The organism is Salinibacter altiplanensis (genome assembly GCF_002894645.1).
Taxonomy (GTDB): Bacteria; Bacteroidota; Rhodothermia; order Rhodothermales; family Salinibacteraceae; genus Salinibacter; species Salinibacter altiplanensis.
This window is the reverse complement of the sequence record NZ_NCQY01000017.1, coordinates 1-47,849: the sequence shown is the minus strand read 5'-3', so window position 1 is coordinate 47,849 and position 47,849 is coordinate 1. Positions and strand designations below refer to the sequence as shown.

Below are 47,849 nucleotides of genomic sequence, written 5' to 3'. Positions count from 1 at the left end.
CCAACGTCAGTTAGTCGACCCACCAGTCCAACTTTTCGGGCGCACCTCAAAGATCCTGACGCATCCCATCCTGAAAAGTACGCGTCATAATCGAGTGGAGGCTGGTCACTCAACTCAAGTAACAGAAAGTCAGACTCGTCCCGAGCGGCCTGGAACTGGGCTCCTGAGATACCATCATGAGACAGTTCGTTGTTTGGGTTTGAGCACGAGGGACTTTCGTAATTAAACCAGAATGTCCAATCCTGGATATCCGACTTTTCGCTGGATCCAATAACTCCGTTCTGATTTATATAGTCGGCACAATGGTGTGCGCTTAAAAAATATGGATTGAGTATTCCTCCTTTATTATTGACTAGTGCTCCTGAACACCACCGGGTTCCATCACCCAGAAGCACCATCGCTACGGAACGCTTCTCCTCTTGCCAGTCATTTCCTTCCGAGCAGTTGATGTTAATGTTGCAACTTTCAGAATCCCCAAATCCATTTGTATTCATGTCGGATTGATTTTCAGTGTCTGAGGGAAACATGTCCCGGTAGCCGTGAATCACCTTGGCAAGTCGTAATTGTGTCTGACCCCGGGCGTTCTTTGGTTCGTAGTACTCCAGCGTAATTATGTCGCCCTCAACGGGGAGCGTTGAAAAGCGTCCGTACGACTTGTTGTTGGCGGCAGTGAACGCACCAAGCACAGTCGAGTGATCCTGGTTGTACAGGAATAACTTGCCACCCTCGGGAAGGCGAAATCGATCGAAAATGAAGTTGAGCGAGTGTGCAGCCTTCGACGCGATCCGAAGGCGCCACAGACGCCCACCATCGGAGAGGTCGGTCCACTGCCCGGCATTTTGGAGACCCAGACTCACGTTCAATGCTGCTCCGAAGCGGGGTGGAGCCGGATTGGCACTCTGTCGATTCGCACGGTCCTCTTCCTTTAGGGCCTGCACGTCTACGGGGCGCATTGTTTCAGTAAGGGCGTTGCGCTGAACCGCGTGCTTAAAGCTGTATGGTGTGCCACCGTGTTGGATTTGGGCGACGGAGAGATTCGGGGTGACCGTCACAAGAAGGACGGTCATCAGGATCAGGATAAGAATATGAGGGAATAAACGGAAGGGGGTAGACATGTGGCGGGAGGTTAGCGTCTTGGGTGGGAAAATGAAGGAGGGGAGAGATGTGGAGTAGACTTTTCGTTATTTTATTATCATAAAATCAAAAAATTAAGAGATAAAATGTCAAGGAGAGTTAAAGTCAGTTCGCCGGTTTCCTTCCGCAGTGTGGGTGGCTCCCTCTCCTTCCGTGATCGCATCCACGTCGACCGGCGGCAGGTCGTGGTACCAGTCGTGGTGGGGCGACCAGGCGTGGCACTCGTGGCACTGCGTCTCGCGCCACACCTTTCCGCACTCCGGGCACTGGCCCTGCGTATCGAAGGTGTGCCAGGCGTGCCCGCACTCGCAGGTCCAGGTGGCGCTGGGCGGAGGCGCCCATTCGCACTTTGGGCAGTAGATTTCCATGGTCTCAGGAAGAGCCGCTGAGGAGGAGAGTGCCGGTTGACAAGGCCGCGGCCGGTGAATAGTCTACTGTCGATTCGTGATGCGTGAAGCGTGAGACGTGATGGCCGGCACCAGAGCCAGGACCGCAGAACTCACGTATCACTTCTCACGCTTCAAATTCAAGCGCCTTTTCTATCGGTTTCTGTCCTCTTCGATTCAGCCCATCTCCGCCATGCCGACGTTTGATCCCGAAAACTTCACCGTTCGCCTCCTCGCCGAGTCGCTGTTCTACGACATCGAGTACGGCCTCGTGGGCAGCGTGAGTCTTATCGATTCGGAGACGGAGCGGGAGCTCTACCTCGCGTCCTTCATGCCGGACGACGGGACGTACCTGGTGGAGGCTGCCACAGCGTGGGAAGACGAGCCGACGTTAGAAGAGGATACGGACGTCGCCTACGCCCTGGCTGTCGATAGCGACGTGCATGGGCGCTACGAGGTGCCGGAGGCGGCAGCGCAAGAACTTCTGGAGCTGGCCCGCGAGCACGACCTGCTGCCAAGTGTCACCATCCGATGCCGGCAAGCAGGGGCGACGCGGCGTTTTCCCGCGGGCCCGATCATTGCCGATGCACTAGGCACTGTCTGACAAAAAGCTGGTATGAAGGTCGAGTCGTAAGTGGACTTGTTCTGAGATTTGCCGATGGCCCGACGTCGCCGCTACGAACTGACCGATGAGCAATTTGATCGCATTGAAGATGCTCTTCCGGAAGTCGACGGAAGAGGCCGGCCCTACGAGGACCACCGGAAAGTGGTAAATGGGATCTTCTGGGTTCTTCGTTCGGGAGCCCCTTGGCGGGATCTTCCCGAGCGTTATGGGTCGTGGAAAACTGTCTACGACCGATTTCGTCGATGGGCTGAAGATGGCACTTTGCAGTCGATTGTCGAGAAGCTTCAGGGAGAACTCGACGCTGAGGGCCATATCGACTGGGACCAGTTCAATGTGGACAGCACAACGATCCGGGCCAGCCGCTCGGCAGCCGGTGGGCCGACCGACGATAAAAAGGGGACAGGTCCAGCCGAGAAGACGAGGGAGTAAGTTCTGCCCTCGGATACGGCCGGGGAGGATTCTCCACCTCTGGTACACTCTTGTGAGCGATGGCAACGGACTTCCGATGGCCGCTCTTCTTACGGCTGGGCAGCGCCACGAATTGGCCTTTTTCACTGATGCAATGGACGCCGTGGGGGTGCCGAGGCCTGTCGGGCGGCCCAAGCAGCGGCCTGAGGCGGCCCAAGGGAGACCGGGCTTACGACTCCAAAGAAAACCGACGGTGGTGTTGGGAACGGAACATCGAGTCGGTAATTCCGGCCCGAAACGGGATGCATACCGGAGCCGGACGTCCTCCGACTTGCGATGAGCAAAAATACAAGCGACGGAATGTTGTCGAACGCCTGGTGGGCCGCCTGAAGGAGCGTAGGCGAGTTGCGACCTGCTATGAGAAGAAAGCCAGCCACACGGGAGCGACAGCTCCACAGCGATGCTCCAGTGGGCCTTCATCGGCGAGTATCTGAAACAATAATTCTCAGACAGAGCCTAACCACCGAATGGAGAACATCAAGGCAACCGGGTTGGAGATGCCCGCTAAAGGCCCGCGGATCTACCGGGCACGGAGGGCAACACCTCCATCCTGAGCCTCGAGGTACAGTTCTGATCCGCCCCCATTCACGTCGCCTCGGTAGTTGAGCTCGTCCTCCTCATTGCCAATCCGGATCGTGGAGAGGTCGAAATCAGAGGTCACGTCCACGTCGTCATCAAAATCGGTGTTGAGGTCAAACCCGGCAGTGGCGGGGAGGGCGAGAGTTGCATCGCCGTCGTGGGCATCGATGTACACGTCGTCGGTCACCGCCGCGAACGACGCGGAGATCGTCCCGTCGTGCGTATCAACCCGGAGACCGCCCTCCAGTCCCTCGACCGTGAGGTCTCCGTCGTGGGTGTCCACCGAGAGGCGGCCCTCAACGTCTTGAAGGTTCATGCGACCCTCGTGGGTATCGAGCGTCACGTCGCCGCTCTGGTCCGCAATGGAAATGGGGCTTTCGTGGCTGTCGATGGTGACCGCACCGCGCTGCTCGGCGACGGTGATCGGGCCCTCGTGGGTATCGATGCGGAGCTCTTCGGCGAGGCCTGTCACCTCGATGGTCGACTCGTGGTCGTCGATGTGGAGAGCCGTGGACCGCGGCATCCTGATCGTGTAGTGGACCGCCGGAATGTCGATGCCGCCCCACCGGAATCCGTCCTCGTCGAAGCCAAACACCACCGACTCGTCGTCTCCGTCCTCGTGGTCGGTCACGAGCCGAAAGCGGTCGTCGTCCGTTCGGGTTCGGATTGTTACCTTTTCGGCGCTGGGGGCCTCGTCGGTCGGCATAATCTCGGCCTCGTACCGCACGCGATCGCGTTCCCAGGTGGTGACGGTGACGCTGCCTTCGTGGTTGTCGACGGTCACGGTGCCGTCTGGGGCAAGGGGCACCGCATCCCTCACGGTTCGGGCTGGGGTCTGGGCGACGGCCAAGGGAGCGACGCCCAGGCCGAGAACCACGGCGATCAACAGGGTGTGGAGAAGAAAGGCAGATCGGAGCATGGAGAAAGGGGGGGGACGTAACAGGAGTCGGGAAGGTCCGCGAAAGAACCGCGGGATGTCCCAATCAGACAAGGGCATTCGACAATCCGTTGCACCTGTTCTCAAGGGGCCGGCAGGGAGCCTCGGAGCGGTCCTGTCGTCGCTCGCCCGTGGAGCCATACAGGCCTGGGGCGGATACATTACAGCCCCACGGCCCAGGAGGGCGATCTAGACGTCACACGCGCGTCATGGTCGTTGCCCTCAAGACCTGCTGCGGAGGCCGCCGTTCCCGAAGCGATCGTGTGTGGGCCAAGATCTACACGTGCTCCTCGGCGTGGTAGGACGAACGCGTCAGCGGACTGCTCTCGACGTGCTCGATCCCCTTCTCCTCTCCGACCTCCTTGTACCAGTCGAAGACCTCGGGCTCCACCCACTCCTCGACCGGGAGATGGTGATCGGTCGGCTGCATGTACTGGCCGATCGTCATCACGTCGAGGCCGATCTCGACGAAGTCATCCATGATCTCCAGAACCTCTTCCTTCGCTTCGCCAAGGCCCACCATGATGCCGCTCTTCGTGCGCAGGTCCTCCTCTTTTGCCCATCGGAGGACCTTCAAGGAGCGCTCGTAATTGGCCTGAGGACGAACGCGGCGGTAGAGGCTGGGCACCGTCTCCACGTTGTGATTGAAGATGTCCGGCTCCGCCTCGAAGACCGTCTCGCACGGCTCTCGCATGCCCCGAAAGTCGGGCGTGAGCACCTCGCAGGTGGCCCCCTGGTTGTGGATGCGCTCGATGACCTCCGCGAAGATGGGGGCGCCCCCGTCCTCGCGGTCGTCGCGGTTGATGCTGGTAATGACGGCGTGCTCCAGATCCATCTTGCCGACAGCATCGGCCACGCGGCGCGGCTCGTCCCAGTCAAGGCCGTCCTGGGGCTGTCCCGTCTTGACGGCGCAGAAGCCGCAGGAGCGGGTGCACACATCGCCCAGAATCATGAACGTGGCCGTGCCACGGCTCCAGCACTCTCCCATGTTCGGACAGTTGGCGCTCTCACAGACTGTGTGCAGGTCGTGGTCGTCCACGGTCTCCCGCACGTCCTTGTACGTCTCGCCCTGCGGGAGCGAGACGCGGAGCCACTCCGGGCGCTCGCCCCGTTTGTTTTGGTTCGTGTTCTCGACGACTGGCAGCTCGACGAATCCGGGATCGCCGTCGCCCGAGGGCCCAATGGGATCGGGCTCAACGGCGCCCAGGTCCGTTTCGCCGGGCATGGTAGGCGTGTCGTCCGAGGACTCCGGGTCGCGGGTCTCAGTGGTGGACATAAGAGACAGCAGAAGATCAGTTAGCCGGTCACAGAACCGGTATGAAAATACGGGCAGACGAGTACGAAGGGGCGCACCGCCCGTTCCTCCGAGAGGCCTCGGGGTCGTGCTTGTGACAGTCTGTTCTTGACCGGGGGGAGCGGCGTGGGTCCTGGACACCGCACGGCCGCTCAGGCGTCGTCGAGGTCCGCATTCAGCAACCCAAAGTAGAGCACATCCAAACGTTTGCCGCCATTGTTGCGGGGGCGGCGGAGTCGTCCCTCCTGCACAAACTCCTCCTTGTGCAGCACGCGGGCCGATGCGCCGCTTCGTGCAAACACCTCTGTCGTCAGGCGCGTGTCCTGGAGCTTCGCAAGGGCAGGGTCCACAAACCGGCGCACGGCGTCTGTCATCAAGCCCTGGTTCCCGTACGGCTTCGCGAGCCAGTGGCCGATGCGGGCGCGGGGGGAGGCCCTTGCGTCGAGGCGGTCGGCGCCCACCATGCCGATGAGTGTGCCGTCCGCCCGGCGGATGGCACAGGTCGTTTCCGGAGACTGTTCAGACCAACGCCGAACTCGCTCTTCGATCCAGGTCCTGGCGTCTTCCTCCGTATAGGGCTACGGAATGTGAAGGGAGGTGCGCCAGAGGTCTCGCTCTTGCAGGTGCTGCACGAGCGCGTCCTGATCGCGGGGCCGGACGGGGGGGCGGTTGGCGGAAAAGGAGGAAGGGCATGGACATCGTAGCGGGGTCGTGTTCGATTCAGGGCAGGGACAAACCGACGCACGATGAGCGTGCTCTGGGAGGAGAGCCCCCTGCAGGGGAGCACCCCGGCCCGATTTTGAACGGAGGTCTTGACAACGAGGCGCCGAGTCATGAGACTGTGAGTCCGGCTGACGCCCCAACCGGCACGCGCCTTTCTTTGCTTCCTTGCTCAGCCCCATGTGGCCTCGATCCCTACTTTTTGCCCTCGCCGTTCTGCTTGTTGGCTGCTCGTCCGGTCCCACGGCCGACCTCGTTCTGACGAATGGGACCGTCGCCACGCTCGACGGGGCGCACGGGGATGTGGAGGCCCTCGCCGCTGCGGGCGACACTGTCCTGGCCGTGGGGAGCGCTGAGGACATAGAGGCCCATGTGGGGACAGACACGCGCGTCATTGACCTTGACGGCCGCCTCGCTGTCCCGGGCTTTATCGAGGGGCACGGCCACTACATGGGCATGGGCGAAGCGCAAATGCAGCTCGGCCTGCTAGGCACTCCGTCTTGGGAACGGATCGTCGCCATGGTCGACTCGGCCGCTACTGCCTCGACTGACGGAGCGTGGGTGCAGGGGCGCGGGTGGCATCAGGAGAAGTGGGACGCAACGCCGGATCGCATGGTGCGCGGCTTTCAGACGAATGAGCGGCTCAACCAGGTGGCGCCGGAGACCCCGGTCTACCTGACCCATGCCAGCGGCCACGCCGCCATCGCCAATGACGCCGCCCTGGAGGCGGCCGGCATCGGTCCGGACACGCCCGATCCGGACGGCGGCACCGTCGTGCGGGACGCACAGGGCCGGGCCACCGGGGTTCTTCTGGAAACCGCGGCGGGGCTGGTGCAGGAGGCGGTGGAGGCGTCGCGGAGCAACATGAGCCCTCAGCAGCGCCGCCGCCGGCGGGAGCGGCAGGTGCGGCTCGCCGCCGAGGAGGCGCTCGCGAACGGCGTGACGAGCTTTCAGGACCAGGGGGCCTCCTTTGAGACGATCGAGCTGTATCGCACGATGGCCGAGAACGAGGCCCTTGGCATCCGGATGTACGCGATGGTGTCGCAGGGGGAGGTGGCGACCGACACCCAAGAGCGCCTGGCCGAGATCCGCGCCGTGGGCGCCGCCGATCATCATCTAACGGTGCGCTCGATTGGCGAAGTGACGGCGGACGGGGCCCTCGGCTCCCGCAGCGCCTGGATGCTGGAGCCGTACGACGACGCGCCCGACGACACGGGCATCAACGTCACGTCGATGGACCGCATCCGAGAGATTGCGGAGATCGCGCTGGAGGAGGACTACCAGCTCGCCGTGCACGCCATTGGGGACCGCGCAAATCGGGAGACGCTCGACCTGTACGCGTCGCTGTTTGAGGAGGCTGAGGGGAGCGGGGCGGAGCGGCGCTGGCGCATCGAGCATGCGCAGCACCTGCACCCGGACGACATCCCGCGCTTCGGCGACCTCGGGGTGATTGCCTCGATGCAGGCCATCCACGCCTGCTCCGACGCTCCGTACAACTACGAGCGCCTCGGGGCCCAGCGGGTGAACCAGGGGGCGTACCTGTGGAAGACGCTGCGGGAGGACGGGGTCGTGGTCGGAAATGGGACCGACGTGCCGGTCGAAAAGATCAACCCCCTCGCGAGCCTCCACTGCACGGTGGCCCGTCAGGTCCCGGGCAGCGACACGACGTTTACCGCGGAGGAGGCCCTCACGCCTCGAGAGGCGCTCAAGTCGTACACGATCAACAATGCCCGCATGGCGTTCGAGGAGGACATAAAAGGCACCCTCACGCCCGGCAAGCTGTCCGACGTCGCGGTGCTGTCGCACAACATCCTCACAGGGCCTCCGGAGCGCCTTCGAGAGGCAACGGTCGACTACACCGTCGTGGGGGGCGAGGTGGTTTATACGAAGGAGTGATCGTTTCCGGTGCGGGGGAAACGTCCGCGGGGCTGGCGAATTTCTGTATCCCACTCAGTCACTCTCAATAGTCCGCCTCACCCATGGAAGCGGTTTCCCCAAACTCGGTTCGTCCTGCGGAGGTCAAAGAGCTTCTGTCTGAGCACCTGCTGACGAAGGGCATGATGCCCATGGTGCTTGACATGGAGGCGAGCCAGGGGGTTCGTCTGCACGACAAGAAAAGTGGCCGCTCGCTCATCGATCTGTTCGGCTTTTACGCCTCGAACCCCCTCGGGATGAACCACCCGAAGATGAGTGGAGACGAGGCGTTCATGGAGCGGCTGGTGGACGCGGGCCTCAACAAGGTGACCAACTCCGACGTCATGACCGGGCACATGGCGCGGTTCGTGGAGACCTTCGATCGGGTGGGCATCCCGGACTACCTGCCGTACACGTTCTTTATCTCCGGCGGGGCGCTGGCCGTAGAGAACGCGCTGAAGACCGCCTTCGACTGGAAGGTGCGCAAGAACCACCAGAAGGGATACCGCCGCGAGGTGGGCCATCAGGTGCTGCACCTGGACCAGGCCTTTCACGGGCGCACCGGCTACACCATGTCGCTCACGAACACGGCCGACCCGCGGAAGACGATGTACTTCCCGAAGTTTGACTGGCCGCGCATCACGAACCCGAAGGTTCACTTTCCGCTCGACGCCGACGAGCGGGAGCGCGTACGGACCCACGAGGAAGAGGCCCTTCGACAGGCCAAGCGTCACTTCCACGAGCGTGAGGACCAGATTGCCGCCGTCATTCTGGAGCCGATCCAGGGGGAAGGGGGGGACAACCACTTCCGGCCCGCGTTTCTGCGGGAACTGAAGGCCCTGGCCCACGAGAACGACACCCTGCTCGTGTTCGACGAGGTGCAGAGCGGCGTCGGCATTACGGGCGAGTTCTGGGCGCACCAGGCCTTGGGGGTGAAGCCCGACATCATGGCGTTCGGCAAGAAGTCGCAGGTGTGTGGCATCCTGGCCGGGCGCAAGCTCGACGAGGTGGACGACCACGTCTTCGAGACGCCCAGCCGCATCAACTCCACCTGGGGGGGCAACATCGTGGACATGGTGCGCTTTGACCGCATCCTTGAAATCATGGAGGCGGAGCAGCTCGTGGACCACGCCGGACGGGTGGGAACGCACCTCCAGCACCGGCTGCACGAGTTGGCAGAGCAGTTCCCCGCCGTGTCCAACGTGCGAGGCGAGGGCCTCATGACGGCCTTCACGCTGCCGAGCACCGAGTACCGCGACCACGTGGCCCAGCAGACCTACGAGGAGGGGGCCATCATCCTCGGGTGTGGCGACCGGTCCATCCGCTTCCGCACCCCGCTCACGATCACGGAGGACGAGGTCGATGCGGGCATGGCCTGCATTCGCCGGGCGCTGGAGGCCACGGCGGCGGAGCACGGCACGCACGCCGACGAGACACAGGCCCACGCCCAGTAGGAGCCCACGCCCAGTAGGAGCCCACGCCCAGTAGGAGGGGCACACTGAATACGCCGTAGAGGAGGGGCTCTGCTCCGAGCTTCTCCTGCCCCTCGTGCGAGCTACTCCTCCCGTTCCCCGGCCGCCATCAGTTCGCGGGCGTTCCTGAGGGCCGCGTCCGTCACTTCCTCGCCGCTGATGAGGGAGGCGACTTGGGTGGCCTGCTCCTCCTCGTCGAGGCGGTGGATTGTGGTTTTCGTGGTGCCGTCCTCTACGATCTTCTCAACCCTGAAGTGGCAGTCCCCGAGGGCGGCGATCTGGGGAAGGTGGGTGATCGTGACGATCTGGTGGTAGCGGGCCAGGGCGTGCATGCTCTCGCCGACGCGGCGGGCCATGTTGCCGGAGATGCCCACGTCGATCTCGTCGAACACGAGAATGGGCAGGCGTTCGCTCTTGGCGAGAATCGTCTTGAGCGCGAGCATGATGCGGCTGATCTCACCGCCGGAGGCGATCTCGGCGAGGGGCATGGGGGACATGCCGACATTGGTAGACATGAAAAACTCGACCTGGTCCATCCCCTTCTGGAAGGCCCGGTAGCAGGCATCCGCGTCGTCGGGCTGGATCCACCCGTCGGGCTCCTCCGTCCGGGTGAAGCGCACTTCGAATTGGCTGTTGGGCATGCCGAGCGTGTCCAGCTCGTCCAGGATGGCGTCCTCGATGCGGGCGGCCACCTCGCGCCGCTTCTGGGAGAGGCGCTGGGCCACGTCCGTGAGGTTTGCTTTCGCCTCCTCAATCTGGGCGTCGAGCCGCTCCAGGTTGCCCTCAAAGTCCTGGGCCAGCTCGTACTTTTCGCCGATCTCTTCGCGGTGCTCCAGGACCGCCTCCAGGCTTCCCCCGTACTTTCGTTTCAGCTTTTTGAGCTCGGTGGTGCGCTCGCGGATGTCCTGGAGTCGCTCCGGGTCGAACTCGACGTGGGCGTTGTAGTCCTGGAGGAAGTTGGCCAGCTCGCTGACAATGATGCGGGCCGATTCGATCTCGTCGACGTGGGCCTCGAACGCGTCGTCGATGCGGGCGAGGTCCTGCAGGTCGTTGCGCGAGACCACGAGCTGATCGTGCAGGGCGTCCTCGCTCTCGAAGAGGCGCGCGTAGAGTTCTTTGGTCGAGGCGTAGAGGTGCTCGGCGTTTTCGAGCACGCGCTGCTCGGCCCGCAGCTCTTCCTCCTCCCCCGGCTGCGGATCGACGGCGTCAATCTCCTCGATCTGAAACTCGTAGAGCTCCTTCTGCTGTCGCAGTTCCCGCTCGCGGGCGGCCAGCGCCTCGCGCTCCTCCACGAGCGCAGCCACCTGGGCACGCTTCTCCTGATAATGCTCTACGAGCCCACTCAGCCCGCCGAAGCTGTCGAGCAGGCGAAGGTGGGTCTCGGTGTGAAGGAGGCTCTGGTGCTCGTGCTGCCCGTGCAGGTCGATCAGCTCGCCGGCCACGGCCCGCATCACGTCGAGCGTGGCGGGGGTGTCGTTCACGAAGCCGCGGCTGCCCCGCTCGGTGATGCGGCGGCGCAGGATGACGCGGGGGAGGGGAGTGGTGGGGATTTCGTTCTTCTCAAGCACCGTCCGGATGCGTTCGGTGTCCGCGTCGTCAAAGATGCCCTCGACGACGGCCTTTGGGGTGCCCTCCCGTACCACGTCAGTGTTTGCCCGCTCGCCCAAAATCATGCGCAGCGCCCCGATCAGGATCGACTTGCCCGCCCCCGTGGCCCCCGTGATGATGTTCAGCCCGCTCCCGAACTCCATCTCCAGCTCCTTGATCAGGGCATAGTCCTGAACGGACAACGACTGCAGCATGGCAAAATGGGGCTTTCAGAGTACGGATTGAAGATCGGGGGGCGGGTCCCAGACGCCAATCTTCAATCTGTAACCGTCAGTGGAAGAGGGGGCGCCCGGCCGAACCAACGGGGCACTCCCCCGTGGCGGAACGACCGGATCAAGAGACCAGGGACCAGCCGCCCTGGTTGATCTTCTTCTTGGCGTACTTCCACTTCATCTCCGTGGTCTCGCCATTGGCATTGTTGCGGACGGTGACGTATTCGTTGCGCCCCGGTTCGTCGGCCACAGTGACCGGCTGTTTTTCCTCGACGGTGGGGTCGCGCTCGGCCGCCTCGCCCTCCTGGCCGCCGCCCTCGCCGTCGGCGTCGATGCTGTAGTCGGGCTGGGCGGAGTCGTGCTGGGTCTGGGCGTTGCGCTGACTGAGGCGGCGGCGCGGCCCCTGGCCCTCCGTCTGCACCTCGTCGTCGACCACCGGCCCGGCGCGGAAGACGAGGGAGACGACCTCCTGGCCAATGTCGGCCATCATGTCGGAGAAGAGGTCGAACGCCTCCATCTTGTACTCGACGACCGGGTCCTTCCGCCCGAAGGAGCGGAGGCCGATGCCCTCCTTCAGCTCGTCGAGCTCGCGGAGGTGGTCGGTCCACTTCTCGTCGATGGTCTGGAGCATGGCGGTGCGCTCCAGCGCCTCGTTGATCTCCTGCCCGTTCGTGTCGAGGGCCTCGTCCACGTCCGCCACGGCGCGGATCGCGTCCTGCCCGTCGGTGAAGTCGACGAACACCTGGTCGATCATGTCGTCGCCGCGTTCCTGGCTCAGGTCGCGCAGCGTCTGGTAGAACGGCTGGGCGATGTTGGCGCGCTTCTGCCGGTAGTAGTCGGTCGCCCGGTCGTAGACGTGCTCCACGACCCCGTCCTCCCCGAGCTGCACGAACTGCTCGCGCTCCATCTCCAGGTCGAAGGCGAGGGTGCGGAGCAGGTCCTCCCGGAGGCCCGCGATGTTGCCCTGCCCGTAGTGGCGTTCCACGAGGGCCTCGACGTATTCGTAGAGCATGTTGAGCACCTGCCCGTGGAACCGCTCGCCCGTGAGGGCCTCGCGGCGGCGCTTGTAGATGACCTCGCGCTGCGAGTTGAGCACGTCGTCGTACTCCAGCTGGCGCTTCCGGATGGCGAAGTTGTTCTGCTCCACCTTCGACTGTGCCCGCTTGATGCTCTTGTTGATCCACGGGTGCGTGATGACCTCGCCCTCCTCGATGCCCATGCTGTCCATCACCTTCGCCACGCGGTCGGAGCCGAAGAGGCGCATCAGCTCGTCCTCCAGGGAGACGTAGAACTGGCTCTCGCCCGGATCGCCCTGGCGCCCGGCGCGGCCGCGCAGCTGGAGGTCGATGCGGCGGCTCTCGTGACGCTCGGAGCCGAGGATGGCCAGCCCCCCGAGCTCGCGGACCTCGTCGGTGATCTGAATGTCGGTCCCGCGCCCCGCCATGTTCGTCGCGATCGTGACCGAGCCCTTTTGCCCGGCCTCGGCGACGATCTGGGCCTCCTCCTTGGCCCGGTCCTGCTTGGCATTGAGGACGTTGTGGGGGATGCCCTCCCGCTTTAGGGTGCGGCTAATCGTCTCGGACACCTCCACCGAGGCCGAGCCCACGAGCACCGGCTGGCCGCGCGTGTTGTACTCCTTTACCTTTTCGACAATGGCGTTGTACTTCTCGCGCTTCGTCTGAAAGACGAGGTCGTCCTTGTCGTCGCGCCGCACCGGCTCGTGGGTGGGGACGACCACCACGTCCAGGTCGTAGATCTCGTTGAACTCCTCTGCCTCTGTTTCCGCCGTGCCGGTCATGCCGGACAGCTTGTCGTACATGCGGAAGTAGTTCTGGAGCGTGACCGAGGCGTAGGTCTGCGTGGCGTTCTGAATTTCAACCTCCTCCTTCGCCTCCAGCGCTTCGTGGAGGCCCTCCGAGTAGCGGCGCCCTTCCATGACGCGTCCGGTGTGCTCGTCGACGATTTGCACCTTGCCCTCCTGCACAATGTACTCGGTGTCGCGCTCGTACAGGGTGAACGCCTTCAGGAGCTGTTCGATGGCGTGGACGCGCTCGGCCCGCTCCGAGTACGTGTTGTAAATTTCGCGCTTCGTCTCCTGAAGCTCCTTCTCCAGCTCCCGCTTGTCGTTCATGTACTTGTTCTCGCGCTTCTCTTGGGAAAGGCCGTCCTTCTCCTGAAGCGTCTCCTCCAGCGCGTCGACCTTGCCCTGGTACTCGTCTTCGACCTCGGCGATCTGGTCGCCGACGACCGGCAGGACGAACAGGTCCGCGGTCTGGTCCATGATTTTGGCGATGTACTCCTGCCCTTTCTCCGTCATCTCGACGGACTGCTTCTTCTCGTCGACCGAGAAGTACAGCTCCTCGTCGACGAACGGCATGCGCTTGGCGTTCTCCTGCAGGTAGAAGTTCTCGGTCTTCTGCCGCAGGCGCTCCATGCCGGGCTCGTTGAGCAGCTTCTGGAGCTGGCTGTTCTTGGGATAGCCGCGGGAGGCCCGGAAGAGGGCAAGGCCCGCCTCGTCCTCCAGCTCCCGGGCCCGTCGTGAGTCGTCGTTGTCTTCGGCCTGCTCTTTCTCCTCCAGCAGCTCGCGCGTCTCCTTCACGAAGGACCGCACGAGGCGGCGCTGGGCCTCCACGAGCTGCTCCACCGGGTCGCGCAGCTCCCGGTACTCGTCGTTTTCCTGGTCGGGCACCGGGCCGCTGATGATGAGCGGCGTGCGGGCCTCGTCGATTAGGACCGAGTCGATCTCGTCGATGATGGCGTAGTGGTGGCCCCGCTGCATCAGCTGCTCGGGGCGAACGACGAACGAGTTGTCGCGCAGGTAGTCGAAGCCGATCTCGTTGTTGGTGCCGTACGTGATGTCGGCCTCGTAGGCCTCCTTGCGGCCCTCCGTGTGCGGGTCGTAGCGGTTGACGCAGTCGACCGTCAGGCCGTGGAACTCGTAGATCGGCCCCATCCACTCGGTGTCCCGCTCGGCGAGGTAGTCGTTGACCGTCACGAGCTGGCAGCCTCGGCCCGTGAGGGCGTTGAGGTAGAGCGGCATTACGGCGGCCAGCGTCTTCCCTTCGCCGGTCTTCATCTCCGCGATGCGGCCCTGGTGCAGCACGATGGCGCCCAGGATCTGTACGTCGTAGGGCACCATGTCCCACTCGATCTTCGACCCGCCGGCCATCCACGTCTCGCCGAGCATGCGGCGGCACGTCTCCTTGACGACGGCGAACGCTTCGGGGAGCAGCTCCCACAGCGTGTCCTCAACAACCTCTTGCCACTCCTCCTCAAGCTCGTCGAACTCGTCGTAGAGGGCATCGCGCTCCTCAAGGGAAAGCGGCTCCCCCTCCATCTCGGCCACCTGGCCGTCCCCGCCGACGGGACCTTCTGAGCCGGGGGCCCGCTTCAGCTTCTCGCGGATCTCGTCCTGGCGTGTCTCAAGATCGGCCACGGCCTCCCGAATTTCGGTGCGGAACGCGTCGGTCTTGGCCCGAAGCTCCTCGTCGGGGAGGTCTCGGAGCGCCTCGTAGTGCTCGTTGATCTCTTCAACGATGGGCCAGAGCTTGTTGAGCTCCCGCTCATTCGGATCGCCGAACAGGTTCTTGATCCACTCAAACATGTGTGAGGAACGCGCGTGCCAGGGAAGAGAGACAACGAGTCGTGTGCTCCAGCGGCGACGTCCGCTGCGCCGGCGCCGCCCAAATGCGGGGCAACGAGCAAGCACATCACGGTTGTCACGGAAGGCGCCGGGTTGCGTTCCCACCCGGGCTGGGGCCGGGGACAGGGACGCGTGCTCACGTTCGGCGGGCGGGCTCGGGGGCCAGAGAGGCCGGGGGCGGAGGCGAGACCGACCGGGTCTCCGAACTCGATGCTCTTCCGGTAGTTTTCGAAGGTGAACATACGCACAGTCCTCTACGCAACGCGGGGCGGCTGCGTCTCGGAGAGAATCATCGCCGCGGTTGCCCCTGTCCCCGCTGGGCCATGCTTGTCATTGATCGAATTCTGGTGCCCCACGACTTCACGCCCGCGTCGGTCCGGGTGTTGCCCCACGGCCTGGCCCTCGCCGCGAGGATGGAGGCTCGGTTTTACGTGCTCCACGTTGCCGATCGGAGCGACGCGCCCTATCCGGCCCGCGCGCTTCCGGCCGTCCGTGAGAGGCTGCAACAGGCCGGTGTGGTGTCGGAGGAGGCGCTGCGAGCGGTTCCCATCGAAGGGGTGTCCCGCAAAGATGGGGGCGTCGCCGAGACCATTCACCGCTTCGCCCGCGAGGAAGAGATCGACCTGATTGCCCTCGGTACGCGGGGGCGGCAGGGGGCCCGCCGGTTCCTAACGGGGAGCGTGGCCGAGACGGTCATCCGCCGCGCCGAACGCCCGGTGCTCGCCCTGCGTGGGGAGGGGGCTGGGGCCCCGCCCGTGCCCGGCACACTCGACCGCATTCTCGTGCCTGTAGATTTTTCGGAGGACGCGCGGGAGGCCGGACGGGTCGCGGCGGAGTGGGCTCGCTTTTTCGACGCACAGGTCGACCTCTTGCACGTCGTGACGGGAGGCTCGGCGTCGCTCCCCGACCAGGCATCCTCCGTGTCGGACGAGGAGCACGGTGGTCCCGAGAAAACGGCCCGCCGGGCACTGGCGGCGATGGGCCGAGGGCTGGGGGCGCTGGGCGTCCCGGTGGCGGTCCACGTCCGAACCGGCGCGGCCGCCTCCCGCATTACTGAATTCGTCGAGGCCGAGGAGACAGACGCCATCGTCATGTCTACCCAGGGCCGGGCGGGGCTTGAGCGATTCCTCCTCGGAAGCGTGACGGAGGCCGTGATCCGGCATGTGCCCTGTCCCGTGCTCACGGTGCGGAGCTACGGACGGTCCATCCGGGCCCTCGCCGACTGAGTGACACGGCGTACGGATCGGGCACGCCGAGGATGAAGTCGGGGTCGGGCAGGTGCGTTCTGGGCCGCTACACGTCCAGTTCTTCCAACTCGTCCGGGTCGCGCGTGAGGAGGCCCTGTTTCTTGTAGTAGATCATGGTCGTGTCCAGCGTGCCGTGGCGCATGCGCTCCTTCACGTCTTCGAGCGGCATGCCGTCGTTGAGCCAGAGAAGGGCTGCTGTATGGGTAAGGCTGTGCGGCGTGACGCCCTTGCGCTTGATGCCGGCCTCCTTGAGGTAGCCGTTGATGCGGCTCCGCACCGACCGGGTTTGGAGCCGCTTCCCCTTCGACCGGTGGCCGTGAGAGACGAACAGTGGATCCTCAGGGTGCACGTCCGTTCGGGTGTCCAGATACGCCTCCACCACCTCTAGGACGGGCGGGTCGAGGGGGGCCTCCTGATCCTTCACCTCACGCCCTTTTCCCTGCACGCGGAGCACCGGCCCCATGAGGGTATGCTCCAGGTCCTCCACGTCGGCCCGTACGATTTCGATCTCGCTGAGGCCGGCGTAGAGCATGAGCGAGATGATTGCCTGGTCGCGCTTGTCGATCTGTGTCGCGTCGTCCACGACCGCCTCCAGCTGCTCGATGTCAGACTCCGTGAGCACCGAGCGGGAGTGCGTATCGGGGCGTCGGTTCCCCTTCACGCCCGTGGCCGGGTTTTCGCTCAGGTTGCCGATGTCGGTGAGGTATTGACAGAAACGCCGGAGGGCCGTCAGGTACGTGGACACGGAGACCTGGCTCAGATCGCGGTCTTCCATCAGGTAGCGCTTGTACTCGCGCACGCCCTCCTCCGTAAACCGGAAGTTGTTCTGCTGCACGAACCACTTCTCAAACGAGTGGAGAGAGCGGCGGTACGTACCCACCGTCTCGTCGCTCTTCTCGTCGAGGTAGTCGTCCTGAAAGGCCTGCAGGTGGTCGCGCAGGGCCCGCAGAGAGAGCTCCAGTTCCGGGCCGGGTGAAGATGTGTCGTCGGGCATGGGATAGGGAGCAGAGGAGAAGAGAAACCGTTGTGGTTTAATCAACGGCCCACGCTGGACGGTGTCAATAACGGAATCCAATGGGCCCCTCGTCCTGAAGGAATGTACGGTTTACGAACCTTCTCCCCGGTGCTAGCTTCAAAGACCGGCTCCGGCCTCCGTGCCCCGAAACTGCCCGTACTGTCCGTCTCCTCCTTCAATGGCTGTCCTTCTTCTCGTCGCGGGAATCATGTTGCTGGTGATCGGGGCCGAAGGGCTTGTGCGGGGGGCGTCGGAGATTGCCACTGGCCTGGGCATCTCGCCCCTGGTCGTGGGGCTCACGGTCGTGGCGCTCGGGACGAGCGCTCCGGAGGGCGCGGTGAGCGTGGGGGCCAGCCTCGGGGGACAGCCCGAAATGGCGCTGGGCAACGTGGTGGGCAGTAATATTTTCAACGTTCTCTTGACCCTCGGCCTTACGGCACTCCTCACGCCCCTCGCCGTGTCGGCCCGCCTCGTTCGTTTGGAGGTCCCCCTGGGCATTGGGGCCGCGGTGGGGGTGCTGCTCCTTGCCATGGACGGGACCATCGGGCAGGGCGACGGCCTCGTCCTGATTGGGGGGCTCGTGGCCTACATGATTTTGCTCCTCTACGAAGGGTGCGCAGACCCCGAGGCGGACACGAACGAACAGCCGGGGACGGAACCCTCAAAGGCGCCCCGCTGGGGGCGGAATGCCGGACTGGTCCTCGGGGGGCTCGTGCTTCTCGTGCTCGGTGCCCGATGGATCGTGACGGGGACGGTCGATCTCGCCCAGCGGATCGGGGTGAGTGAGCTCGTGATCGGCCTCACGATCGTGGCCGGGGGCACGTCCCTTCCCGAATTGGCCGCCTCAGTGCTGGCTGGCATCCGGGGACGGCGAGAACTGGCTGTGGGCAACGTGCTGGGCAGCAACCTGCTCAACCTGCTCGCCGTGCTTGGCCTCTCGGCCCTCGTGGCCCCCAGTGGGGTGCCTGCCCCTGCGTCGGTCCTGTGGTTCGACCTCCCGGTCATGATCGCGACGGCCGTGGCCTGCCTGCCCATTTTCTTCACCGGACAGGTGGTGGCCCGGTGGGAGGGAGCGCTCTTCCTCGGCTACTACGGGGCATACATGGGCTTCCTCTTCCTCGCTGCGACGCAGCACGACGCGCTCCCCGCATTCAGCACGGCCATGTGGATATTTGCCGTTCCCCTGACGGTGCTCACCCTGCTCGGGACGTCCATCCGGGAGGGATGGAGCGAATGCCATTAGGAAGAACGGGCCGCTACGCACGAGAATCCTTCGGGCAGCCCTCCCCGTTGGCCTTCCCAAACATTTTGTTCTCGTCAGCCAGTGCCTGCATGTCTTTTGCCGACCGCGACCTGGCCTCCTTGACCCCGGAGCAGAAGGTTGGGCTGCCCCCCGGCTCCGTCGTGTTTGTGGGAGAGGACCGCACTGAGCCCGTTCAGTTTCGGGTCCTGGAATATGGGCCCGACCGTCTCGTTGAGACCGACAACGAAGGCCTTGATGAGGTGCTCAAATACCGGGACACGACCCCCGTCACGTGGGTCAACGTCACGGGGGTTCACGACGAGTCCGTAATCCGAACCATCGGGGACCATTTCCACGTCCACCCGCTCATTCAAGAAGACATTGCCCATACGGGCCAGCGGCCCAAGCTGGATCCCCAGGACGACTATCTCTACCTTGTCGTTAAGATGCTCTACTTCGACGAGGAGCGGGGCGGCGCCCTTCGGGCCGAGCAGGTGAGCTTTCTGGTCGGGGAGCGAAACCTGATCTCGTTTCAGGAGGACCCTGGGGACGTATTTGATCCCGTCCGCAAGCGCCTCCGCAACGGCCGGGGCCACATCCATGATCGGGGGCCGGATTACCTTGCCTACGCCCTCCTCGATGTGATCGTCGACCACTACTTCGTGGTGTTAGACGAACTGGGGGCCCGTACCGAAGACCTCGAAGATGAAATTGTGGGGGATGAGGGCCAGGACGTGGAGGATGCGATTCACGACCTCCGGCGCGATCTCATCTTCATGCGTCGGATGACGTGGCCCATGCGGGAGCTCCTCCACCAGCTCGAACGGCTCGACTCGTCCCTCTGGGCGGATGACAACCGGCCCCATGTGCGCGACACGTACGACCATGTGGTGCAGGTGCTCGACCTCGTGGAGGCGCTCCGCGACACGGCGAGCGGGCTGCACGACCTGCACATGACGTCCATCAGCAACCGCATGAACGAAATCATGAAGGTGCTGACGATCATCGGGACGATCTTCATCCCGCTCACGTTCGTGGCGGGGATCTACGGAATGAACTTCGAACACATGCCCGAACTGACATGGAAATGGGCCTACCCTACCGTGTGGGGCTTGATGATTGCGCTGGCCGGGGCACTTCTTTTCTATTTCCGCCGCCGTGAATGGATTTGAGGACACGTTTCACGCCCCTCGCCTCGCCCCGCGAAACCCGGACCCGCCCGTCACGCGGCACGGGGTCTCCAAACACACGTCTTTCCGCACCATCTCTTCTTCCTGATGCCTGCTCCCGACCCTGCCGACCCGGCCGCCTACGAGCGCGGCGACGCCCTCAACGAAATTCTGCCGTCCCCGTCAACCGACGACGGCGTCTCGGGCCTCACGTCACCGAAAGACACAGCCGAGGACCCGCGGATGTACGATCTCTCGGAGGAGGAGTACTGGGACTGGCTCGCGGCGCTGATTCAGGAGGGAAGCGAGTTGGACGAGCACGTCGACGACCTCCTCGAAGCGATCTACGACCTCGAGCCGGCTTTCTACAGCCGGAACGGGCGGCGACAGCTCCAGGCGCACCTACGCCAGCTTCACGAGGTGCGCACCTCCGTGCGGGCCTTCGAGCAGGATGTGGAGCAGCTCTCGTTCGTCTTTGCCAAAACCGACGCGGTCGAAACCAGTGGGGCGGACAACGCTGATCTTGTCCTGGCGAGCATCAAGCGGACGTACGACCGCGCCTACGACCTGTGTCTCTACAAACTGGACCGCATTAGTGACGGCTGGATCGCGGCCACCAATCTCCTGATCAGCTTCACCATCCTCATCGTCACCATCCTGTTCTGGTTGGAGTTCCGGTAGCGGCGCGGTCCCGACGCCCCGTCGCCCGGCGAGACGAGAGTGACAGTGGGGGCGGGCGATGCCCTTCGCGTCGGCGGGCTCGTGCAGGCGGATGCCGTTCTGGGCCGCGATGCCGACACCGACGGATTCCGGGCCCGGCCCGCTCGACCTCGGTGCGAGTGGTCGCCGAAGGAAGAACCAAAAGGGGAGGAGCCCCCAGGGTCATCGGGGCTGAGGCGATTCTGAGTCGGTCGGGGATGCGGGCGAATCGGCCTCCCCGTTCGCCTGCTGTACCGGAAAGGGCGTCGTTTCGCTGCCGGTGTAGAGGGTGCGGTGGGGAAACGGAATTTCGATCCCGTGTTCATCGAAGGCTTCTTTGATCTCGATCGGGATGCTGTTCCGGAGGTCGAGGAAGTGCTCCGTCTTGGCCCATACCGAGAACTGATGATTGATGGAGGAGTCCCCGTAGCCCTGGAAGATGATGAGGGGGGCGGGTTCTTCGAGGCACAGCGGGTTGCGGTCGGCCACCTCCATGAGCACCTCGCGCATGGCCTCCAGGTCTTCCTTGTAGGCCACGCCGATTTGCAGGTCGACCCGTCGGATGGGAAACCGCCGCAGGTTGGTGACCTCCGACTTGATCATCGTCTCGTTTGGAATCCGTACGAACAGGTTGTCGAAAGTCCGGAGCTTGACCGAGAGGAGGTCGACCGAGAGCACCTCGCCGACGGTGCCGTTCACGCGGATGATGTCCCCGACGGCGAAGGGCCGCTCGCTCAAGAGGAAGAGGCCGCTGATGACGTTGGAGGCTGACGTCTGGGAGGCAAACCCGATCGCGACGGTGAGGATGCCGGCCGCCCCCAGCAGCACGCTCAGGTCGAACCCGAGCTCCATGAGGGCCGAAGCCGCAAAGAGCCCGGTGATGCCGTAGAGTGCGCCGCGCCGGAGGATCATGGCCCGTTGCGCATCGTCCTCCGCGAACAGACGGGCCAGTCCGTTCCCGGCCAGGCGGCCGAGCGCGAGGCCGACGAGCACTTTTACGAGGGCCTTGAGGGCGCTGAGGGCCTGGGGGCTGGTCAGGTAGTCGACGGCGAGGGTCCACCACTGCTCCATGAGACGAGATCTGGTTGGGGAGAAGGACAGTGAGGAGGGCTTAGGAGGCAAACAGGGTGCCCACGGCGCTGAACGTACTCGTGAAGAGCCCCCTCTTCGCGCTCTCCCGGCGCTCTTGCAGAAGCTCCGCCTCGTCGGCATCGGCGGGTGGACCGCTCCGAACCTGAATGTCGGCTCCTTCCTGGGCCGCCGACCGGGTCATCGTGACGCCCTGGGTCCAGAGCTGATGGGTCGGGGTCGTGTAGAGGGCGAGGTGCTGCACTGGCAGCTGGACCCGCTCTAGGGCCAGCGGGTCGGGGGCCGTGTTTCGAATGCGGAGCGGGGTGACCGCCCGGTGGAGGCGACGGGGCAGGCGGTCGAGGCGGAGCCACCCGGCGGTACGGGTCGCGTAGCAAAACTCGCCGTCGGTGGTAGTGGCTCCGAACCAGGTGTCCGACATTCGGAACGAGGGAATCTCTTGCAGCTTCCGGTCCGAATCGGGGAGCACAATTCGAATCCAGAGGGCGGTGCTCAGGTACAGCGTCACCGACTCGTCGGGCGGCACGTACAGCGGATGCTCCGGCCGCGATACGACCGGGCGGTCGGCCAGGGCCGGCTGCAGTGAGATGCGCGGGTCCGTCTCGCCGAAGCTGTAGCGATTGGTGTGGAGTGTCTCCTCATCCTCCGTGTCGAGAACATCGGCTAGCTCGTCTTCCGGAAGCGGCACCGTTACCTCGCTCCGGTCGGCCAACGGGTCGGGGGCCTCGGGGGGGGAGGACCACCGGTGAATGATCCGCCACTCGCGGTCGGTCCGGTAGAGCCAGAGCGTAGACGGGCCCACGGCCCACCGTCCTCCGGTCTCTACGTCGAGGGACACCGTGCCCCACCACGGGGGCGGTTCTAGATCGGGCTCGGAAGGTGCCATGGCGTCCGGTCGAAGATCTGTGAAGGATGCGAGGGGGAAAAGCAGAGCGGTCTTCGAAAGCGGAGTGCCCAACGACAGGATGCCAAAATTAAAGACGGAGGTGCCCGTGGGCAACCGCGGGGCAATGGGGGCGAGGGACCCAGATTACCACAAGATTGGAAGGATTTTGGGGAGTGCAGGCCCACCGGTTGTGTCTTTAGTCCGGTCTCATCACCATGCATGTGCACAGTTCTCATCTCCCCATCTCGATCCGGCCCCAGCACTCGTGTCCTCGCTTCTCCTCGCCCAGGCGGCGCTCGCATTTACCCCCGACATGCTCGTCGTGTTGGGACTCATCGCAGTCGTGCTTGTCCTGTTCCTCACGGAGGTGATCCCGATCGACATGACGGCCCTCGGGGTCATCGTGGCGGTCGTGCTGCTGGAGCCGTGGACGGGGGTGGGGCCGGCGGATGGGGTGGCGGGCTTTGCGAGCCCGGCGACCATCACGGTCCTGGCCATGTTTGTTCTGAGCGAGGGGGTTCGGCGCACCGGGGTGCTCCGGCGGGTGGGCAACTGGATCGTCGACTGGGCGAAGGGCAGCTTCTACAAGCAATACGGGGCGCTCGTGGGGCTCTCCGGTGCCTCGGCGGGTGTGATCAACAACACCCCGGTCGTGGCCATGATGATTCCGATGGCCATCAACATTGCACGGAAGACGAAGATGTCGCCGTCGAAGCTGCTGATGCCCATCTCGTTTGCATCGATGCTGGGCGGAATGCTCACGCTCATCGGGACGTCGACCTCCATCCTGGCGAGCGATGTGAGTGCGCGCCTGATCGGGCATCCGTTTTCGATGTTTGAGTTTACGGCGCTGGGGGCCATCGTGCTCGTGACGGGCGTGGTGTATCTGCTCACTGTGGGGCATCGTCTGCTCCCCGAGCGCATCCGGCCGGCGAAGGACCTGACTGAGGAGTTTGAGATGAGTGACTACCTGACGGAGGTCGTCGTTACTGAAGGCTCCCCGCTCGTCGGAACGACCGTGCGGCAGGCGCTGGCTGCGCTGGACTTAGACATCGACATCGTGCAGATGCGCCGCAATGGAGAGGCGTTCGCCGCCCCGCTCGGGCCCAAGCAGTTTCGCTCTGGCGACGTGCTGCTGCTCCGGACGAGCCGCGACGCGCTAGTGGAGCTGATGCAGACGCAGCGGCTGGAGCCGGTCGTGCACACGAAGATTACGCAGGAGGACGTCGAGATTGAGCAGGAGAAAGAGGTGCTCCTCGAGGTGGTGCTGCTGTCGGACAACCCGCTCCTCGGCGAGACGCTCCGCTCCGTGCGGTTTGCGCAGCGGTACGACGCCCTGGTGCTGGCGATTCGCCGATCCGGGACGCTGCTCTACGACGAGATCGACGCGATGCCGCTGCGCGGGGGCGACACGCTCCTCGTGCAGGCCTCCGTCCCGGCCGTGGAGCAGTTCGAGCGGAACCGCACGTTCGTCGTCGTTCAGGATGAAAATGAGAGCTCGTCCCGCAGTGAGAAGCTCCCGTTTGCACTCGGCATCATCGGGCTCGTGGTGGGGCTCGCCGCCCTGGAAGTGATGCCGATTCTCGTGTCGGCGCTGGGCGGCGTGGTGGCCATGGTCGCCACCGGCTGCGTGCGGCCCACCGAGGTGTACGAGGCGGTGGACTGGAGCGTCATCGTGCTCCTGGCGGGCCTGATCCCGCTGGGAATGGCGATGGAGCGGTCCGGCACCGCGGCGTACCTGGCCCACGGCGTAGCCCAGTTGTCGGAGGGCCTGCCCGCCTTCGCCCTGCTGCTCGTCTTCTACGTCTTTACCAGCGTCGTCACCCAGCTGATCAGCAACAATGCCAGCGTCATCCTGATGATTCCGATGGCCGTGGAGGCGGCCCAGCTGACCGGGGCGGACCCGCTCTCGTTCGTTCTGGCGGTCACGTTCGCCGCGAGCGGGGCCCTGCTCACGCCCATCGGCTACCAGACGAACCTGATGGTGTACGGCCCGGGCGGCTACCGCTTTACCGACTTCCTGCGGATGGGCGCGCCGCTCCAGGTCCTGCTTGCCCTCGTGACCTGTGGCGGCATCTGGCTGCTCTGGGGGGTGTGAGTCCAGCGGCTACGCGGCCTCGGTGGGCTCCGGGGCCGGAAGGTCCGAGGTGCAGTGCGGACAGCGCGTGGCCTGGATGGGCACGTCTGAGACGCAGTGCGGGCACTTCTTGATCGACTTCGGAGGGGGCGGGCCTTCGTCGGGCTCCCGCAGCTGGTTGACGTAGCGCACCATCAGAAAGACCGCGAACGACACGATCAGGAAGCTGATCAACGCGTTGATAAAGACGCCTACATTGATCGTGACGGCCCCGGCGTTCTGGGCAGCCTGGAGGGTGGCATAGGGCGCCTCGGGCGTCCCTTCCTGGAGGACGACGAACAAGTTTGCAAAGTCGACCCCGCCGGTCAGCAGGCCGAGCGGCGGGGTGAGGATGTCGTTGACAAGCGACTGTACGACCGTCCCGAACGCCGCGCCGACGATGATGCCCACGGCCATGTCGATGACGTTGCCGCGGAGGGCGAATTTCTTGTACTCCTCGAGCATGGCGGGCCGGCCGGTGGATCAGGGGAGAGGGGGCCCTGGACGAGAGGGGCCCTCTAGAACAGATCCTGGTCCTTGGAGAAGGACTCCAGCTCCGTCACCACGCGTTGCAGGAAGCCGGATCCCATGGCCCCGTCGATGATGCGGTGGTCGTAGCTGAGGGAGAGGTACATCATGTGGCGCACGGAGATGGCGTCGCCGAGGCCATCGTTTTCCACCACGACGGGTCGCTTCTGAATGGCGCCGGTGGCGAGGATGCCCACCTGCGGCTGGTTGATGATGGGGGTGCCCATCAGGGAGCCGAGGGAGCCGATGTTGGTGACGGTAAAGGTGCCGCCCTGCAGCTCGTCGGGCTGGAGCTCCTTGTTGCGGGCACGGTCGGCCATGCTTGCCGCCGTGCGGGCCAGGCCCGTCACGTTGTAGTCTCCTGCGTTGCGGATCACCGGGGCGAGAAGGCCCTTGTTGCCGATGGCGACGGCGATGCCGACGTGGAAGTCGTGCTTGATGACAATCTTGTCGCCCTCCACGCTCGCGTTGAGCAAGGGGTGTTCCCGAAGTGCCTCCACCGCGGCCTTCACGAAGAAGGGCGTGTAGGTCAACTTCACGCCCTCCCGCTCCAGGAAGGCTTCCTTGTTGGCTTCTCGGAGCCGGACGAGCCCTGTCACGTCGGCCTCGGCGAAGGAGGTGACGTGGGCGGACGTGGCCTTCGACCGCACCATGTGCTCGGCGGTCATTTTGCGCATCCGGTCCATCGGCTGCACCTCGATGCGGTCGCCGTACTGCTGGCGCAGCGCCTCGTCGCTCGGGCCGTCCTCGACCGTGTAGTCGCCGCGGGCGGGTGGGCCCTCATCGGACCGACTGGGGCGCGGTGGGCGCTCGGGGGCGGTCGCGGGGGCTGCGGGTGCTTCCTCCCGCTCCTCGAGGTACGCGAGCACATCCTCCTTCGTCACGCGGCCGCCCCGGCCGGAGCCCTCCAGCGCCTCCAGTTCGCTCATGGGAAGGCCTTCCTCCTTCGCAATCGAGCGCACGAGGGGCGAGTAGAAGCGCCCGTCGTCGCCGCGGCGCTTGATCGTCTCTTCGGGGGGGCGCTGCGGCTCGTCGGGATCCCGCACGGCGCCGTCGCCGGAGGGGGACGTGGAGGGCAGCTCTGCCTCGTCGGTCTCTGGGGCTGCCTCCTGGGTCTCGTCGGGCGCCTCGGACGCGGGAGGAGTCACCGATCCGGCCTCTGCCTCCGAGGCCAAAAGGGCGACGACCGTGCCGACCTCGACGGTCTCGTCCTCCTCCACGAGCTTCTCGGCGAGCACTCCCTCCGCGGGGGAGGGCACCTCCGTGTCGACCTTGTCGGTGCCAATCTCCAGAAGGGTCTCGTCGATGGCCACCTCCTCCCCGATGTCCTTGTACCAGGCGACGACGGTGCCTTCGGTGATGCTCTCGCCCATCTTGGGCATCACGACCTCCACCTCGTCGGCGGACGGGGCCGGTGTCGCGGCCTCTTGCTCGTCGTCTTCGGGGGCTGCGTCGGCCGCGTCCGCCTCCGTCTCTGCCTCCACCTCGGCCTCTTCTTGTTCGGCTGGCTCCTCGGTGGGAGACGGAGCGTCGTTGGTGCTTCCTCCGGCGGCCTCGGGCTCGGTTTCGAGGGTCGCGATGATGGTCCCGACCTCCACTGTGTCTCCCTCCTCGACGAGCGTCTCCGCAAGCACGCCGCCTTTGGGGGAGGGCACCTCCGTGTCGACCTTGTCGGTTCCGATTTCGAGAAGAATCTCGTCCTGGTCCACCTCGTCGCCGGGCTGCTTGTGCCAGGCGATGACGGTGCCTTCGGTGATGCTCTCGCCCATCTTGGGCATTTCAACGTCAACGTGTGCCATGATTTCGGTCGTGTGCCGTGCAGTGAGAGTGCGGGGTGGCGGTCGAAAACAACGCCGTGGAAGGACTTCCAATGTAGGCAAGGACGCCCACGAATCAAATTGTGGGGCGGCCCTGACGGGTGGGGAAAATGGGAGGACGCGGAAAGAAACGATGGCAAAAAACGGAAGAATCAGCGCTGACGGTTGCGTTCTTCGTCGCCAGCAAACATTCTAAGGGGCCTATTACAGCGTAACGGCTCCCGACCCCCAGAGGCGCGGGCATCGCTCCTGTGCGCTCGCCGCCGAGTGTCTCATTCTGGACGGGGGGCCTGTCTTTTGTCGCGTTCGAGAACCGATCACAGCCTCTCTTCTGTCGTGAAGCAGCTTGTTGTTGCCAACGCTCCCCTTATCGCGGGCATTGCCTCGCTCCTTTCGCTTGCCTTTGCCTTTTACCTCGTCCGGTACATCCTCCGCCAGGACGCCGGCAACGAGCGCGTGCAGGAATTGTCCCGCGACATCCAGGCCGGGGCAAAAACGTTCATGACCCGTGAGTTCCGGTACCTGTCCATCTTCGCCGTCGTCGTGGCGGTGGTGTTGTACTCCATGCCGGAGACGGGCCTCCCCACCACGATTGGGTTTCTCGTCGGGACGGGGGCCTCGGGGCTGGCCGGATGGATCGGGATGTGGATCGCCACCAAGTCCAACGGACGCACGGCCCACGCTGCGCAGACCAGTTTTGCCAAGGCGTTGAACATTGCCTACTCGGGCGGGTCCACGATGGGCTTCTCGGTCGTGGGGCTCGGGCTGCTGGGCCTGGCCGCCATCTACGCCCTGTTTCCGGAGCACAGCCACGCGTGGCTCGGATACGCCTTCGGGTCCTCCTGCGTCGCACTGTTTCTACGGGTGGGGGGCGGCATCTACACCAAGTCGGCCGACGTGGGGGCCGACGTGGTGGGCAAGGTGGAGGCCGGCATTCCGGAAGATGATCCTCGCAACCCCGGCGTCATCGCCGACAATGTGGGCGACAATGTGGGCGACGTGGCCGGCATGGGCTCGGACCTCTACGAGTCGTACGTGTCGGCGGTGGCGGCGACCATGTTCCTCGGCGCGGAGGTCGACTTCGCCGCGGCGTTCCCGGGCCTTGGGTTTGAGAACCTGGGCCTTATGATCGCCTTTCTGTTCGGGGTGCTTGGCATCGTGTCCTCCATCATCGGGTACTTTTTCGTGAACGCTGGAGACGGAGCCGACGTCTCCTACGAACAGCAGGCCGCCAACGCCCGCTCGGCCCTCAACCAGGGGACCACCGTGGCGAACGTTCTCACGAGCCTGCTCGCCCTCGGCCTTATTTTCTGGCTCATTCCGGGCGGCGAGTCGGCGGCGGTCGTCATCGACGACGCGGCGGCTACGATGGACGTGCGGTGGGCGCTCTTCCTCGTTCTGCTGGCCGGTCTGCTCACGGGGGTCGTCATTGGGAAGGCAACCGAGTACTACACCTCCGAGTACGGCCCCGTAAAGCGGATTGCGGAGTCGGCCAACACGGGTGCCGCCACGACGATCATCGAGGGTCTGGGCACCGGCATGGTGAGTACGGTGGTGCCAGCCCTGGCGGTGGCCCTCGCGACCCTGCTGGCGTATCATCTGGGTGGCCTCTTCGGCATCGCCCTCGCCTCGCTTGGCATGCTGCTTACGCTCGGCGTGGTGCTCTCGACCGACGCGTACGGGCCGATTACCGACAACGCACAGGGCATTTCGGAGATGGCCGACCTCGGCCAGGATGTGCGGGAGCGCTGCGAGGCGCTCGACTCGGCCGGCAACACGACGGCGGCCATCGGCAAGGGCTTCGCGATCGGCTCCGCGGCGCTGGCCGCCCTCGCGTGGCTGGCCACCTACTTCTCGGAGGCGGCCGCGCAGGACCTGCTGTCGCTGGAGGCAGGGGTCAACCTGATGAACCCCGCTGTGCTGGTGGGCCTGCTTCTGGGCGCGATGCTCACGTTCTACCTGGCCTCCGTGGGCATCCACGCCATCAGCCGGGGCGCGGCGGCCGTCGTCACCGAGGTGCGGCGCCAGTTCGACGAGATCGAGGGTGTGCGCAGTGGCGACACGAAGCCGGACTACGCCCGGTGCGTGGACATCACGACGACCGCGGCCCTGCGCGAGATGATGCTGCCGGGCGTCGTCGTTCTCATCGCGCCGGTCCTCGTTGGTGTACTGCCCGGGCTGGGTGTCGAGGCGCTGGCGGGCCTGCTCGCCGGTGTGCTCATGGCCGGCTTCCTGATGGCCATCTTCATGTCCAACGCCGGAGGGGCTTGGGACAACGCCAAGAAGTACATCGAGTCCGGCGTGCACGGTGGGAAGGGCAGCGAGGCACACAAGGCCTCGGTCGTGGGCGACACGGTGGGCGACCCGCTGAAAGACACGGCAGGGCCTTCGCTCAACGTCCTCATCAAGCTGATGGGGAAGGTGGCGGTTATTTTCCTGCCCCTCTTCGCCTACCTGCTGGGCTAGCGCATCCTCCCATTCTGTGTCCCTCTGTCCCCCGGCTGGGCTTCCGGTCGGGGGGTTTTGTTTGGGGCCCACGCCGGCGGCGACGCGTCAGTTGAAGCGATTCATCGCCGCATCTATGTCGTCCCGGGCCATCGTCAGGACGGCGTCCTCGGCGTCCTCGCGGGCCGACCGGGCCGCCGGGTGCTGTTCCTCCGTGAAAGGGGAGAGGACGTAGTCGGACTGGCGGCCGTCGGGAAAGTCGTCGCCGATGCCGATGCGGAGGCGCGAAAACTCGGTGGTGCCGAGCCGCTGGGCGACGTGCGCGAGGCCGTTGTGTCCTCCGCTGCTGCCCGCAGGGCGGAGCCGAATGGTGCCGACGGGGAGGTGTAGGTCGTCGACGATGACGAGCAATCGGTCGAGGGGAAGGTCGTAGTAGTCGTGGAGTCCCGCGACCGCGTCCCCGCTCCGGTTCATGTAGGTGAGCGGCACGGCCAGCCCGATCTTCTGATCGGCGTGGCGGCCCCAGCCGACGAGCGCATCGGACTCGTGCTGGAGCGAGATGTCGAGGCGCCCGGACAGCGCGTCGATGACCTGATGGCCCACATTGTGACGCGTGTCTTCGTACTTGGCGCCCGGATTGCCAAGGCCAATGGCGAGGAGGGAGGGGGACATGCGAGCTGGAAGGGATGGAGAGACAAACAGAAAAGGGCGACCGGTGTCGGCCGCCCTTCTCGAGAATCGGATGGAGGAAAGCCCGGATGCGGGACCAGCGTCTACTGGAACTCTTCCGCGCCGTCCTCGGCGGCCGTGTCTTCGCCCTCGACGGCCTCGCCCTCCTCGGTCTCGGCGGCTTCGCCCTCCTCGGCAATCTCGTCCTCGGCGAGTTCGTCTTCCTCTTCTTCGGCCTCGGTCGTGGGCTCGGTCTCGATCTGCGGAGCCACCACCGTGACGAGCGTCTGGTCGTTCGACGTCTTGATCTTGTAGTCGGTCTCCAGGTCGTAGACGTGGAGCGAGTCGCCAATGATGAGCTCGCTGATGTCCACCTCGATCTGGGACGGAATGTTCTCGGGCAGCACCGAGATCGTGAGTTTCCGGGCGATCTGCTGCGTGTCCCCGCCGTTCTGTTGGCCGACCGGAATCCCGGTGTAGTTCAGCGGGACCGTCAGCGTCACCTCATCGCCCTCTTCGAGCGCCTGAAAGTCGGCGTGCAGGGGCCGGTCCGTGAGCGGGTGCAGGTCGTAGTCCTTCAGGATGCAGTGCCACGTGCTTCCGTCCACGTTCACCTGGGCCACCGGGGCCGAGCGCCGATAGATCAACTTGTTGAGGGCGGCAATCGGGATCTGCAGCGGCGTCGACTCGACGGTGCGCCCGTACAGGACGCATGGGACGCGGTTGTTGTTGCGAACCTCGCGGGCGGCTTTCGAGCCGGTCTCGCGCGGCTGGGCTTCGATGGCAGGGACATCCATGATGGGAGGGCGATCCGGTGAAAAGGGCGACAGCAACCGGGATCGATGCCCGGCCGCCTCTCTATGCAGAATATATGCTAGATTCCCCCCCACGTTTGGTTCCGAGAAGGCGGCGCCGATTCAAGCAAAATAGACGCTGAGGGCCTTGGTCGGCACTGTGGCTCGCGCCAACGGCCCTTCAGATGAGATCGGGGGCCTTCGCCGGTGGGGGGACACTGCTACTCAGTGAAGAGTGTAGAGACCGACTGGTCGGTATAGATGTGACGGATGGCCTTGGCGAACAGGTTCGACACGCTCACGACCTCGATGCAGTCGGATGGACGGTCGAGGGGCACCGTATCGGTAATGATGAGTCGTTCGAGGGGGGAACTCTCGATGCGGTCGTAGGCCGGGCCGGAGAGGAGCCCGTGCGTACAGGCCGCCATGATCTTTAGGGCGCCATGGTCCTTGAGTGCCTTTGCGGCCCGGGTCAGCGTGCCGGCGGTGTCCACAATGTCGTCGATGATGAGCACGTCCTTGCCCTCTACGTCGCCGATGACATTCATCACCCGCGCTTCGTTTTGGCGGGGACGGCGTTTGTCGATGAGGGCCAGGTCCACGCCCAGACGCTGTGCGTAGGCGCGGGCCATCTTGAGTCCCCCTACGTCTGGGGCCAGCACGACGAAGTCGTCGAGGTCGAACTGGCGGACGTGATCGGTCAGGACGGTGGAGCCGTACAGGTGATCCACCGGCACATCGAAGAAGCCCTGGATCTGGGCGGCGTGGAGCTCCATGGTCAGAATCCGGTCCACGCCGGCAGAGGTGAGCATGTTGGCCATGAGCTTGGCCGCAATGGAGACGCGCGGCTGGTCCTTTCGCTCCTGCCGGGCATAGCCGAAATAGGGAATCACAGCCGTTACGCGTTCGGCCGAGGCCCGCTTGGCAGCGTCAATCAGAAGGAGCAGCTCCATCCAGTTGTCCGCCTTCGGATGGGTGCTCTGAATGAGGAACAGATCGGCCCCTCGAATGGACTCCTCAAACCGCACGTAGATCTCCCCGTCCGCGAAGTCGCGAATGCTGAGATCCCCGAGGGTTGTGCCGTATGCTTCGGCAATCTTGTTGGCGAGGGCCGGGTTGGAACGGCCCCCGAAGATGGCGACGCGGTTTTCATTGCTCGACGCACGCATGAGGGGGCGGGGCACCGGGGGGGCAGCGGTTGGGGGAGTAGAGATGAGGTTGCCCGGGGTGGATTCGAACCACCACTAACGGCTCCAAAGGCCGCTGTCCTGCCATTAGACCACCGGGCAAGGTGGGCAGTGAGGCTCTACGGTTGTACGCCGTTCATAGGGTAGAGAAAAACACGGACTGAATCAACGAGCCAACGGGGGATCAGTTCGTGAAGAGGGGCTGAGAAGTGACGGCCCACGGACGGGACGGCCCTCCCAAACCAACCCCTTAGACCAAGATGTCAGATCCAGGTGCGGAGTTTGGCAAGCTCCTCCGTTACGGTGTTGATCTCATCGGTCTCCAGCGTGCCCCGATCGGTGAGCAGGCCGCCGGTGATGAGGGCGGGAGGGGTGGTGTCGAACCGAGGCGACCACACCGCCACGTCCGAAGAGCCGTCGTACACGGTCCGGTCCGGGGCAGACTCGTCAGACGTATCGTCGTCTACCGAAATTTTGTCAACTGCGCACGCGGCGTACACGGGCACCTCGGCCCGACGCGCCGCGAGGGCAGCCCCGTACGTCCCTGCCTTGTTAACCACCGCCCCCGAAGACTGTATCGTGTCCGCCCCCACGAGCACGGCGTCGATGGTGCCCTCCCGCAGGCGATGAGCGACGGCGGCGTCGGGGAGAAGTGTCACGTCGAGGCCTGCCTCGGCGAGGTGCTCGGCGACGCCCACCCCCTCTTCCTCGGGGCCCGAGACGGCCACGCTGACAGTGGGGGACGGGTCGGCGGCCTGCAGGGCCGACAGCACGGTGCCGGAACGGGACAAGGTGAGCACGTGGGCTCCACGCACCTGCGCGGCCGCGGTCTCGGCCGCCGCCGCGTCGGCCGCCAGGGCGTCCTGGATGGCCTCATGGGCGTTGGTTTCGACCGCGTCAGGGGGAAGCTCCGGGAGGCTCGCGTGCATGGCACGGTGCAGCCGGTTTCCCATTGCCGCCATCGACGGCCGGGCCTCCAGCAGACGGTGGGCGGTGCCGACCAGGCGCCCCCGAGCATCCTCAATCGTAGAGGCCTCGGAATGGGCGAGCATGCCGGCCCGGTCGCGGAGTACCTCCAGGGCACGAATTGAGAGATAGGCCGACCCGTGCGTCGTGTCGTTCGTGACGCCGAGGATGGACGGCGCCACGCGGCGGTACGAGGTCCACAGGTCCGGCACCGTATCGCGCCGCAACAGTGCGGTGGGGGAGGCCCACTCGACCTCCTCGGTCTCCCAGTTCGTCTGGATCGATCGGGTGTCGACGTCGAAGAGGAACGGGTGCACCCGCCAGTGCGTCCCGTGGTCGTCATCCTCGACCGTGAACGCCGCCCCCTGCCGTTGGGGACGGACGTCGGTGTCACGCAGGCCCGTCTCCTCCTCGATCGTTTGCAGCGCAGACGCCGGCGGATCGTCGTCCTCGACGTGCCCGGCGACGGCGCCCCACCGGCCGGGATACGCGCCCACATCGTCGCTGCGGCGGAGAAGCAGCACGTTGCCTCGGTGTCGGAGGAAAACGGTGACGACGGGCGTCGGGGCGGCGTCGGGCATGGGGCGGAAGCCAAGACACGTGCAAGGAAACAACACGGCGAGATCACTCCCTCGCACGGGCCCCGTCGCTGAGCGATCCGCCCCTGAGGAAGGACGGTTGGAAATTTTGCGTTCGATTTCTACTATAAGAGTAGTAAAAAAAGAACAAAGAGGCCTGCTGCCATGTCGAACCCCCCCGGTCGTTTTTGGCTCCTGCTGGCCTGCGCCTTGGGCAGTGCCGGATGTGTTGCGTCGTCCCCCGATCACCCCGGAGGAACGTTGCCGGAGCGAGTTGCCCCGGCTCCCGACTCGACCCCCTCGGCGTCGGTTGACCGGGACACGGTGCGCCGTCCATCCGGTCGTGATGGACCGGTGCAGGCCCTGCGCGCCGCCTACATGGAGGGCGCCTACGACGCGGTGGTCCGTCGCATCCGCAGCCGACGACGCCACGACTCGCTCCGCGCCTCCGAAACGGAGGAGCTCTACGTCCTGCTTGGGCGGGCCGAGCAGGCACGAGGACGACACGCGGCCGCCGTGGACGCTTTCCGCGTGGCCCGACGGGTCGCCGGGGACGAGAAGCGGTCGACGGTAGCGATCGACCGGGCCCTTGGGGACAGCTACGCCGCGCTGTACCGGTGGCCGGAGGCGACGTCGGCGTTTGAGCGTGTGCTCGACGTGCGTCCCGATGACCGGACGGTCCGGCAGGCCCTCGGGGAGGTGTACCGACGCTCTCGGAAGTGGTCGGAGGCGCGGGCCCAGTACGCGCAACTGGTGCGTGCCGACTCCTCGAATGGGCGGTGGTGGATGCGTCTCGGGCAGTGCAATCGTGAGCTCAACCACACGGAGCGGGCGCGGCGCCACTTCAGGGAGGCCCACCGGCGAGTGCCGCGGTCCGCAGAGGTAGCGCTGTCTCTCAGTCGGCTGCACCGTGCAGAAGGGCATCCCGAAGCAGCCCGGCGCGTTGTGGACACCACCTTGACCCATCAGCCAGGGGATTCTCGACTGTGGCGCCGTCGAGCCGATCTCGCATTTGAGCGAGATGATCTTGAGAGGGCACGTCGGGCGTACGTGCGAACGCTTGCTACGGGCGACTCGTCGGCGACGGTATACCGGCGCATTGGTCTCGTCGACGTGCGTAGCCAGCAGTACGCCCAAGCCCTGCCGTTCCTTCGACGATCCCTGCGGCGCGACTCCAGTCACGCCCGTACGACTCTCTACCTGGGCGTTACGTACCTGCGGCTCGACAGCTTGCAACAGGCGGGCACATACCTCCAGAACACGATTGACCGGGAGGCGAACGGGCCGATCACGAAAGCCCTGGAGCACCAAGGGGCCGTGTACAGCCGACGTGGGAAGGTGTCCGCCGCGCTTGAGGCCTACAAAACGGCCCTTCGGCTGCGACCGGGGCGAGCAGAGCTTTACTTCCGCCTTGCGACGGTCTACGATGAGCACTACAGGGACAAGGTCCCTGCTGCCCGCTACTACCGCCGATTTCTCCGGGCAAACGAGGGGGCCCTTCCGGAGCTGCGCCGGTACGCAACGTCTCGTCTTGAGGCGCTCCGCACTGCCCTGCACATGCAGCAACGTCCCTCCGCGTCCAGTGAATGAGTGCCGGGATCTAGTCGCGCCGGGCCCTGTTAAAGATTGTGCAAAGCAGATCTTCCTCGGACACGATACAAAATGTCTGACGAGCATCCCGCCGCTGGGGCGACCGAGCTGTGCGCCCCGTCGACGTGTCGAAAAGCCTCCCCATAGTCCATCTCTCGGCTTCATGCGACGGACCGCTGTGCTTCTTGTGCTCTTCGGCCTCGTTTTCAGCACCAGCGTGTCGGCCCAGCCGGCGGTCTCCCTGCGTGGGAACGTGGGGGCGGCGTTCTTTCAGTCCCCTGAGGGCCTAGAGACCGTGTTGAACTCGGGGGTGGATCTGGGGGTTGAGGCCGGGGTAGAGGTGTATAACGGCCTGGAGGTCGTACTGCAGGGCAGCTACGACCGCTTTACGCTGAACAGCGACAACGTCGCGCTCCTAGACGAAAATCTATCGGTCGGGACGTCGGTGGACGGGGGCGCCCTCAATGTTCTGAACGGGACGGTGGGGCTGCGCTATACCCTCAAGAATCAGAGCAATGCCCACCCGTACGTGTCGGGGGGGATCGGTCTGTTCCGGACCAAGCTCGCGGAGGCGCGGGTCCCTCAGAGTGAAAACGTGCTCCCGGAGCGATCCACGAGGAACCGGGGATTCCACGTCGCGGTCGGCTCCAACTTCCGGGTTGACGAGACCTACGGCGTCTTCTTCGAGCCGCGGTACGTCGTCATCAACACCGGCGACTCGGACCTTGAGACGAGGACGTCGACCCGCTACGTGACTGTTCGGCTAGGGATGGACGTGCAGTTCTGAGCCGCGGGACGCAGGAGAGAAGACGTGGACGGAAACGGCGCGCAGTTTGGCTCACGCGGCCGCAGTCGCATTGACGGCTTCAACCCGCTTCACCTTCGGCACGGACCGCTTGAGGGCCTGCTCAATGCCAGCCCGTAGGGTCATGGTGCTCATGGGGCACGACCCACAGGCCCCGAGCAACTCCAACTTTACCACGTAGTCGGAGGTCACGTTCAGCAGCCGCACCGATCCCCCGTCCGCCATGAGGTAAGGGCGGATTGTGTCGAGGGCTTCCTCAATGTTGTCGCGCAGCTCCGGGTCGATGTGAGGGGGGGATTCGTCTTCAGTATCGGGAGACGAAGGCACGTCGTCGGACATAAGGCATCGGGGCGATTGCGTGAAGCGGCGTGAACCCGGACGTCATCATCTGCCAACTTGTAACGGACGGGCAGCCCGCGCGTTCGGACCGATTAGGTCACGATGCTGTCCGTAAGTGCCCTGACGCGGCGGCCGAGCACCCGCTCTCACTCGTAAAGGATTTCGATTTTCTGCGTCGGGTCGTCCTCGGCGTTGCGGAGAGCGACCTGCTCGGTAAGCTGGTCGGCAATCTCGGCGAATGCCTGGGTGGAAGCGCTGTCCGGGGCGGAGCGAACGATGGGCGTGCCCTGGTCGCTGCTCTTGCGGATCTCTTGTTGGATCGGCACCTCTCCAAGGAACGGCACGTCGAGCTCCCGGGCCAGTTCCTGGGCGCCTGCCCGGCCGAAGAGGTAGTACTTGCGGTCCGGCCGGTCGGGAGGAGAAAAGTAGGCCATGTTCTCGACCATCCCCACGACGGGCACGTTCACGTTGTCGAACATGGCCTTCCCTTTTCGCGCGTCGGCGAGGGCGAGGTCCTGCGGCGTGGAGACGATGACGGCCCCGGTCAGGGGAATGGTCTGCACGATGGTGAGCTGGACGTCGCCCGTACCGGGGGGAAGGTCGAGGATCATGTACTCGATGTCGCCCCAGTCCACGTCGCCGAGAAACTGGCGCACGGCCTTCGTGACCATCGGCCCGCGCCAGACGACGGCCTGGTCGGGGTCCACCATAAACCCCATCGACAGGGTCTTGATGCCGTGCTTTTCGAGGGGCACCATCTTGCGCTCGTCGTTAACGCGTGGCTTTTCGCCCTCCATGCCCATCATTTTTGGAATCGAGGGGCCGTAGATGTCGGTGTCCACGAGCGCCACCTCGTACCCTTGTTCGGAGAGGGACATCGCCAGGTTGACGGCGACGGTGCTCTTGCCCACCCCGCCCTTGCCGCTGGCAACGGCAATCGTGTTTTGCACGCCGTCCTCACCGCTCGTCTGTTGCTTCTCGCCGCCCTGATCGCCCACCATCACGTCGTCGCCCAGCGGGATCATTTCGCTGTCCACCTCCACGTCCACCGACAGCTCTCGGTTTACCTCCTCGTGCAGCAGGCGCCGGCAGGCCTCTTCGACCTGATTGGCGAAGGGCCCGTCCGGGTCCTTCACGACGACGGTAAACGAGACCTGCCCGTCCTCGATCGTGAGGTCCTTCACCATGTCGAGCCGAATAATGTCCTTGTCCTCTTTCGGGTGCTTGACCTGCCGGAGGACATCCAGGACGTCTTCGCGGACGACGGACATAGAGTGGGAAGAGCGATGCGGAAGAATACTAAAGCACTGCACTCCACCACAGGGACGGGTGGATGTTCCTCTCAACGACGGAGATTTCCGCTGAATTCCCTTATCTTGCAACGTCGGATTGTGCCCACCAGCGGCGTTGAGAAGGGGAACGCCTTGCGGTCATGAGTCCTGAATGCGGAGACCCGGGCCCGTTGGGGGCCGGGTTCAAAGTGGGGGCGGAGCGGGCTGCTGAAAACGAGGGCCTCGTTGGAGAAGTGAGGGCGCCCAGAACGACGAGAAATCAACCGGCAGAGCGCGGAGTGCGACGGGACAAGCGCGGTGGACGGCAATCGAGGGACGCTGATTAAGACGAGGGGGCCGGAGCCGAGGCTCGGAGGCGGAGGGCCAGGCCATGGCGCAGTTCGTAGGGGCTCACGCGAAGATCCTCCAGTTCGTAGTGGGCCAGGATGTGGCCGAGAAGAATCACGCCCATCGGGAAGACGTCGGCCCGACCCTCCATGGCCTCCGGGTGCAGCTCAAAGATCTCGTCGACGGTCTGCCTGAGGAGGCGCTCGCGCCAGCAGCGTATATCCTCCGAAGAGAGCACGACGCCGTCGCCGTGCAGCGCGTCCCCGGTACTGTCGGGGCCCGCGTGGACGAGTGCCAGGGCGGTGGCGGTGCCGGCCGTGCCGATGAGCGTGGGGGCGTCCCCCACTGCTGGCGCGCGGGCCGCGAGGGCCTCGTCGATGATCTGATCGACCGTCTCGACGGCGTCGTGGGAGGGGGGCTGCGAGGCGAAGCAGCGCTCGGTCAGGCGCACGCACCCCAGGTCGAGGCTGGCGTGATCCTGAATGGCGTCGGTGGGCGACGGGCGGGGCCGTGCCGGGTCCGTTCCGACGATGAGTTCCGTGGACCCGCCGCCCACATCGACGATGAGGCGCGGTTCCGACAGGTTGTCGAACGCTGCGCAGGCCGCCGCATAGCTCCACGTCGCCTCTTCGGTCCCGGAGAGAAGATCGACGGACAGTCCCAGGGCGTCTCGCACCGAGGCGAGAACGGCGTCCCGGTTCGCCGCGTCGCGGAGGGCACTCGTGCCGGCGGCCGAGAGCTGATCCACGCCGTACGCCCGGGCCACCTGGAGGTGGTCGCGCAGCGTATCGAGGAGACGCTCCCGCGCTTCCGGACCGATGCGGCCCCGGGCATCCACGCCTTCCCCGAGCCGTACGAACCGCTCGGCCGTGTGGAGGCGGTGCAGCCCTGTTTGGTCCCGCTCGGCCACGAGGAGCTGGGCCGTGTTCGTGCCGATGTCGATGGTGGCGAGGCGCATGGGCGTCAGGAGGATGGAGAAGGAGAGAACCGGCCGGCCCACCACCCGTCCTCCGCCGCCTCTGCGTTGAGAGAAAGGCCGTGGGACGCGACCGCATCGAGAATGCCGTCGCGGTGCGACTGGAGAATGCCGGAGAGGAGGAGGGCGGCGTCGGGAGCGAGGCGAGAGACAAGGGCCGGCATCAACTCCAGCAGGACGCGCCGCGTAATGTTTGCGGCCACGAGGTCGTACTGGGAGCCCGGTGCGACCTCTACAGATCCTTTCTGTACGGTCACACAGTCAGCCCCCTCGTTCCGGCGGACGTTCTCACGGGCATTGCGCACCGCGTCGGGATGGGTGTCCACCCCCAGCGCCGCCTCGGCACCGATGCGACAGGCCGCGATGGCGAGCACGCCGGTCCCGGTGCCCACGTCGAGCACACGATCGCCGGGGGCGAGGGCGTTGGCCAGCAGTCGCAGGGCCAGTCGTGTGGTGGCGTGGTGTCCCGTGCCGAAACTCATTTCGGGATCGATGCGGAGCACCGTGGCGTCGTCCCCGGCGGACGGTGGGTCTACCGAGGTGGGACAGATGAGGAACGGCCCGGCCCGGACAGGTGAGAGAGTCCCCTCCCAGACGGCGTTCCAGTTCTTCGATTCCAGGGACTGAATCGACAGTGCATCGGGATGACCGGCGTCGGCCAGGTGGGCCTTCAACCGCTTCGGGTCGACGGCGGCCCAGCGATCGGCCGGCACGTAGGCGCGCAGTTCGGTGTCGGTCTGCACGAAGCCGGTGGCGGGCTCTTCCAGCGCCGCCAGAAATGAGGCGTGCTCCGCGGGCGGAATGGTGAAAGCGAGTTCGAGCGTGTCCATTTCATCACGCAGGAGTCGTTGGGCTCCGCGGCACCCGCCCCGTGTAGAGGGAGGCGATGCCAAACGTAAGGGGCGTCCACGTCAGATCGACGAAGCCGGCCCCGTCCATCCGCCGGAGAAAGTCCACGCCGTCCGGAAACGCCGCGACCGAGCTGGGCAGGTACTCGTACGCGCCCTGATCCGGGCTCAACAGGCCGCCGATGCGGGGCAGAATGTGGCGGCTGTACCACGCATAGAGCTGTTTGATGGGCGTCGTGCGGGGCGTGCTGAACTCGAGCACGACGAGGGCGCCGCCAGGCCCCAGCACGCGCCGAATGTCGCCGAGCCCGGCATCGAGGTCCTCGAAGTTACGCACGCCGAACGCCACGAAGGCCGTGTCGAACGAGCCGTTGCCGAACGGCAGGTCGGCGGCGTCCGCCTTCTGGAGCACAATCCGGGAGGCAAGGCCCGCCTGCTCGATCTTCTCTCGCCCGCGGTCCAGCATCCTGGCGGAGAGATCGATGCCGATGGTCTCGCGGGGATGAAGGGTGCGCTGAACTTTGAGGGCCAGGTCGGCCGTGCCGGTCGCCACGTCCAGCACGCGCCGCGGCTGCTCGTCCCTCAGTGCCCGGACGGCTCGGGAGCGCCAGTACCGGTCGATGCCGGCACTGAGGACGCGGTTCAGGAGGTCGTAGCGGGGGGCCACGGCGTCGAACATCGTCTCCACGGCCTCCGCCTTGCCTTCGGCCTCGCCGATGGGGGGATGGGCGTGTTCGGACATCGGAACGGAGAAGGCTCGAAGCAAAGAGAGAGGGGGTGCTCGGCCGAGCAGGAAGCTGCCCCGCCAGCCCAGACAGGCCAATGCCCCGAACAGCACAGGGCCCACAAAGGGTCCGACGTGCAGCGGGGAGGGGCTCCCGAATGGCCTTCGTTTGCCGCGGGGCACTGAGGGGGCGCGCGGCCGGCGGAGGCGACCTGCGAGGAGGGATGGGGGGGATTTGTCATCTGGCATCTTGCGGAGGCGGTGCCGGGGCACGTCGTCCGGCACCGGACACGGGGCAACGAGGGGAATGCCTGGATTAGCGCCCTGACGGAGTACGGGAACGAAGCGACGACCACGCTCGGGTCCTGCTGAGGCTCGTGCGGAGCCACTCTAGAGGCATCACCACCATACGTTTAGCTCAGAATCTGCGTCAGCTTCAACAGGTCGTAGTCGATCGACTTGCGCCGGCCGTAGACGTTGTGCAGGGGGGTAAGCTTGATCTCGTTGTTGGTCACGCCCACCATCACGTCCGAGTGGCCGTCCATCAGAGACTCGACGGCGGCCACGCCGAGGCGGCTTGCCAGGACCCGGTCGCTGGCCGTGGGGGCCCCGCCCCGCTGGGTATGCCCGAGAATGGTGGAGCGGAGCTCGATGTCCGAGAAGGCCTCGTCGTCCCGCAGCGCACGCTCGATGCCCTGGGCCCCGCCTAGCTCGTCCCCTTCGGCCACGACCACGATGGTGGAACGCCGCTGGGCCGTCATGAGGGACAGGATGCGCTCCTTCACCATGCTCATCTCCGTGATGGTTTCGGGGATCAGGATCAGTTCCGCCCCGCCCCCGATGCCGGAGTTGAGGGCGATGAACCCGGCATCCCGTCCCATTACCTCCACGAGAAACAGGCGATTGTGAGCGTCGGCCGTGTCGCGAATGCGGTCGATGTTGTCGATGGCCGTGTTGAGGGCCGTATCGTACCCGATCGTTTGGTCGGTCCCGTACAGGTCATTGTCGATGGTTCCGGGGCAGCCCACTACCCCGAGTCCGTGTTCGTCACAGAGCTTCGACGCCCCCCGAAACGTGCCGTCTCCCCCAATGGCCACAAGCGCATCGATGCTGTTCTCGCGGAGGTTGTCGGCCGCCCGCTGCCGTCCCTCCTCGGTGCGGAAGGCCTCCGAGCGGGCACTCTTCAGAATCGTACCGCCCGACTGGAGAATGTTGGAGACCGAGCGCCGCTCCATCTCCACAAAGTCGCCCGCAATCATGCCCTCGTACCCGCGACGGATGCCCATGACCTCGATGTCGTTGGCGACGGCCGTACGGACGACGGCCCGGAGGCAGGCGTTCATGCCTGGGGCGTCGCCGCCACTGGTGTACACGCCGAGGCACTCGATGTCCTGCATAGTCGGTCGGGAGGGGATTGGTGAGCGGAAGGGAGAGACAGGTTGGCAGTGGGAAATGGCCCTGAGCTGGCCCTCACTGGACGGGCTGCGGGCGCGCCACCACCATACCGATCTGATGATCGATCGTCTGAACGTACCGTTGAAGATCGGGCGAAACCGTCACGCCGCCGGAGAGAGAGGCGTGCAGCAACCCGAACGTGTTGGGCCTGTCGTCGGGATGCGCATAGACGAGCCCGGTGTGGGCCACGTCGAGCCCATCGATCGAGGAGACGAGCGCCACGATGTCCCCGGCCCGGAGCTGATCATATACGGCACGGATCGAGTCCTGCGGCACATACCGCACCGGATTGCGCCGCTGTTTCGACTGCAGACGCGTCTCCATGTCCTGCACGCAGGCGAAGAGGCTGTCGTTGGTCGCGACCCGGTCGTACGCCGACCGGTGGGTGCTCATAAAGTCGAGCGTATCGCGCAGGGGACGCCCCCCCAACGCCGCGCCGAGCCGCTGCACACGTCCCCGCTTCGCATTGTTGGTGATCCACTCCGTAAAGTAGTGCAGCCGCCCACAGTAGCCCACCGACCCGCCGTCGCGGTACCGCTGCTCTGCGAGGCGCCCTGCGAAGCCGGCATATGTCGTGTCGGACGCCTGTGCGCTGCGGGCCAGGGCGAGGGCGGTCTCGACGAACGTCACGCAGTCGAATCCATCGAAACGAACGACGAGGGTCTCGGTCTCGGGGGCGTCGAGCGTGCCGGTGCGGTAGGGCCGCCCGTGGAAGTGACGCCCCACGTTCTGCATCAGCGCCCCGATCGAGCCGGCGTCGTCCCGGTGCGAAAGGGCCGTCTCCAGGGCGGCCTCGAAGCGATTGGCGGTCGTGTCCGGTGGGGAGAGCACGCTGTCCGAGAGGGGGGAAGGCGCGTCCGGCCATTGAGGCGAGGCCGCCTCAGTCGTCGTGTCCGACGTCGGCTGGCAGCCGGCCAGCAGTGCAAGGCCAATGAGCAGTTCCGGCAGTGCGGCGACCGAGAACCGGAGTGGCGAGGGCATGGGGAAAGGGAAAGAGACGGGCATGTCGAGTGCGATTTCACCCGTTTGGGGCGGACTCGTTTCCGGGCAGGGAGGAGGGCGCGGCGGGCAACTCGGACACGGGGGTATCGAGATCCGCCGCCTCGGCGTCGGCGAGGGGCCACCAGTCGGGGGCAACGTCGAGCGCCCGGATGAGCTTTTGCTCGAATGCGGGCCGTGGGACGGTCGTTACGCCGAAGCGCTCGAGGTGCTCGGTCGAGTACTGCGTGTCGAGCAGCGTAAAGCCGCCCGCCCGCAGCTGCCGCACGAGGTGGACGAGCGCCACCTTCGAGGCGTTGCTGACCCGGTAGAACATCGATTCGCCGAAGAAGGCGCTCTTGAGGCCCACCCCGTAAAGCCCTCCGGCCAGGTCGCCCTTCTGCCAGCACTCGACGCTGTGGGCGTACCCACGCTCGTGCAGTTCGGTGTAGACCCGAATGATCCGCGGCGTGATCCAGGTGCGGGCCCGGTCCGCACAGGCCTCAATGACGGACGTGAAGGCGCGGTCGGCGGTCACCTCAAACTCGCGCCGCCGCACGCGTCGACGAAGGGTGTGGGGACTGTGGAACGCATCGAGCGGAAGATGGGCTCGCGGATCGGGGGCGTGCCAGCGCACGATGCCGGTATCGTCGTCTCCCATCGGAAAGACGCCGCTGGCGTAGGCGCGGATCAGAAGGTCGGGCGTAAGGTCGTCGGGCATGGGCGGAGGGACAGCAAATGTAGGGCGTAGATCGCATGGCCGTATGTGCAGGCGGAGACAGGTGCTTCAGGGGCCGCCGTCTCGCCGTAAAACTATGCCCACCGGCGCGAGTTTGTGTCCCGCAATCGTGTTGCTTTGCCGCAAACAGGTGCCTCTCCCATGGACACTTCGGACGGTCAGGTCTACCGGGCGCTCGTCGACGATCGGGCGTTCGACATTGCACTTCAAGACGACCAGCTCGTCGTGGACGGCGAGGCGAAGGACTACACCTTCGAGGTGCTGCGGGAAGGCTACGTGTCGATGATCGTGGAGGGCACGAGTGTGCCCGTGTCGGTAGAGCCAACAGGGGAGGACACGTTGCGCGTGACGATCGATGGACGGCGCACGGAGGTGCAGGTGAAAGACGAACGCGACCTGCTCGTGGAAGAGTTTGGGCTCGGCGAAGACGCCGTGGCGGGGGGAGAGGTGCGGGCGCCCATGCCGGGCCTCGTGCTCGACGTGCTCGTGGAGGTGGGCGACGAGGTGGCGGCCGACGAAGGCCTTCTGGTGCTGGAGGCGATGAAGATGGAAAACGAACTCAAGTCTCCGTCCGGCGGCGTCGTGCAGGCCATCCACGCTGCGAACGGCGATGCCGTGGACAAGGACACGCTGCTGGTTGAAATCGAAGCGGCCTGACCCCACCGAAACTCGCTGTCGCCCCATGGCTCCCTCCGATCCCGTCGTTCTCGTTACCGGCGCCACCGGTTTTGTCGGTGCCGTGCTCACCAAGCAACTCGTCGATGCGGGGACCGACGTGCGCATCTTTCGGCGCGACGACTCCTCCCTCGCCCGCCTGGGCACGTACGCCGAGCGGGTCGACCACGCAGTGGGCGATCTCCGGCAGGCCCGGAGCCTGTACGAGGCGATGCGAGGGATCGATCGAGTCTACCACGTGGCGGCCAAGGTGAGCTTTGCACGGGGCGACCGGGCGGCCGTCCGCCGCGTCAACGCCGACGGCACGGCCCACGTCGTCAACGCCGCCCTGGAGGCCGGGGTCGACCGGCTCGTGCATACCTCCAGCATCGCGGCCCTCGGGCGCCCGCCCGAGCCGGACGGACTGATCGACGAGACGACTGAGTGGCAGGGCCTGCCCCACCGCTCTGCATACGCGCGGTCCAAACGCCGGGCCGAGCTGGAGGTGCACCGCGGCATCGCCGAGGGACTCGACGCCCCCCTCGTCAACCCCTCGCTGGTCTTCGGCGTCGGCGAGCCCGGCACCAATACGCGCCGCATCGTCGACGCGGTGCGCAGCGGCTGGCTGCTCGCCGTGCCGCCGGGCGGGACCAACGTGGTCGATGTGCGTGACGTGGCGGCGGGCCTCCGGGCCGCCATGCACAGGGGCGAGACAGGTCGTCGCTACTTCTTGGGGGGCGAGAATCGATCATGGAAGACGCTCGCCACGGTGCTCGCAGAAGAATTTGGGGTCAGGCCGCCGCGCTACACCGTGCCGCCGTCGCTCCTCAACGTTGGGGGGGCGCTGGCCGAGGGCGTCGCCGCACTCACCCGCACGCAGCCGGTTCTTGCTCGCACCACCGCCCGTACTGCTGCCCGTACCTACCGCTACGACAACAGCCGTGCCCGCACTGAACTCGGCTGCACGTTCCGGCCGTTTGAGGAAACGGCCCGACACATCGCCGATGCGCTGTCTGACGAGGTCCCGAACGCGTAGGGCACGCCCGAAAACGTCGATTCATCCCGAGGCCCCGTCGCGGGCCCGAGCGGGAGGCAGAGGCTCAGATGTTGGGGCACTCCGAACAGATTCACGACTCGTGCCCGGCACACTCGGGTGGGGAAGCGCCGATGAGGAAGCGGGATCCGGCCAGCGACGTAGCGGCGATCATGGTGAGTCCCCTGTGGAGAGAGACCGTCGCAACGCCCCCAGACATTCCTCCCAGTTCAACCGAGAAATTGATGAGGGGCACGTCGATCAGTAGGCCCAATGCGGCCAGTACGGTGCCGACCACGAGGGTGAGCCGGCAGCGTCGACCAACGCACGGAGCGGGTGGCTTCCTCGTTGAGGAGTCGTGATCCGGAGTCTCTGGTGCGAAGGAGGTCCGTCCGGGGGCCGGAAGGAGACGAAGGATGATTCGTCCCTTAGCACGGTCCTTGAGAAAGCGGGTTCGAGGCATCAGTGTCCAGAACCTGAACGTCGAGCTACGTTCGTACGCCGGGCGACTTCCGTCGGCCCGCCGGGGAATGGGGGGAGAAGGGCAGACGGATGCCTCCCAGATGTTACGGTTCTCCGATTCTTGCGCTCTCCCCCTGCCAATCCCGAAAGGACTTTCCCCAAGGGGTGTTAACGCAATCACATAGGTGTTCAAAAACCGACAAGACTCTTGCCCGGTCGTTTTGCTTCCGGTGTTGAAGTGGGAAAAGGTGAACGACAGGGACGTGCAGGATCATTAAGCAGCCCGACAGCTGAATTCCGATGCCAGTTGCTACATGCGTCGGGCCGATGTCTCCTCGACAGCTGCGTTCGCCATGCGTGTCTTTGCCCTGCCTCTGATTTCCCTACTCATCTTTGCCGTTCCATCGGGGGGCCCCGAAGATGTACGTGGAGATGTACGCCGGCCGGCTGCCCTCACCGCTCTGCCTGACTCGGATGCCGTACTCATGACTGCCCCTGCCGATACTCTTCCCGAACCGTCCCCGGCCCTGTCCCCGACGGAGGTTGTTCGCCTACAGGTCGAGGCGCTCGGGGACAACGACACGCCCCACGAGGACGCTGGGATTGAGGCGGCATTCAATTTTGCCTCTCCGGCCAACAAGCGCGCGACCGGTCCGCTTCGTCGATTCCGGCGACTCTTCGAGACGCCTGCCTACGGACCCATGATTGGCCACGATGGGGCGACCTATAGCCTGCCCGAGGTTGAAGAGGCCGTGGCCCGTATGGGCGTGATTCTCACCACCACACAGGGGACCCGTGTGGGATATCTGTTCCGCCTTTCGAAGCAAGACGGAGCCCCCCACGCGGACTGCTGGATGACCGACGCCGTTCAACGAGTGCCCGTCGAACAGGTCGACACCCAAGAAATCTGATCAATCAGGGGCGGCCCTGCCGGTCCCGCGAGGCCCCGGGTACTCTTCTCGGCCGGACGTGCCCCGTGACCAGAGGCTCGAAGACGAAAAAGAGGCGCCGGGTCCAGCCTCCCCCTACGTCTCATGGCACTCATCTCCGCGTGGGATGTCGGTCCCAACATTCGGTCCCAATATGTCGCCGTCGTTCACGAGGAAACTGTCTCGGTCTCCATGCCTGACTCGGTACTCTCGGAAGCGGAGCGCACGCAGCAGGACGAACGGTCCGACCGGTCGTTTTACCAGGAGCCGCGTCTCGTCCAGCACGTTGACGAGCAGTTCCGCGAATGCCTGACCGACCTCTATCGCCAGCATCTTCGGGCGGGGGATGATGTTCTTGACGTAATGAGCAGCTGGGTCTCTCACCTGCCCGAGGAACGAGAATTCGGACGCGTGGCCGGGCACGGGATGAACGAGGATGAGTTGGTGGCAAATGACCGGTTGACGGGATCCTTCGTGCAGGACCTGAATGAGACGCAGTGCCTTCCGTTGGAGACTGCGTCTTTCGACGCGGTTCTCTGCGCGGTGTCGGTGCAGTATTTGCAGCGTGCCGAGCAGGTGTTTGCCGATGTGGCCCGCGTCCTACGTCCGGGCGGGATCTTCATCGTGAGCTTCTCGAACCGGATGTTTGCCCAGAAGGCCATTCGGGCCTGGCGGACGGCCGCTGGCCCCGGACGCCTTCGGCTCGTGGAGCGTTATTTCGAGGCTGTTGAGGCCTTTCAGGGGCCGGCGACGGTCCGCGAGAGCCCTTCCGTGCCGCCCACTCAGCGGTTTTTAGGAGGGGCTCCCGACCCCTTTTACGCTGCGTATGCTCGAACGCAGGGATGATTCTGTGCGCGGTCGTTGGGGCTGCGCCCTGGCGGCTGTGCTTTGGGCCACAACACAGAGAACGGCCGCAAAGGGAGAGGCCGGCAGCCCAGTGCCACGGCATCACGACAAGCGGTCCCGCGGGGGGCTCCACTGTGGGAGGCCAACCCTCTCCGGTTCAGGCGGACGATGTTCCTACACGGGAGCATCCTCGCTCGGGTATCCGTCCCCACCGTATTCCTGAGGCCTCTCCTTTCCCGGCCCCGTCTCGCTTGCCTCAGCAGGGGCCCTCCCGGCGAGCGGTTCCGCCGGCGGGGCGGCCGCCTTCCCCTCCGTTTCGATCGCAAATTGCCGCACCGTCTCCTCCAGCTCCCCGCTGAGCTCTTCCAGCCGCCCGGCGGTGTCGGACACCTGCGTCACGCCGGCCGCCGAC

The 47,849-nt window shown here is 65.2% G+C and carries 40 protein-coding genes, 1 tRNA gene and 3 pseudogenes; 17 read left to right on the top strand and 27 right to left on the bottom strand.

Features of this window, described 5'->3' with window-relative positions:
* Positions 1 to 1,115 (bottom strand): annotated as a pseudogene (locus tag B7R93_RS15280) (hypothetical protein); the annotation flags it as partial.
* A 108-nt stretch (positions 1,116 to 1,223) separates the two neighbouring features.
* Positions 1,224 to 1,502, bottom strand: coding sequence for a hypothetical protein (locus B7R93_RS07485; RefSeq protein WP_232798157.1), 279 nt, complete (start codon positions 1,500 to 1,502; stop codon positions 1,224 to 1,226).
* Between the two features lie 211 nt (positions 1,503 to 1,713).
* On the opposite strand from B7R93_RS07485, the gene B7R93_RS07480 reads away from it, so the two are divergent.
* From B7R93_RS07480 to B7R93_RS16335, 3 genes are read left to right on the top strand one after another with little or no spacing between them, the layout of a single operon-like run.
* Positions 1,714 to 2,124 (top strand): hypothetical protein, encoded by a 411-nt coding sequence (locus tag B7R93_RS07480; protein ID WP_232798156.1) that lies wholly within the window; start codon positions 1,714 to 1,716, stop codon positions 2,122 to 2,124.
* Between the two features lie 54 nt (positions 2,125 to 2,178).
* Complete coding sequence (locus B7R93_RS07475; RefSeq protein ID WP_103020179.1) at positions 2,179 to 2,574, top strand: IS5 family transposase; 396 nt, start codon at positions 2,179 to 2,181, stop codon at positions 2,572 to 2,574.
* A gap of 59 nt (positions 2,575 to 2,633) precedes the next feature.
* A complete protein-coding gene (locus B7R93_RS16335) occupies positions 2,634 to 3,047 on the top strand; it encodes a transposase (RefSeq protein ID WP_103020178.1) in 414 nt (137 codons plus the stop codon).
* Between the two features lie 86 nt (positions 3,048 to 3,133).
* On the opposite strand, the gene B7R93_RS07465 is transcribed toward B7R93_RS16335, so the two are convergent.
* The 3 genes and pseudogenes from B7R93_RS07465 to B7R93_RS15820 form a co-directional block, all read right to left on the bottom strand.
* Positions 3,134 to 4,111: a DUF4097 family beta strand repeat-containing protein gene (locus B7R93_RS07465; RefSeq protein WP_232798155.1), complete on the bottom strand. Its 978-nt coding sequence runs from the start codon at positions 4,109 to 4,111 to the stop codon at positions 3,134 to 3,136.
* Between the two features lie 295 nt (positions 4,112 to 4,406).
* Positions 4,407 to 5,405, bottom strand: a complete 999-nt coding sequence (gene lipA, locus B7R93_RS07460) for a lipoyl synthase (protein ID WP_103020177.1) — start codon at positions 5,403 to 5,405, stop codon at positions 4,407 to 4,409.
* Positions 5,406 to 5,575: 170 nt separating this feature from the next.
* Positions 5,576 to 5,989, bottom strand: a pseudogene (locus B7R93_RS15820) (GNAT family N-acetyltransferase); the annotation flags it as partial.
* A 334-nt stretch (positions 5,990 to 6,323) separates the two neighbouring features.
* Between B7R93_RS15820 and B7R93_RS07450 the strand changes: the two are divergent.
* Positions 6,324 to 8,039, top strand: a complete 1,716-nt coding sequence (locus tag B7R93_RS07450) for an amidohydrolase (RefSeq protein ID WP_103020176.1) — start codon at positions 6,324 to 6,326, stop codon at positions 8,037 to 8,039.
* Positions 8,040 to 8,122: 83 nt separating this feature from the next.
* Positions 8,123 to 9,511, top strand: coding sequence for an L-lysine 6-transaminase (lat, locus tag B7R93_RS07445; RefSeq protein ID WP_103020175.1), 1,389 nt, complete (start codon positions 8,123 to 8,125; stop codon positions 9,509 to 9,511).
* A 101-nt stretch (positions 9,512 to 9,612) separates the two neighbouring features.
* Here lat and recN read toward each other — a convergent pair whose 3' ends face one another.
* Together recN and secA are read right to left on the bottom strand one after the other, a co-directional pair.
* Positions 9,613 to 11,331: a DNA repair protein RecN gene (gene recN, locus B7R93_RS07440; protein WP_103020174.1), complete on the bottom strand. Its 1,719-nt coding sequence runs from the start codon at positions 11,329 to 11,331 to the stop codon at positions 9,613 to 9,615.
* Positions 11,332 to 11,470: 139 nt separating this feature from the next.
* Positions 11,471 to 14,953, bottom strand: coding sequence for a preprotein translocase subunit SecA (gene secA / locus B7R93_RS07435; protein WP_103020173.1), 3,483 nt, complete (start codon positions 14,951 to 14,953; stop codon positions 11,471 to 11,473).
* Between the two features lie 362 nt (positions 14,954 to 15,315).
* Between secA and B7R93_RS07430 the strand changes: the two genes are divergently transcribed.
* The gene (locus tag B7R93_RS07430; protein WP_232798154.1) at positions 15,316 to 16,218 is read left to right on the top strand and encodes a universal stress protein; all 903 of its coding nucleotides are present in this window, start codon (positions 15,316 to 15,318) and stop codon (positions 16,216 to 16,218) included.
* 67 nt (positions 16,219 to 16,285) lie between these two features.
* Here B7R93_RS07430 and B7R93_RS07425 read toward each other — a convergent pair whose 3' ends face one another.
* Complete coding sequence (locus tag B7R93_RS07425; RefSeq protein ID WP_103020172.1) at positions 16,286 to 17,233, bottom strand: tyrosine-type recombinase/integrase; 948 nt, start codon at positions 17,231 to 17,233, stop codon at positions 16,286 to 16,288.
* 199 nt (positions 17,234 to 17,432) lie between these two features.
* On the opposite strand from B7R93_RS07425, the gene B7R93_RS07420 reads away from it, so the two are divergent.
* From B7R93_RS07420 to B7R93_RS07410, 3 genes are all read left to right on the top strand, one after another.
* Entirely contained in the window at positions 17,433 to 18,497 is a 1,065-nt protein-coding gene (locus B7R93_RS07420; protein WP_103020171.1) for a calcium/sodium antiporter, read from the top strand.
* An 89-nt stretch (positions 18,498 to 18,586) separates the two neighbouring features.
* Positions 18,587 to 19,669: a magnesium/cobalt transporter CorA gene (gene corA / locus B7R93_RS07415; protein ID WP_103020170.1), complete on the top strand. Its 1,083-nt coding sequence runs from the start codon at positions 18,587 to 18,589 to the stop codon at positions 19,667 to 19,669.
* Between the two features lie 105 nt (positions 19,670 to 19,774).
* Positions 19,775 to 20,347, top strand: coding sequence for a hypothetical protein (locus B7R93_RS07410; protein ID WP_103020169.1), 573 nt, complete (start codon positions 19,775 to 19,777; stop codon positions 20,345 to 20,347).
* A gap of 201 nt (positions 20,348 to 20,548) precedes the next feature.
* On the opposite strand, the gene B7R93_RS07400 is transcribed toward B7R93_RS07410, so the two are convergent.
* Positions 20,549 to 21,436 (bottom strand): mechanosensitive ion channel family protein, encoded by an 888-nt coding sequence (locus B7R93_RS07400; protein WP_103020168.1) that lies wholly within the window; start codon positions 21,434 to 21,436, stop codon positions 20,549 to 20,551.
* Positions 21,437 to 21,476: 40 nt separating this feature from the next.
* The gene (locus B7R93_RS07395; protein ID WP_198598620.1) at positions 21,477 to 22,340 is read right to left on the bottom strand and encodes a hypothetical protein; all 864 of its coding nucleotides are present in this window, start codon (positions 22,338 to 22,340) and stop codon (positions 21,477 to 21,479) included.
* Positions 22,341 to 22,653: 313 nt separating this feature from the next.
* On the opposite strand from B7R93_RS07395, the gene B7R93_RS07390 reads away from it, so the two are divergent.
* Positions 22,654 to 24,438 carry an SLC13 family permease gene (locus B7R93_RS07390; protein ID WP_103020181.1) on the top strand — a complete coding sequence of 595 codons (1,785 nt, stop codon included), beginning with the start codon at positions 22,654 to 22,656 and terminating at the stop codon, positions 24,436 to 24,438.
* A gap of 9 nt (positions 24,439 to 24,447) precedes the next feature.
* On the opposite strand, the gene mscL is transcribed toward B7R93_RS07390, so the two are convergent.
* A complete protein-coding gene (gene mscL, locus B7R93_RS07385; RefSeq protein WP_103020167.1) occupies positions 24,448 to 24,921 on the bottom strand; it encodes a large conductance mechanosensitive channel protein MscL in 474 nt (157 codons plus the stop codon).
* Positions 24,922 to 24,974: 53 nt separating this feature from the next.
* Positions 24,975 to 26,783, bottom strand: a complete 1,809-nt coding sequence (gene sucB / locus B7R93_RS07380) for a 2-oxoglutarate dehydrogenase, E2 component, dihydrolipoamide succinyltransferase (protein WP_103020166.1) — start codon at positions 26,781 to 26,783, stop codon at positions 24,975 to 24,977.
* Positions 26,784 to 27,137: 354 nt separating this feature from the next.
* Here sucB and B7R93_RS07375 point away from each other — a divergent pair, with 354 nt between their 5' ends.
* Entirely contained in the window at positions 27,138 to 29,267 is a 2,130-nt protein-coding gene (locus B7R93_RS07375) for a sodium-translocating pyrophosphatase (protein ID WP_232798152.1), read from the top strand.
* A gap of 87 nt (positions 29,268 to 29,354) precedes the next feature.
* Here the strand turns inward: B7R93_RS07375 and pth are convergent, their stop codons facing one another.
* The 5 genes from pth to B7R93_RS07350 all read right to left on the bottom strand — a co-directional run bounded on the left by pth (position 29,355) and on the right by B7R93_RS07350 (position 33,443).
* Positions 29,355 to 29,918, bottom strand: a complete 564-nt coding sequence (gene pth, locus B7R93_RS07370; protein WP_103020165.1) for an aminoacyl-tRNA hydrolase — start codon at positions 29,916 to 29,918, stop codon at positions 29,355 to 29,357.
* Positions 29,919 to 30,019: 101 nt separating this feature from the next.
* Entirely contained in the window at positions 30,020 to 30,712 is a 693-nt protein-coding gene (locus B7R93_RS07365; protein ID WP_103020164.1) for a 50S ribosomal protein L25, read from the bottom strand.
* A gap of 218 nt (positions 30,713 to 30,930) precedes the next feature.
* Complete coding sequence (locus B7R93_RS07360) at positions 30,931 to 31,878, bottom strand: ribose-phosphate diphosphokinase (protein WP_103020163.1); 948 nt, start codon at positions 31,876 to 31,878, stop codon at positions 30,931 to 30,933.
* Positions 31,879 to 31,927: 49 nt separating this feature from the next.
* Positions 31,928 to 31,998, bottom strand: a tRNA-Gln gene (locus B7R93_RS07355).
* Positions 31,999 to 32,159: 161 nt separating this feature from the next.
* Positions 32,160 to 33,443: an eIF2B alpha/beta/delta subunit family protein gene (locus B7R93_RS07350; RefSeq protein WP_103020162.1), complete on the bottom strand. Its 1,284-nt coding sequence runs from the start codon at positions 33,441 to 33,443 to the stop codon at positions 32,160 to 32,162.
* 162 nt (positions 33,444 to 33,605) lie between these two features.
* Here B7R93_RS07350 and B7R93_RS07345 point away from each other — a divergent pair, with 162 nt between their 5' ends.
* Both B7R93_RS07345 and B7R93_RS07340 read left to right on the top strand, forming a co-directional pair.
* Positions 33,606 to 35,030, top strand: coding sequence for a tetratricopeptide repeat protein (locus B7R93_RS07345; RefSeq protein WP_103020161.1), 1,425 nt, complete (start codon positions 33,606 to 33,608; stop codon positions 35,028 to 35,030).
* Between the two features lie 163 nt (positions 35,031 to 35,193).
* A complete protein-coding gene (locus B7R93_RS07340) occupies positions 35,194 to 35,817 on the top strand; it encodes an outer membrane beta-barrel protein (protein WP_103020160.1) in 624 nt (207 codons plus the stop codon).
* A 51-nt stretch (positions 35,818 to 35,868) separates the two neighbouring features.
* Here the strand turns inward: B7R93_RS07340 and B7R93_RS07335 are convergent, their stop codons facing one another.
* The 8 genes from B7R93_RS07335 to aat all read right to left on the bottom strand — a co-directional run bounded on the left by B7R93_RS07335 (position 35,869) and on the right by aat (position 43,495).
* Entirely contained in the window at positions 35,869 to 36,174 is a 306-nt protein-coding gene (locus tag B7R93_RS07335; RefSeq protein WP_103020159.1) for a NifU family protein, read from the bottom strand.
* A 146-nt stretch (positions 36,175 to 36,320) separates the two neighbouring features.
* Entirely contained in the window at positions 36,321 to 37,445 is a 1,125-nt protein-coding gene (locus tag B7R93_RS07330; RefSeq protein WP_103020158.1) for an Mrp/NBP35 family ATP-binding protein, read from the bottom strand.
* 343 nt (positions 37,446 to 37,788) lie between these two features.
* Positions 37,789 to 38,751, bottom strand: coding sequence for a Ppx/GppA phosphatase family protein (locus B7R93_RS07325; protein WP_232798151.1), 963 nt, complete (start codon positions 38,749 to 38,751; stop codon positions 37,789 to 37,791).
* Between the two features lie 5 nt (positions 38,752 to 38,756).
* Positions 38,757 to 39,599 (bottom strand): 50S ribosomal protein L11 methyltransferase, encoded by an 843-nt coding sequence (gene prmA / locus B7R93_RS07320; protein ID WP_103020156.1) that lies wholly within the window; start codon positions 39,597 to 39,599, stop codon positions 38,757 to 38,759.
* Positions 39,600 to 39,603: 4 nt separating this feature from the next.
* A complete protein-coding gene (gene ubiE, locus B7R93_RS07315) occupies positions 39,604 to 40,359 on the bottom strand; it encodes a bifunctional demethylmenaquinone methyltransferase/2-methoxy-6-polyprenyl-1,4-benzoquinol methylase UbiE (RefSeq protein WP_103020155.1) in 756 nt (251 codons plus the stop codon).
* 395 nt (positions 40,360 to 40,754) lie between these two features.
* Positions 40,755 to 41,738, bottom strand: a complete 984-nt coding sequence (gene pfkA, locus B7R93_RS07310; RefSeq protein WP_198598619.1) for a 6-phosphofructokinase — start codon at positions 41,736 to 41,738, stop codon at positions 40,755 to 40,757.
* A gap of 73 nt (positions 41,739 to 41,811) precedes the next feature.
* Positions 41,812 to 42,777, bottom strand: coding sequence for an N-acetylmuramoyl-L-alanine amidase-like domain-containing protein (locus B7R93_RS07305; protein ID WP_103020153.1), 966 nt, complete (start codon positions 42,775 to 42,777; stop codon positions 41,812 to 41,814).
* A 37-nt stretch (positions 42,778 to 42,814) separates the two neighbouring features.
* Positions 42,815 to 43,495, bottom strand: coding sequence for a leucyl/phenylalanyl-tRNA--protein transferase (aat, locus tag B7R93_RS07300; RefSeq protein ID WP_103020152.1), 681 nt, complete (start codon positions 43,493 to 43,495; stop codon positions 42,815 to 42,817).
* Positions 43,496 to 43,654: 159 nt separating this feature from the next.
* On the opposite strand from aat, the gene B7R93_RS07295 reads away from it, so the two are divergent.
* On the top strand, positions 43,655 to 44,170 hold the full coding sequence (locus B7R93_RS07295; RefSeq protein WP_232798150.1) for a biotin/lipoyl-containing protein: 516 nt from the start codon (positions 43,655 to 43,657) through the stop codon (positions 44,168 to 44,170).
* A gap of 25 nt (positions 44,171 to 44,195) precedes the next feature.
* Positions 44,196 to 45,203 (top strand): SDR family oxidoreductase, encoded by a 1,008-nt coding sequence (locus B7R93_RS07290; RefSeq protein WP_103020150.1) that lies wholly within the window; start codon positions 44,196 to 44,198, stop codon positions 45,201 to 45,203.
* A gap of 91 nt (positions 45,204 to 45,294) precedes the next feature.
* On the opposite strand, the gene B7R93_RS07285 is transcribed toward B7R93_RS07290, so the two are convergent.
* Positions 45,295 to 45,498 (bottom strand): hypothetical protein, encoded by a 204-nt coding sequence (locus B7R93_RS07285; protein WP_103020149.1) that lies wholly within the window; start codon positions 45,496 to 45,498, stop codon positions 45,295 to 45,297.
* A 649-nt stretch (positions 45,499 to 46,147) separates the two neighbouring features.
* Between B7R93_RS07285 and B7R93_RS07280 the strand changes: the two genes are divergently transcribed.
* Both B7R93_RS07280 and B7R93_RS07275 read left to right on the top strand, forming a co-directional pair.
* The gene (locus B7R93_RS07280) at positions 46,148 to 46,573 is read left to right on the top strand and encodes a DUF4864 domain-containing protein (protein ID WP_232798149.1); all 426 of its coding nucleotides are present in this window, start codon (positions 46,148 to 46,150) and stop codon (positions 46,571 to 46,573) included.
* Positions 46,574 to 46,783: 210 nt separating this feature from the next.
* Positions 46,784 to 47,437 carry a class I SAM-dependent methyltransferase gene (locus tag B7R93_RS07275; protein ID WP_103020180.1) on the top strand — a complete coding sequence of 218 codons (654 nt, stop codon included), beginning with the start codon at positions 46,784 to 46,786 and terminating at the stop codon, positions 47,435 to 47,437.
* 174 nt (positions 47,438 to 47,611) lie between these two features.
* Here B7R93_RS07275 and B7R93_RS07270 read toward each other — a convergent pair.
* Positions 47,612 to 47,849 (bottom strand): annotated as a pseudogene (locus B7R93_RS07270) (methyl-accepting chemotaxis protein); the annotation flags it as partial.

What these genes read in the sequence shown, in the direction of transcription:
- B7R93_RS07295 (WP_232798150.1), top strand. Translation starts at nt 43,655, where the DNA reads ATGGACACTTCGGACGGTCAGGTCTACCGGGCGCTCGTCGACGATCGG.
- B7R93_RS07305 (WP_103020153.1), bottom strand. Translation starts at nt 42,777, where the DNA reads ATGCCCTCGCCACTCCGGTTCTCGGTCGCCGCACTGCCGGAACTGCTC.
- prmA (WP_103020156.1), bottom strand. Translation starts at nt 39,599, where the DNA reads ATGGACACGCTCGAACTCGCTTTCACCATTCCGCCCGCGGAGCACGCC.
- mscL (WP_103020167.1), bottom strand. Translation starts at nt 24,921, where the DNA reads ATGCTCGAGGAGTACAAGAAATTCGCCCTCCGCGGCAACGTCATCGAC.
- ubiE (WP_103020155.1), bottom strand. Translation starts at nt 40,359, where the DNA reads ATGTCCGAACACGCCCATCCCCCCATCGGCGAGGCCGAAGGCAAGGCG.
- corA (WP_103020170.1), top strand. Translation starts at nt 18,587, where the DNA reads ATGTCTTTTGCCGACCGCGACCTGGCCTCCTTGACCCCGGAGCAGAAG.
- B7R93_RS07425 (WP_103020172.1), bottom strand. Translation starts at nt 17,233, where the DNA reads ATGCCCGACGACACATCTTCACCCGGCCCGGAACTGGAGCTCTCTCTG.
- B7R93_RS07390 (WP_103020181.1), top strand. Translation starts at nt 22,654, where the DNA reads ATGCTCGTCGTGTTGGGACTCATCGCAGTCGTGCTTGTCCTGTTCCTC.
- B7R93_RS07325 (WP_232798151.1), bottom strand. Translation starts at nt 38,751, where the DNA reads ATGCGCCTCGCCACCATCGACATCGGCACGAACACGGCCCAGCTCCTC.
- secA (WP_103020173.1), bottom strand. Translation starts at nt 14,953, where the DNA reads ATGTTTGAGTGGATCAAGAACCTGTTCGGCGATCCGAATGAGCGGGAG.
- B7R93_RS07475 (WP_103020179.1), top strand. Translation starts at nt 2,179, where the DNA reads ATGGCCCGACGTCGCCGCTACGAACTGACCGATGAGCAATTTGATCGC.
- B7R93_RS07480 (WP_232798156.1), top strand. Translation starts at nt 1,714, where the DNA reads ATGCCGACGTTTGATCCCGAAAACTTCACCGTTCGCCTCCTCGCCGAG.
- B7R93_RS07340 (WP_103020160.1), top strand. Translation starts at nt 35,194, where the DNA reads ATGCGACGGACCGCTGTGCTTCTTGTGCTCTTCGGCCTCGTTTTCAGC.
- B7R93_RS07395 (WP_198598620.1), bottom strand. Translation starts at nt 22,340, where the DNA reads ATGGCACCTTCCGAGCCCGATCTAGAACCGCCCCCGTGGTGGGGCACG.
- B7R93_RS07275 (WP_103020180.1), top strand. Translation starts at nt 46,784, where the DNA reads ATGCCTGACTCGGTACTCTCGGAAGCGGAGCGCACGCAGCAGGACGAA.
- B7R93_RS07345 (WP_103020161.1), top strand. Translation starts at nt 33,606, where the DNA reads ATGTCGAACCCCCCCGGTCGTTTTTGGCTCCTGCTGGCCTGCGCCTTG.
- B7R93_RS07430 (WP_232798154.1), top strand. Translation starts at nt 15,316, where the DNA reads ATGCTTGTCATTGATCGAATTCTGGTGCCCCACGACTTCACGCCCGCG.
- B7R93_RS07365 (WP_103020164.1), bottom strand. Translation starts at nt 30,712, where the DNA reads ATGGATGTCCCTGCCATCGAAGCCCAGCCGCGCGAGACCGGCTCGAAA.
- B7R93_RS07400 (WP_103020168.1), bottom strand. Translation starts at nt 21,436, where the DNA reads ATGGAGCAGTGGTGGACCCTCGCCGTCGACTACCTGACCAGCCCCCAG.
- B7R93_RS07450 (WP_103020176.1), top strand. Translation starts at nt 6,324, where the DNA reads ATGTGGCCTCGATCCCTACTTTTTGCCCTCGCCGTTCTGCTTGTTGGC.
- aat (WP_103020152.1), bottom strand. Translation starts at nt 43,495, where the DNA reads ATGCCCGACGACCTTACGCCCGACCTTCTGATCCGCGCCTACGCCAGC.
- lat (WP_103020175.1), top strand. Translation starts at nt 8,123, where the DNA reads ATGGAAGCGGTTTCCCCAAACTCGGTTCGTCCTGCGGAGGTCAAAGAG.
- B7R93_RS07335 (WP_103020159.1), bottom strand. Translation starts at nt 36,174, where the DNA reads ATGTCCGACGACGTGCCTTCGTCTCCCGATACTGAAGACGAATCCCCC.
- B7R93_RS07410 (WP_103020169.1), top strand. Translation starts at nt 19,775, where the DNA reads ATGCCTGCTCCCGACCCTGCCGACCCGGCCGCCTACGAGCGCGGCGAC.
- pth (WP_103020165.1), bottom strand. Translation starts at nt 29,918, where the DNA reads ATGTCCCCCTCCCTCCTCGCCATTGGCCTTGGCAATCCGGGCGCCAAG.
- B7R93_RS07290 (WP_103020150.1), top strand. Translation starts at nt 44,196, where the DNA reads ATGGCTCCCTCCGATCCCGTCGTTCTCGTTACCGGCGCCACCGGTTTT.
- B7R93_RS07420 (WP_103020171.1), top strand. Translation starts at nt 17,433, where the DNA reads ATGGCTGTCCTTCTTCTCGTCGCGGGAATCATGTTGCTGGTGATCGGG.
- B7R93_RS16335 (WP_103020178.1), top strand. Translation starts at nt 2,634, where the DNA reads ATGGCAACGGACTTCCGATGGCCGCTCTTCTTACGGCTGGGCAGCGCC.
- B7R93_RS07485 (WP_232798157.1), bottom strand. Translation starts at nt 1,502, where the DNA reads ATGGAAATCTACTGCCCAAAGTGCGAATGGGCGCCTCCGCCCAGCGCC.
- B7R93_RS07350 (WP_103020162.1), bottom strand. Translation starts at nt 33,443, where the DNA reads ATGCCCGACGCCGCCCCGACGCCCGTCGTCACCGTTTTCCTCCGACAC.
- B7R93_RS07330 (WP_103020158.1), bottom strand. Translation starts at nt 37,445, where the DNA reads ATGTCCGTCGTCCGCGAAGACGTCCTGGATGTCCTCCGGCAGGTCAAG.
- B7R93_RS07360 (WP_103020163.1), bottom strand. Translation starts at nt 31,878, where the DNA reads ATGCGTGCGTCGAGCAATGAAAACCGCGTCGCCATCTTCGGGGGCCGT.
- pfkA (WP_198598619.1), bottom strand. Translation starts at nt 41,738, where the DNA reads ATGCAGGACATCGAGTGCCTCGGCGTGTACACCAGTGGCGGCGACGCC.
- sucB (WP_103020166.1), bottom strand. Translation starts at nt 26,783, where the DNA reads ATGGCACACGTTGACGTTGAAATGCCCAAGATGGGCGAGAGCATCACC.
- B7R93_RS07280 (WP_232798149.1), top strand. Translation starts at nt 46,148, where the DNA reads ATGACTGCCCCTGCCGATACTCTTCCCGAACCGTCCCCGGCCCTGTCC.
- recN (WP_103020174.1), bottom strand. Translation starts at nt 11,331, where the DNA reads ATGCTGCAGTCGTTGTCCGTTCAGGACTATGCCCTGATCAAGGAGCTG.
- B7R93_RS07465 (WP_232798155.1), bottom strand. Translation starts at nt 4,111, where the DNA reads ATGCTCCGATCTGCCTTTCTTCTCCACACCCTGTTGATCGCCGTGGTT.
- lipA (WP_103020177.1), bottom strand. Translation starts at nt 5,405, where the DNA reads ATGTCCACCACTGAGACCCGCGACCCGGAGTCCTCGGACGACACGCCT.